This window comes from Streptomyces sp. NPDC033845, from assembly GCF_055576225.1.
Genome location: NZ_JBVIRI010000027.1, coordinates 1 through 55,418 on the forward strand (window position 1 = coordinate 1; position 55,418 = coordinate 55,418).

Here is a 55,418-nt window from a genome sequence, read left to right on the forward strand (position 1 = left end):
CCCGCGGAGCGGGTACCTCAGCGCTGCGCGCTGAGGACAGACGCGCTCCCGCTGCGCGGGAGCGGGCCCCTTCGGGGCCTGCCCTGCGCTCCGCTCCGGGCGCCGGACGCTGTCCGGCCGCTCGGCTTCGCCGAGCTGGTGCCGGCCCTTCGGGCCGGGGGCCAGGCCTTCGGCCTGGCCCTGCTGGAGGTCCGCTCCGCTCCCCTCCAGCTGACCCCGTTTCACGGGGTCCCGGGCCTACGGCCCGTGGGTGTCCGCTCCGCAGTCCAGCCGGCAGTAGCAAAAGCGCGTCCGGGGCGGGGGTGTACGCCTCACGGGTGACGTCTCGGACTACCGCGCATCCGAAGACGCCACCCCAGGGGAAGCCGACTTCGAGCCGGGACACCGGCCACCAACGATCGCAAGGGAACACCATGCGACTGCGCCACACCGTCATCGCCTCCACCAGCGCCCTCCTGCTGGCCCTGACTGCGGCAAACCCCGCCCAGGCCGCCACCGGCGACTTCGAGTACCGCGGCAGCCTCGGATTCATCCGCACCCTCACCGACCCCGCAAGCCGGGAGTGCATCAACCTCCCCAACACCACCCAGCTCACCCCAGGATCGTCGCCCTTCAACAAGACCCTCTCCACCGCGACCGTCTTCCTCGACTACGACTGCGACGGCGACACCTACTACGTCCTCATCCCCGGCCAGAAACTCGGATTCAACGTCAAGATCCGCTCCGTCATCTTCAACTGACCCACACACCAGCCCCTGCCCGGACAGCTCCCACCACCCGGGCAGGGGCTCATCCATGCAACGTCCAGGCAGACTCTGCACTTCCGACAGACCGCACGGACTCCCCCCGCTCCGCAGGCCGGGCCATCAGGAGGGCCGCCAAGGGTCTCGGCCCCTCAACCAGCCTGACCGGCGGGACCACCCGAACGAGCGGAGCGTCGCGCGAACCTGCCCGCGCGGGCCATCCCGACGCGGTACAGTCGCCATACATCAGCTGATATAGCTGTGTAGCATCACGCCAACTAGGGCACCACCTGACTGGGTCATTTCACCTCTACGGATTCCCTTTCCTGTCTACGAGTGAATTCGGATGCTGTGTACCATCCCGCGAAACCCGGCATTACCCCTGCTGAACCATCATGAATTCATCTACCTGATGGAGAAACCCAGTGCATGACACCGAGTCCATCACTCTCCGTCCGCACCAGGAGGAGGCGGTGGAGGCGATCGTCCGGGGGCTTGAACTCCGGCCGGGGAAACGGATTCCCAAGGCAGGATTGCGGGCCACGGTGGTGGCCGCATGTGGGACCGGGAAAACCTTTATGGCCGCGGCGGCCGCGCTCCGGCTGGCCCGGCACGGCCGGGTCCTGGTCCTGCTCCCCACCCTGGACCTGCTGACCCAGACCGCCGGAGCCTGGCGGAGTGCCGGCCATACCGGGCCGGCCGTGGCCGTTTGCTCGCTGGACGACAACGCCCAGCTGTACGGGCTGAACGTGCCGACCACGACGTCCGCCCCGCAGCTGGGACTGTGGCACGGCCAGGGTCCGGTGACCGTCTACGCCACCTACGCCTCCCTGCCCGTCATCGCCGAAGCCCATCGGGGGGAGTACGGGATCCCCATGGCTCCGTTCGACTTGGTGGTGGTCGACGAAGCCCACCGCACGTCCGGATCCGCCGGGAAGGCCTGGGGGGACGTGCACCGGCAGGCGATCATCCCAGCCGCCCGCCGGCTCTACATGACTGCCACTCCGCGTATCTGGGCGGAGCGGCCGCCTCGGACCCGGGCCGAGCAGCAGGCCGAGGCCGAGAAGCGGCGTGTGGAGGAGGCGGCACGGAAGCTGAAGGCTCAAGAGGGGGGTCAGCCGTACGTGCCGCTGCGCCGGGTGGATCCGCTTCCCAAGGACATGGCCTGCTCCATGGACGACCCGAAGGTGTTCGGGCCGGTCGTCTACGAGCTGTCCCTGGCCGACGCCATCGCCCGGGGCCTGCTGGCCCGGTACCAGGTCGTCGTGGCCGAGCTAGTCGACCCGGTGGTGACTCCGAAGCGGCTCTACGGGCCCGACCGGTACGAGGAGAAGATCCGCGGGGAGCGGTTGGCCGCTGTCCAGACCGCGCTCCTGGAGACCATGGCCAGCCACGACCTGAAGACCACGATCACTTTCCACCATCGCACCGTGGAGGCGGAGGCCTTCGCCGAGGGCCTGCCCCGGGTCGCGAGCCGGCTGCACGCGGTCGACCCGGGACGGCACCCCGTCACGGTGTGGGCGGGATGGCTGCGCGGGGAGCACCAGGCCGAGCACCGGGCCGGCGTCATCGCCGACTTCGGCCGCCGGGCCGGGCGTGCTGTTCTCTCGAATTGCCGGGTGTTGGGGGAAGGCGTTGATATCCGGGCCGTGGACAGTGTGGCCCTGATCGACCCCAAGGGGTCCGCCGTGGACATCGTCCAGGCCATTGGTCGGGCGCTGCGCCAGAAGCCTGGTCAGGGGAAGATGGCTACCTTGATCGTGCCGATTTTCCTGAAGCAGGAGGAGGCACCGGAGGATATTATCACGTCGAAGTCGTATGGGCCGCTTGTGCGGGTTTTGAATGGGCTTCGGGCGCATGATGAGCGCGCTGTCGAATTGTTGGCTATTCCGCAAGAGCCGCAGAAGCGGTTTATTCAGACGTCGCCCATGCTAGGGGAAGCTCCCGCCGAGGGGGAGGCGGAGGCCCGGCTGTTGCTGCGGTTCGCAGCCCCCCGGGACCCCGCGCTGATCGCGAAGTGGATCGCCTACGCCGTGTTCAACACCGAGCGGGAGGACTGGAAACGCGGAGTCGAGGCCGCGTTCCGGTACCGGGAGCGGGAGCAGCACCTGGAGGTCCCCTACGGGCACACCGAGGGCGCCTACCCGCTGGGGCGGTGGCTGTCCGACCAGCGGCAGGCCTTCCGCGCCGGAACCATGACCGGGGAACGGGCCGCCGAGCTGGAGGGGCTGGGGATCGTGTGGGACACCGCCGATGCCGCCTTCGCCGAGAACCTCGCCGCCGCCCGCGCCTACTACGAGCTGCACGGCACCCTGGCCGCAACCCGGCACGCCACCGCCCTGGACCGGCCCGTGGGCCAGTGGCTGACCAACCTCCGGCGCCCCGGCGGGCTGGGCAAGGATCCCGGGCGGGCGGGCCGGAGGGAGGCCGCGCTGGCCGCCATCGACCCGGACTGGAACCCCGGGGCGCTGGGGTGGACCGTCGACTGGCAGCGCCACTACTCCTACCTCGCGCAGATGTTCGCTGAAGGAGTGCGGCTGGCCGCGGTCCGGCCGGGGGTGACCCGCCACGGGGAGGACATCGGCCGGTGGCTGGCCACCCAGCGCCAGACCTTCGGCCGGCTGACCGAGGAGCAGCAGCGGCGCCTTGCCGAACTCGGGGTCAAGGCCGCCCCACAGCCTCGCCAGAGCGCCGCAGCGGCCGGGCGGGCAGCTGCGGGTGAGCGGGGCGGGAGTGCCTTCGACAAGGGCGTACAGGCCCTTGCCCAGTACCAGGAACGGGAGGGCGGGGGGCTCCCCGGCCGGAACCACGTCGAGGAACTCCCCGACGGACCCCACCGCACCGGGGTGTGGATCGTCAACCAGAAGCAGCGCCGCGACCGGCTGACCGCCGAGCAGCTGGCCGCCCTCGCCGAACTCGGCGTCGAGTAGGCGCGGTAGGGCGGGGGGTCTGTTCGAGATTCTGGGGCCACGGCCGCTGGGGCCGAAGCGACTTTCGAGATCGACACAGGAACGACCGTAACGCCCCCGGTTAACCCTGGGGATGGACCCCAATGCCCTGCTATCCACGAGCGGAGTGTAATTACCCACAGGCGATCCCAAGCAGCGAAACGGGAGATCATGAGTGCGCTCGCCAGTGCACCTCGGTCTCACTACACGACATAGGACCGTCCCAAGCAACCCGCGCCTCGACTAGTAAGAGGAACGCTGATGAAGCTTTCAAAGCTGTCTAGAACCGCTATCGTCCTAGCGCTTCCGGCCACTCTACTCGCCTTCAATTCGACGCCGGCTTTCGCTATCGAACCACCATCAACAAAATGCGGATACTGGTCGGTACTTTATGGCGGTTACATCGAGCTCCGAACTTGCGCCAAGCGGACCTTCATGGGTGTCACCTGGGTTGAATCCATCACTGAAATTAAAAGCACCCTCCCCTATCCCATCTATTTCAACGTCCAGGTCATGCCCGTGGGTCATGTGCAAGGAACCACTTGGGTGGGATATGTAAACTCCAACAGTACGGTAACCAAGACCGGAGACCCTAAGACCACGCTGTGTACGCCAATAAACCAGCTGGTTTCTAAGCTGACCGTTGACGATCAATACGCCGAATGGGACTGGGATACGTACGACACAGCTGTTCTCTACGATCTGTGCACGTGATCAAAAATACGGGGCACCCAACCTGCAAATCTGCACCAAGGTGTCCCGGAAGATCGTCGTGACCTGTCACCACCCAAAGCGCGGCAGGCCTGTCACCGCAACAGCTCTCTGAGCCCATCATCAGTACAAACGACACTCCACAGTCATGGGTCGATTCCCGGGGCACCCACCCGGGTCCCGGTTCCCGCCGGGGACCGGTGCTGGCGTGGGATGTTGCGGTTCCGGCCGTCCACCGGATTCGGGAGCGACGAACAGGTCCTCTGGGGGGCTGGGCAGATGGGTGAACCGAGCCGGTTCGTGGCGATCGACGCGGCGGAGAGGCTTCCCGCCCGGGCGGTGCCGGCGTGTTCGACGAGGACGGCGTGGTGACGGCGGTCCTGCTGGTGGAGGTGCCGCCGCTGGAATGCGTCGGGGCGGACGACTCCTACGCGGGTGCCCTCACCCTGCTGGAGACGGCCGGCTTCGTGCACCTGGATGAGCCGGCCGGGAGGTGGGCTGGTGCCGGGGCCGGGTGGCGGGTGTCCTGTGCGCGGTCGGGGTCTGGTGGTGCACCAGTCGGGCGCGGGCCCGCGCGACGAAGGGACCCTCACTCTGGCCGGGCGGGAGGGCCGAGACTGGGTGCGGATGTGCGAGGAGGCGGGCCGGGTCCAGGTCGTGACCGGTCCCGGGATCCGGCTCGGCGAGGGTTCCAGCGAGGTGGATCTGGACGCCGTGCGGGTCCTCGACGTCGAGTTCGAGGTGGCCGCAGAAGGCGTCCAGGCTGGATGCAAAGCGCCAGCTCCGTGACAGCGCCCTACAAGCGCCGCGGCCGCCGGGCGCACCGGTGGGGGCGGGCGGGGCGGAAGCGCCTTCGACAAGGGCGTACAAGCCCTCACCCAGTACCAGCAGCGAGAGGGCGGAGACCTTCCCGGCCGGAACCACGTCGAGGAACTCCCCGACGGACCCCACCGCACCGGGGTGTGGATCGTCAACCAGAAGCAGCGCCGGGCCCGGCTGACCGCCGGCCAGCTGGCCGCGCTCGCCGAACTCGGGGTCGAGTGGGCCCGGTAGCGGTGCTGTATGAGATCCTGAAGTTTCGAGCACCTGAACAGCAGCTTTGTTGGCTGGGCCTTGTCGATGAGCGCCCGGGAGCGCTGTACTGGTAGCCGGACGGCTTTGGAGGAACACGGTGGTCACCGTGATCATCGCCCGCCGGACCAAGGACTCATTGCAGATGTGCGTGCGTCGTTGCCACCGCAGTCATCACGTAACTGCGGGGCAGGCACGACATTCGATCTTGACCACATGGACCTCAGCGGATGGCGCCCTCCGCTGCACGACCGTGCTAGTTGGTCCCGGTCGCTCCGGTCTTACGGATGATCTCCACCATGATGGCGCGAGCATGGTTGGCCACCGCTCGCAGGTGCTCACCGATGCTCTCTGCCGGCTGCTCGGCCTTGCGGCCGCACGGGGAGAGCGGATTCGATGCGAGTGCCAAAAACGAGACGAGGCCAATCACGAACGGAACAGCTTGGCTGATCAGGTCGAACACGGGTTTCCCCCAGGTCAGTTGGACGTCTGCTGAAGTGCCAGGCGCCTCGGCACGAACCCAGGATCAAGCTGGGTGAAACAAGAGCGCGAACGCCCTGTCGAGTCCCGCGGAGCGAACGGACCCAAATGCAAAGGCTAGGCAAAATATGACGGCAGGTCATCGAGGTTGCCGCCAGGCCCACTTCAGGAGCGGAAGACCCACCGCAGTCCACGGCCCCGTTCGGCAGTGCTCTCTACTACGGCGCACTCACCGGTGACCGGTGAGGTGGCCGCCGTGAAACTCACCGGCAGGTGGTGAGTTCGCCCTCGGGACCTCACCGGGAATCTCACCGGTGCAGGTCAGGGCACGTACACGGTCTGGATCTCGCCGATGGCCAGGCTGGTGGCGGACTGCCGGGTGGTGGTGACCGTGCCGGTCTGACCGGCGCCGGCCCACTCCACATCCCACGTCGTCGTGGCGGTGACCGGGAAGCGGCGGCTCGGTGAGTGGCCGCTGGTGCGGGTGTACTTGTGGCCGCAGTCCGGTGACATCTCCAGCCCGAACGCCTCCCGGTACGGGGTGCCGGGGCGGGTGCAGACGATGGTGGCGCCGTCGCCCATGGACCACACCACATGGCGGACCGTCGCGGTGGCGGTCACCGTGACCGACCCGGCCGAGGCGGACGCGGTCGCCGGCCCCGTCCGGGTGGGACCGGGCTTGTTCCACATGTAGACCGGCACGCCGACCGTCCCCAAGCCCTCCGGTCGGGGTGCAATACCGATGTCCGGGGCCTCCAGGCGCAGCCGCTCGACTGCTTGGCGGGCGAGGGCCTGGACGTCCACCCCGCCGCCCTGGGGGCCGGTGGGGGACCAGCGGACGCCGCCCTGGACGTCGCCGCCGCTGGGACACGTCACCAGATAGAGGCGGCCGCCCGGGTCACCGGGCTCCCAGCCGTCCGGCGCACCGGTGTCGAAGCCCGGCGGGAGGGTGCCGTCGTAGGGGCGCCAGTAGCACTCGTCAGCCGGGTTGAACTTCCCCATCTCCGGCGTCGAGCACGGCACCGTCTCCCCGCCGATCCGGCACTCCGCCAGTCGCCCGCCACCGGGCTTCCCAGGGTTCTTGACGGGCTTGCCGGGGGCGGGGACGCCCGGGTCTTTGGCGTCGATGTCGCAGTTGAGGACCTTGGGCGGGCAGACCACGCCACCACCCGGACCGTCGGCGGCCGCCGGGACCTGGAGCATCGCCAGGAGCAGCGCGCCGATCCCGGCCGCGGCCGCCACCCGGGTGGTGGTCAGCATGTGCGGTCCCGGTCAATGTCCGATGTCAGGAACTGTCAGGCGCCGTCCTTCCCCTGGGCCGCGGTCATCGTGACCACGTGCCGGCGGGAGCCGGAGTAGGGGACGGTCGTGCCATCCGCGCGCAGGGTCTCGTAGGCGTGGAGTCCGCGCAGTCCACCACCGTGGCCTCCAGCGGATCCGAGCCGTCCTCCACCGACACCACCGGGGTGCGGGCGACCGTGCCGCGCGTACGGAGCTTCTTCTGCTGGTACCAGAACAGCGTGGACTGGATGTCCGTCAACGCCGTGTGCGTGGCCCAGCGGCCCACCTCAGGGTCCAGACGGCCCGTGGCGTAGGAGCGCTCCTCCGCCGCCGTCAACGCCCGGTACGCGGCCAGCACGGCCCCCTTCTCCGCCGCCTGCGGGTCCACCCGGGAGGGGACCGGCGAGGACACCACCAGTTCCGACGTAGACGGCTCCGCCTCCGGCTTCCCGTTCGACGACCCGCCGCACCCGGCCAGCAGACCCGCCACCACCCCGACCCCTACAACTCGCCGCCACCACACCCCAGTCCGCACCCGACCGACCGTCCTCCCGCACCGTGATCAACACTCACGCCACGCTAACGACCGGCCATCCCAGGGCCACCACGGTTTCCAGCCGAACCCCGGCTCACCGCAACCCCCTGCAACCTCACCCCTACCCCCCTCCTACCTATAAGTCTGGAAACTCACCGGCAGGAAAAGGGGGGTTGAGCAGGGACAATGCCGACTGCTCTCCGAAGTCGTTTCCCCCTCAGCTTCCCCTCCAGTTTCCCCCCCAGGGGCTGGCCCCGTCAGAGCTCGATCTCTAGGTAGTCGATGTCGGTGAACTCCACCACCAGGTCGTCGGCGCGGCGGCCGCCGTCGCGGAAGTAGACGTCCTGGAGGCCCTCGGCGGCGATCCGCCGGAGGTCCGCCTCGGAGGCGCCGGCGTCCTGGGCGGACAGCAGCCGGCCCGCGTGCTCGGGCGGGAGGTGCTGGGTGATCCGCCGCATCCGGCCGTCGTCCGTCGACCCCGGAGCCGCGGTGAACCCGAACCGGGCCCGGGTCTCGATCACCAGCCCGGACTGCCCGGCGGCCCGCTGCCGGGCCGTTTGCGGACGTGGGGCTGCCACCGGCGGCGGACCTCCCGCTCCATCCGCTGCGCCACCTGCCGGGTCGAGCCGGCGTGCTGCCAGATAGCGCACCCGGGCGCCGGCGGACTTCGGGATCGGGCGGGTGAATGCCTGCTGCCCGGCCCGGTCGAGGCTGTCGCCGATGACGCCCATCCGTCTCCCCCTGTTCCGGCGCCGTGAATGGCGCCCCATCGTCGCCCACAGGGCTGGTCGGGTGTTGTCGGGGTTCACAGGTCCGGCTTGGCCGGCCACGCGGCGGAGGAGGGCCAGGGCACGCGGAGGTGCGGGCGTGCGCGGCTGGGTACTCAGGGTTCGGCTTCCCGGGCCGGGGCAACTCGCGTTTCTGTCGTGATGTTTCAGCTCCCCAGCCGAGCCGCCCCCGGTTCCGGGTTCCAGACCCCGGTACTCCCGGGGCCCGGAACACGCCGTGCAGGCACGCTCGGCTCGACCGCCCAGGGAACCCACTCCGTTCGGCTCGGACGGTCACGGACACGGAACCAAGGCCGGGGCAGCGCCCGGTACCCGACCGTGCGGGTCCATATGATTCTGGGCTCCGTTGCCGTCGATTCTCCGGGGGCCGTGAAGTAGTCCCCTATCCGGCGTCGGTCTCCACCGTTTCTGGGTCTTCCCACACGGTGGCTTGCGCCAGGATCCGGTTGTTCCTGTTGGATACTGCGGGAAGGGACCTTGTGACGGTGAGATAGACGATTCGGTTCTGGTTCGTGTTAAAGCAGAAGCTTTCACCGGACCGGGCGGCGATGTCGTCGTTGCCGAGTTCACGTTTCATCAGGGCCACGCAGTTCTCATAGGATTTCTTGAATCCTGCGGGGGTTTTGACCATTTTCCAATCGTCTAGTGTGCGGCTGAGTACGACGCCCGTCCCTTCGCTCCTGAGCGTCTCCAGGTCTTCCTTCGTTCCCGAGGTGCCGGTTTCGTCCGGTGGTTTCAGATCGAAATCGATAGCTCGATTCCCGTATCCGACATAGACCTCGGGGACTGTCTGGTAGACGAATACCTTCTTCTCTGGGAGTTCCGCGGTCGGGGTGGGTGTGGGTGTCGGGGACGGGGTGGTTTTCGGTGTGTCCTGGGTGGGGGGCGGTACGGGCGGCGGCGTGCTGGCGGGAGGTGAGACCGCCTGCGTCCTGGCACCGTCCTTGGCGGTGTCGGGTTGGTCGGAGTCGTCGGGGGCGAACTTGAAGATGGCCAGGCCCCCGAGGAGGACGACGACGGCTCCGCCGACGATCAGGTAGCGCCAGGACGGCGGTGCCGGGGGCGGCTGCGGGGCTGGTGACGGGGTTTGGACCCCTCCAAAGGGCGGCCTCGTGGCGACCGTCCCGGGCCGCGGGGACGGGGGCGGCTCCTCCGGGTCGGGGATCCGCGCCAAGCGCGCCGCTGCCTCGTTGCGGGCGGCGGTCAGTTCGGGAAGCGCCGCGTTCAGTTGCCCCAGCTTTCCGAGGTTGTCGCTGAGGCGGCCTTCGGGGATGGGGGTTCCCTTGCTCTGCAGATCGAGCAGGGTCTCGTTTTCCGTCTCGATGCGCTGGATGCGCTCGCTGGCATCGCGCAGGGCGTGTTCGGCCAGGAATGCCTCCAGTACGCCCTTGGCGTGGCTGCTGCTCAGCCTGCCGTTCTTCGTCGTGGACGCCCGGACCAGCAGGTTCAACAGGTCCTCGTACATCGTGAGGGTGTCCTCGATGGCGGTCGGACTCACCTCAAGGCTGCTTTTTGAGCGCCGTACTTCTTCGAGGAGGAGGAAGACGTAGGGGTGCTTGGGCGTACGACTCGGCCGATGGGGGTTCTCGTTCTCGTAGCCGGCGATGGTCGACTGGTCCAGCCCCGCTTTCTCTCCTAACTGGACCCTGGTTAATCCCAGAGCCTCACGCAGGGATCTCAGCCGCCTTCCGAAGGCGTACCGCCCCTCCTTCACTTCCTGTGGATCGGGCCCGGTGGAAGGAAGCTCGCCAGGACTCAACTTTGGACACCGCCAAAAATGTGCGGGGAGAACCCAAAATAGCCGTCCCCCCGGATTCGGACTTCTTCTAATTGAATTCCCAGGAGCAGACTTCCTAGTGCAGACCGGGCCGCATTGCGGATCCGGCCGGATATCCATCCGGATATCCGTACGCATACACCTGGGGCCCCGGGCGCGTAGGAACTCATCGCGAGTTGGGAAAACATGATGATTATGCACCTGGGTGGCGTGGTCGGGTGGGCAGTAGCGGAAGAGAAGGCGGCCGACGCCGTGGTCGTCCCCTCCACATCGCTGATCCTGATCGGCGTGGTCCTGGCCCTGCTGGCGGGCCTCGGCGCCGGGGTGCTGCACCGGGGCGACCACGCCCCGGTGGTGCCGCCTCTGGCATCCGTGCCCCACAGCATCTCCGCGGCCGTCATCCGCGGTTTCAACACCGCGATCGCCTCCGCCGCCCCCATCGTGGCCGCGCTCATCGCCGGCAACCACGAGCACACCGTCCTGGTAATGCTCCTGGCGGCCGTCGCCGGCGTTTCCTACGGGCTCGTCCACCGAGCCGACGACTTCACGGTTCGCGCCGCGATCTGGCACGGCTGGACCGGATTCCTGGCCGTGGCCACCGTCGGCCAGGCCCTCACGATGGCCCTCGCCCTCGCCTGACCCACCTCACCCTCCTCCGCAGCGCCTGGCCCCGGGACCCGGTCAGGCGCTGCGGGGCTTACGCCGGGGCACGGCCTTCTTCGCGGCGGTCTTCTTCCCCGGGTTCTTCTTCGCGGCCGTCGTGCGGGGGCTGGCCGCGTGCAGCCGGGCGGCTTCGTGAGCCGGTACGGGGGCTTCCTCGCTTGTGTAGGCGGACAGCAGGAGATCGCCCCGAGGGCAGCGCAGCGTGGCAGATCCGACCGGCACGGCCCCTTGGCGGAGGGCAAGCTTGTCCGCCGGCGAGCCGGGCCGGAGCAGGGCGGCGTCAAGGCATTCCGAGCATGCGGCGCGCGGTCGTTCGATGCGGGGCGGTCGGGTGGCGGCGATGCCTCAGAGGACGGCGGGTGCCGGTGTCGTAGCGGGGCCGACCGTGGGAGGGGGTTCCTCTTCGCGTACGCCCTCAGCGTCGGCATGATCTTCGGGCTGGTGGTGCTCGTCGGCGGCATGGAGAGAGGGGCGCCGCTGATGGTCTGGCTGAACCCGCTCACCAAGGTCCTCGTCTACAGCCGGCTGTGGCAACGGAGCAGCGCCCGGGGAGAGAGGTCTCTCCCCGGGCGCTGCTCCGCGTTGCGGGTGGTGCGGGCGTCAGTCGTTGACGCAGGTGTTGCCGAAGGCCGGGTTCAGCAGGGCGATCACGTTGACGGTGTTGCCGCAGACGTTGACCGGGACGTGGACGGGGACCTGGAGGAGGTTGCCCGACAGGACGCCCGGGGAACCGATCGCCGCGCCCTCGGCGCCCGCGTCGGCGGAGGCGATGCCGGCGCCGCCGAGGATCACGGCACCGGTGGCGGTGAGGACGGCCAGGGTCTTCTTCACGGGGTCTCCTTCAGGAATCTCGACCGGGGCGGGTACGCGCCGGTACTTGCTCCCTTCAACCTGCCGATGCACGGTGTGGACACGGTGGTGTACCCGTTCGGGTGCCCTCGTGGGCGGGGGCGGGGTGGGGTCAGCCGATCTGGCGGTACTTCTCCCAGCCCTTGTCCAGGTAGGCGCGTCCCTGGAAGGTCTTGGTGCCGCCGTTGCCGGTGGCGCGGTAGAGCCACATGCCGCCCTGCGCGTCGCGGGCGATCAGGTCGGCGCGGCCGTCGCCGTTGAGGTCGCCGGCCACCGAGAGGTTGTTGTACATCGACCAGCCGGTGCCGATCAGGGCGCGGCCGGTGAAGGGGGCGGAGGCGTTGCCCGTACCGGTGTAGAGGTAGAGCTTGCCGTCGGTGCCGGTGGCGACCAGGTCGGCGCGGCCGTCACCGGTGAAGTCGCCGCCGACCAGCTTGGTGTAGGCGTTCCAGCCGGTGCCGGTCCTGATCGGGGCGTGGAAGCCGTAGCCGTCGCCCTTGCCCGGGAGGACGTACAGGGTGCCGGTGGTGTCGCGGCGGAGGAGGTCGCCGCGGCCGTCGCCGGTGAGGTCGCCGGGTCCGGTCAGGTAGGAGGTGCCGGCGAGGGGGGTCTTGATCCACTGGTCCCTGATGGTGTTGAACAGGGTTCCGGCGGCGGGCCGCCACTTGAGCATGTGCGCCCAGTTGATCTTGTCGAGGCCGGTGGTGTTGACCAGGGTCTCGTCGGCGGCCCAGGACGTCTTGTCGAAGCGCGCGGACTGGAGCCTTCCGTCGGTGCGGGCGGAGATCTGGAAGTGGGTGCCCGCGTTGTCGATGACGGCCAGGCTGTGCTTGCCGTAGACCGGGGTGACGCCGGAGTTGATGATCAGCTCGTCGTTCAGCCAGCCGCTGCCGCCCTTGCCGGGTGCGGCGAACCTGCCGTTGCCGAGCGAGCTGTAGTACGCCATGTAGCCGTCGGGCTTGATGGCCAGCAGGTCGGCGCGGCCGTCGCCGTCGCCGTCGTCGATGCCGATGACCTTGCTGTAGACGTTCCAGCCGGCGCCGACCTTGATGCGGCCCTTGAAGGGGGCGGAGGCGGTTCCGGTGCCCTTGTAGTAGTACAGGGTGCCGTCGAGGGTCTTGGCGAGGAGGTCGCCGTGGCCGTCGGCGTCGAAGTCGCCGCCGATGAGCTGGTCGTAGATGCCCCAGCCGCTGCCGACCTTGATCCGGCCCGCGAGGGGGTTGCCGGAGGCCGAGCCGGTGGTGCGGTAGAGGTAGAGGTCGCCGGAGGGGGTGCGGGCGAGGAGGTCCGCGCGGCCGTCCTTGGTGAGGTCGGCGGTGGAGACCAGCTTGTTGTAGATCTGCCAGCCGGTGCCGGTCCAGGTCGGGGCCTGGGTGCCGGTGCGGGTGCCGCCGTGCAGGGACAGCCGGCCGTCGAAGGACCACTGGAGGAGCTCGGGGCCGGAGCCGCCTCGGATGTTGCCGAGGGCGACGATGTCCCGGGAGGTCTCCTTGGTGTCGTCGAAGACGGTGAACTGGGTCGAGTCGCCGTCACCGCTGGTGAGGTTGGTGCCGCTCCAGCCGTTCTGGTCGCGGGAGACGATGTCGCTGTAGCCGTCGCCGTCGAGGTCCAGGCGCGGCTTCGCGGCCTTGAACGCGAAGGTGGACTTGGTGGCCGGGCCGGCGGACGGCTTCTGGGCGGTACGGGCCCGGAGGTCCACGGTGCCGGTGAAACCGGACGCGGCCGGGCGGGGCTCGGCCTTGTCGGCCGGGGCCGCGGCGGCCGGGGCGACGGTGAGCAGGGTTCCCGCCGAGAGGGCGAGGGCGGTGCAGGCAGCGAGGCGGCCGAGGCGCTGGGAGCGCGGAGAAGACAAGAGGTCCCCCTGGAACAAGTGGAACCGGGGTAGGAGGGGTCGCACGTGCCTGGTCGCGCGGAATGCCGCAGCGGACGTGGTGGTGGACCTGCCGGATCCCCCCGGGAATGTGTTCGAAGGGTACCGGTGGGGCTGTTGGGGAAGAAGTGGTTTTCTGTACAACCTTTGGCTGAGCTGGGAGTCCGTCCGGCCCGTGGGCCGGCCCGGTGGCTCCGCCACCGGCGTCGGCGGCGTGGGCCGTCGGTCGGCGCGTGGTGGCGGAGCCGAAGGTGCCCGCGGGAGGGCCGGGTACCCGCGGGCGGATCGGGGGTGCCGCTGGTCTACGCGGCGGTGGGGGTGCCGCTGCCCTGGGTCTGCCAGCTGCGGGGGGTGGGGGATTCGGGCAGGCGCCAGGAGGCGGTGGGCGGGGTGCTCGGTACGGCGGTGAGGTGGGCCTGGTGGGTGGCTTCCTCCGGCCGGCGCTGGGCGAGGGAGCAGAGGAGGGCGGTGACCGCGGCCAGTTCCTCCTCGTTGGGGCGGCCTCGGCCTATGCGGAACTCCAGAGTGGACATGGGTGGGGCCTCCGGGGGTTGCTGAGGTCGTCGCTACTGGGGCTGGTTGCCGTGTTTGCGGGACGGCAGGTCGGCGTGTTTGGTGCGGAGCATCGCGAGGGAGGTGATGAGGACCTCGCGGGTTTCGGCGGGGTCGATGACGTCGTCGACGAGGCCGCGTTCGGCCGCGTAGTACGGGTGCATCAGCTCCGTCTTGTACTCCTTGATCTTCTGCGCGCGCATGGCCTCGGGGTCTTCGGCGTCGGCGATCTGGCGGCGGAAGATGACGTTGGCGGCGCCTTCGGCGCCCATCACGGCGATCTCGTTGGTGGGCCAGGCGTAGGTGAGGTCGGCGCCGATGGACTGGGAGTCCATGACGATGTAGGCGCCGCCGTAGGCCTTGCGCAGGACCAGGGAGATGCGGGGAACGGTGGCGTTGCAGTAGGCGTACAGGAGTTTGGCGCCGTGTCGGATGATGCCGTTGTGCTCCTGGTCGACTCCCGGGAGGAAGCCGGGGACATCGACGAGGGTGATGATCGGGATGTTGAAGGCGTCGCAGAGCTGGACGAACCGGGCCGCCTTCTCGGAGGCGTGGATGTCCAGGACGCCGGCGTAGCTGGCGGGCTGGTTGGCGACGACTCCGATGACCTGCCCGTCGAGCCGGGTCAGGGCACAGATGATGTTGGTGGCCCAGCGTTCGTGGATTTCGAGGTAGTCGCCGTCGTCGACGAGTTCGGCGATGACCTTCCGCATGTCGTAGGCCTGGTTGCCGTCGGCGGGCACCAGGTCGAGGAAGACCTGGCCGTCGTGACTGCCCGGGGCCGGGGGCTCCGCCGGGGGCGGGGTCTCCCGGTTGTTGGCGGGGAGGAGGGAGAGGAGGTAGCGGACCTCGGCGATGCAGGTCTCCTCGTCGTCGTACGCGAAGTGCGCGACGCCGGAGGTCTCGGCGTGGACGTCGGCGCCGCCCAGCCCGTTCTGGGTGATCTTCTCGCCGGTGACCGCCTGGACGACGTCCGGGCCGGTGATGAACATCTGCGAGGTGTCCCGGACCATGAAGATGAAGTCCGTGAGGGCGGGGCTGTAGGCGGCACCGCCGGCGCAGGGGCCGAGCATGACCGAGATCTGCGGGATCACGCCGGAGGCCTTGGTGTTGCGCTGGAAGATGCCGCCGTAGCCGGCGAGCGCCGAGACGCCTTCCTGGATCCGTGCGCCGGCGCCGTCGTTGAGGGACACGAGGGGGGCGCCGGCGGCGATGGCCATGTCCATGATTTTGTGGATCTTGGTGGCGTGGGCCTCGCCGAGGGCGCCGCCGAAGATCCGGAAGTCATGGGCGTAGACGAAGACGGTACGGCCGTCGACCCTTCCCCAACCCGTCACCACACCATCGGTGTAGGGCTTCTTCTCCTCCAGGCCGAAGCCGGTCGCCCGATGGCGGCGCAGCTGCTCGACCTCGTGGAAGGAGTCCTCGTCGAGGAGGAGCGCGATGCGCTCGCGGGCGGTCAGCTTGCCCTTGGCGTGCTGGGCCTGGGTCGCCTTCTCGCTCGGACCGGAGCGCGCCTGTTCGTGCGCGACTGCCAGTTCCGCGACCTGGACTCTCATGGGTTCCCTCGCAGATCGATAGCGGATCTCACCGGACGGGTGGAGTGGGGTGGAGTGGGGTGGGGTGGTGGAACGGTGGGCGGTCCCGGTTAGTTGTTGAGCTTCTTCAGGCCGGAGATCTGGAGCACGGCGAACAGGCCGACGGTGGCGGCCTGCATCAGGGTCCAGACGGTGCCGACGGTGTTGGTGTCGAGCCAGCCGAAGATGGCGGTGGCGATGCTGGCGACCGTCCAGAGGAGGTTGGCCTCGATGATCACCTTGGTGGCGGTGGAGTTCGGGACCGGACGGGCGGCGGCCAGGCCGACGAGGATGCCGAAGACCGTGAGGAAGGCGCCGATGCCGCGGAGCAGGCCGGTGGAGACGCCGAGCAGGTCGCCGACGGGGCCGGCGGCCACGAGGTAGATCAGACCGTTGACGCCGGTGACGACCGCGTCGAGGGCGAGGAAGAGGCGCAGGGGGCGGGCCGCGGCCGTACCGGCGGTGGCCCGGCTCTGGGTGGCGCGCGCGGGAGCGGTGTGGCTCGTGGTCATGGGAGCTCTCCTGATGGGTGGGTGGAGCGGTCGGTCGATCGGGGCCGATCGGGGTGGGTCTGTGTGTGTGGGGGGGGGGTGGAGCGGCGTGGGCATGGCGGTTCGGGGACGCGGAATGCCGTGGTGACACCCGGGCCGTGGGGTGGCGGCACGGGTATGGGACCGGTCCCCCGGGGCGGGGAAGAGGGGATCCCGGGGGATGCGGGTACGGCGGTGTGGGCTGTGTGACCTGTGTGACCTGTGTGGGCTGTGTGGGGGTGGCTGTGCGAGAGCGGGTACGGGCGATGATGCTGACTGCGGTTCCAGCCTCGCAGCGGGCACTGACCGGGGACTGACGCCCTGCTTACGTGTGGGTGCGGTCGGTAGGTGGGGTCAGGAAGTCGGGGGTCAGGCGGTCGGGGATTCGGTGGCGAAGGCGAGCAGGTCTTCGGAGAGTTGGGCGGCTCTGGTGGCGAACAGGCCGTGGGCGGCGTCCGGGTAGGTGCGGAACGTGGCCTTGGGGAGCAGGTCGGACGTGGGGCGGGCGCACAGTTCGTAGGGGGCGCCTATGTCGGCCGTGCCGTGGACGATGAGGACCGGGAGGTCCAGGGCCGCCACTTCGGCGCGCTGGTCGGTTTCGAAGAGCGTGCGGTAGAGCTCGATGGCGGCGCGCGGTGAGGTGTCCAGGGCGGTCTGCACCAGCCAGTCGGCCAGGTCGCGGGAGATGCCGAGGTCCTCGGGGGCGGCTGTCGGGCCGCCGAAGAACGGGACCGTGAGTTGTCTCAGCCAGCCGACGCGGTCGAGGCGGATCGCCGCGATCATCTCCTCCAGCAGCGCGGGCGGGAGTCCCTGCGGGTTGTCCGGGGCGAGCTGCATGAAGGGGGTGGTGGAGGCGACCAGGGCCAGTCTCGTGACTCTGTCGGTGCCGTGGCGGTGCAGGTAGCGGACGGCTTCGCCGCCGCCGATGGCGTAGCCGACTAGGACGGCGTCGCGTACGTCCAGGTGGTCCAGGACGGCGGCGAGGTCGTCGGCGAGGGTGTCGTAGTCGTAGCCGGTCCAGGGCTTGTCCGAGCGTCCGGTGCCGCGGCGGTCGTAGGTGATGCAGCGCAGACCGCGCTCGGCGAGGTAGGAGGCCTGGAACTCCCACATGCGGGAATCGAGCATCGCGGTCCCGAGCAGGACCACGGGGCGGCCCTGGCCCCAGTCCTGGTAGGAGAGGGTCGTGCCGTCGGGGGTGGTGAGGAGCGTCATCGGGTCTCCGGGGATGGGGTGGGGCGACGGCCGCGGCCGCCGGCCCTTGAGCGTCTGGAGGCGGCGGGGCGTGCCGTGCCGTGCCGTGCGGGGGGGGGGACCCGGCAGCGCGGCGAAGTGCGGTGCGTTGCGGTGCCGGGTGGTGCCAGGTGGTGCGGGGCGGGGATGCGGGGTGCGGGTCCGGGGTGCGCGGGGTGCAGGGTCCGGGGTGCGCGGGGTGCAGGGTCCGGGGTGCGCGGGGGTGGGGCGCGGGTGCCGGGAGCGGGGTGCGGTGGGCGCGGGGTGCGGCGGGCCTGTGCCAGGGCCGCCCGGTGGACGGCGGGCCGACGGCTCCGGGGACGGCGGCCGGGGGCGGCGGCCGGGGGCGGCCGGGGTTGCGCGGCCGTGGCGGCTCGGGGATGCGCGTGTGGAGCGCGGGCGCGGGGGCGGGCGGTGCGTCGGCGGGGTGCAGGGCTGCGGGCCTGCGGGACGCCGCCTGCGGGGTGTGGTCTACGGGATGTGGTTCACGGGATGTGGTTCACGGGATGTGGTTCACGGGATGTGGTTCACGGGATGTGGTTCACGGGGTGCCCTGGGTGGGGGCCGTGCCGGTCCGAGGGGTGGGCCGGCACGGCCCGATCGTCACCAGGTGACCGGCAGGTGGGTCACACCGTGGAAGACGGTGTCCTTGCGGAAGAGGGTCTGGGCCTCGGCCGTCAGCCGCAGGTTCGGGAAGCGGCGGAGCAGGGCCTTCATGGCGATGGCCATCTCCATCTGGGCCAGCGGCTTGCCCTGGCAGAAGTGCGGGCCGTAGCCCCACTGGAGGTGACCGCTGGTGTCGCGGTCGATGTCGAGCTTGTGGGGGCAGCCGTAGACGCGTCCGTCGTGGTTGCCGGCGGGGATGGAGATCACCACCGGGTCGCCGGCCTGGAAGACGACCCCGCCGACCTCGACGTCCTCGATGGCCTGGCGGAGGATCGCGTCCTGGGAGATGGACCAGTAGCGGAGCGACTCCTCGACGAACTGCGGCACGAGTGCCCCGTCGTCGGCGGCGACGCGCTCGCGCAGTTCGTCGTCGCCGAGCAGGCTGAGGATGTTCAGGGCGATCTGGTTGGTGGTGGTCTCGTGCCCGGCCACCAGGACCAGCAGGGATATGCCGACGAGTTCCTTCATGGTGATCTCGCCGGATGCGACGTGGGTCACCAGACGGCTGATCAGGTCGTCCTCGGGGTCCTTCAGCTTCCGCTCCCCCAGTTCGTGGAGGTAGGCGGTGACATTAAGGTACGCGGCGTAGGCGGTGGCCGGGTCCTCCTGGGATATGACGGTCTGGGTGGTCTCCACGAAGTAGGTGTAGTCGGCCTCCGGGACGCCCAGCAGGCGGCCGATGACCAGGGTGGGGAGCTTCCGGGAGAAGGCGTCGTGGAGGTCGGCCGGCTGCGGCAGTGCGGCGAACTCGTCGAGCAGCCGCTCGGTGAGCGCGCTGACGTCGTCCTCCAGTCCGCGGACCCGGCGGGCCGTGAACTCCTTCTGGATGAGCCCTCGTAGTCTGCCGTGCTCGGGGTCGTCCATGCGGAGGTACGAGCTGGGGCGCTCGCCCGGGGGCAGCTGGATGCGGACCGGGGCGCCGGGGCGGGTCTCGTCCGCGCTGAGCAGGGGGTGGGAGAGGGCCGTACGCACGTCCTCGTAGCGGGTCACCAGCCAGGCCAGCCGGGAGCTGGTCGCACCTTCCGGGATCCGCACCGCCGTGGGGGGCTTGAGGCGCAGTTCGTCGAGGATCGGCGGCGGCATGCCCTCTTCGGTGCGGGGGAACGGCCAGTCGAGGGCCTCTTCCCGGAGGGTTTCCAGGGACATCGGGTCCTGCCTTTCAGCGGGTTGGGGGCATTCGAGGGGTCGTGGAATGTGTGGCGGCCGGGGCGCGGCGGGTGTGTGCGCGGCCCCGGCCGGGGGTTTGGTGCCTGCCGTGGGGTGGGGGCGGGCTGCTCGCCGGGGGGGGGAGGGGGCGGGGTGGCGAGCGTGGGTCGAGTGGGTCGAGTGGGCTGGGTGGGTCGGGAGGGGTTTGGGGGTCGGGTGGGGCTTTAGGGGCGCAGGCCCACGTGGGTGCCCATGGAGGTCGCGGCGTGGACGTAGAACGCCTCGGGGTCGGCGGCCACGCCGGCGATGTGGCCGTAGACCTCGAAACCGACCATGCCGTGGAGCTGGGTCCAGGCGGTGAGCATGCGGGCGACGACGGGGTCCGGGAGTCCGGCGAGCAGGCCCGCGGTGAGCGGTTCCACGTTCCGGCGCATGCCCTCGGAGAGTTCGGGGTCCTCGGCGTGGTCGGCGAGGGTGCCGGCGTCCTTCGCCTGGTGGAGCGTGGCGAGGAGGGCCAGGACCGTACGGGCGCCGGCGGCCATCGTCTCGGGGGGAGCGCTGTAACCGGGGACGGGGGCGGCCCAGATCAGGGCGTACTCGTCGGGGTGGTCCAGGGCCCAGCGGCGTACGTTCAGGCAGATCTCGACCCAGCGGGCCAGGGGGGTCTGCTGGGTGGCGGTGCTCTGCTCGGCGGCGGCGCCCATGGAGTGGTACGCGCCGAGGACGAGGTCGGTGAGGAGGTCCCATTCGCCCGGGTACGCCTCGTGGGCGGCGGCGGCTTCCACGCCCGCGTCCTGGGCGAGTTCAGTGAGGTCGAGTTCGACGAGGCGGCGGCGGGGCAGACGGGCTGTTGCGGCTTGACGGATGGCTTCGCGTACCGCTTCGGCCGTGTCCTTGCGGGTGCCGTCAGCCCCTGCCTCCGTGTTTGCGTTTGCCTTTGCCGAGATCACTTCTTCGTTTTCGGCACTCTTGCCCGAGGGGTCGGTGGCGTCCATCCGGCGGCTCCTCTCTCGTCGTCCGTCCGTACCTGTGCGCAGCCGTCTCATCTGATCATCCGCAGGTCAACGCACCTGGTTCGGCGCGGTCGGCGCGCGGCGAAGACTTGCGGCCAATGCCAGACGAACACGCTGTACTGACACGGTGCTGACGAATGGACTGTTTCCTTCCGCCATTCGGGGGGCGGCTGAAAATCGTCTGGGGTGGGGTGGAGGGGTTCGCTCCGGTCGTGACGGAAAACATTGTTCCGTTTTGTTTAGGGAGCGGGGTGGTGGGGCGGGGTGGGTCAGGGGGGTTGGGGGCGCGAGGTGGAGAGGGGGTGGGCGAGGGGGAGGGGGTGGAGAGATGAGTGGGTTGGTCGGGGTGGCCGGGGTTGGGGGTCGTGGCGGGCAGTTGGTCGGGGGTGCGGGTGGGGCGGAGGAAGGGGCGATTGGCTGGGGGCGGTGGTTCGGGGGGTGGGCGGGCAGGCCGGAGTCGGGTGGCGGTGGGAGGGGGTGGGGCGGATCGGCCGGTTGGTGGTTTCGGGGACGTGACGGGTGCCGGCGCGGGGGTGGAGGGATGTGCCGGAAAAGGTGACGGGCTGGTGCGGATGGCACATCTGCGCTGGTTGGGGTGGCATGCGGCGACTTGGGGTGCCGGTGGGCCGGCGCGGTGGAGCGCTGGGGCGGCGTATGTGGGATGAGCGGGTGGGGAGGAGGCCGGGCGCTGGGGGGTTGTTGCAGAGGTTGCGGAAAGTCGTTGCGGACTGAGGGCGGGTGGACTCGGGTGCGGAGGTGGGGGTGTGGGCTCGTGTGGCCGGAACCGGATGGGGGTGGGTGGGGCGTGGGAGAAGGGGCGCGCCACGTGTGAGGGCGAGGGGGCGTGCTGAGGGGGTGGGCGTGATCGCGGGCCGCGCCGGACTCGGGTACCCGGGGTGTCGGGGTGCCGAGGGCGCGGGTGCGGTGCCGAGGGGCGCGGCCTCGGTGCTGCGCGGCGGGGGCCGGGGGCGGGCATCAGTGGACAAGGGATGGCGGGAATGTGGTGAAGATGTGATGGGAGTGTGGTGGCGCGTCAGGCCGGAGGCAGTAAGTTCGGCTTGAAATCGAGGGCGTCACCATGGAATCGGCGGTGGGGAGGCGCGTTCGCCGGTACATCGGGCCTACAGAAGGCCTGGGACCGAAGCTCGAACGGGGCTACTCAGCCATGGGGACTCGGTGTCGGTACCCACCGGACACCCGTCCCCCCGGCGGGCACCACGCGAGAGGGTCGATGGTGATGTCGCCGGACGGCGGCGCCTACGGGCCGTGCGGCGGGCGCCGCCGGAACCACCTCGGCAGGGCGGCCGTAACCGACGCTGTACGGCCGGCGCCCGGCCGGGGGGTGCGGGGCCGTCGCCCGGGCGCCTGGTGCTGGGGCGGGGCGCGGCGGGACACGCCAGGCGAGCCCGCGCAGGCCGGGCAGGGCGGGGCCGTCGGCGGTGCGCACCTGGTCGCCCTCTTGAGGCGGGGGCTTCGACTCGCACCCGGTGCGGTGCACGGGATGGAACCCGGGCCCTCCCGAGCCGGCGGACGCCGGACCGCGCGCGGCGGCTGGTGGCCCGGGCGCCGGACGCTGAGGCAGGGCGGATCGGAGCGGATCGGAGCGGATCGGGGCAGGCCGGGCGGGTAGGCCGGGTGCCTCGGCTCGCGCCGTGCCGTGCGGTGCGGTGCGGTGCGCGGCATGGGACTCGGTCCCCCTTCCGAGTCGATGGGCGGCGGACCGCAGGGTGGCTGGTGGCCCGGGCGCCTGGTGCTGGGGCGGGGTGCGGCGGGACACGCCGGGCGAGCCCGCGCAGGCCGAGCAGGACGGTGGCTTCGGCTCGCGCCCGGTGCGGTGCCCGGGGCATGGGGCCCGGTGCCCGGGGCCCGGTGCGGGGCCCGGGGCATGAAAGCGGCCCCCGCCTCGGCACCAGGGGGTGGGATGCCGGGGTGGGGGCTTCGGGGGTGGGGCGGGTTGCGCAGGGGCGGTCTCGGGCGGGTCGGCCCGGGGTGGTGCTCCGGAGCGGGGTGCCGCGCGGAGTGTCCCGGAACAGCCGCCCGGGGTGTCCCGGCTGGCTGCTCGGGTGGGCGGCTCGGTGCGGTGGCCCCGGCCCCGGGGGCTGGGAAGGCTGCCCCGGAGTGAACAGTCCGGGAACGGCTGCCCCGGAGTGGGGGCTCCGGGGGCCCTTTGGAGTGGTCGGGGGCTTGGGGCGGGGTGGTCAGGGGACGGGTTGGAGGGTGGAGGTGAGGCCTCGGGTGAGGGCGGGGGCGTGGGAGAGGACCAGGTGTTCGATCTCCCGGAGGGTGGGGGAAGGGTCGATGCCCAGTTCTTCCGACAGGCGGCGGCGCATCAGGCGGTAGATGTGGAGGGCGTCGGCCTGGCGGCCGGAGCGGTAGAGGGCGATCATGAGCTGCTCGCAGAACCTCTCCCGCAGCGGGTGGGTGTTGTGGGTCTCCTGGAGTTCTGCGAGGAGGGCCGAGTGCCGGCCGAGGGTGAGCTCGGCTTCGAAGCGGAGCTCCATGGCCCGCATCCGGTACTCCTCGTAGCGGGCGCAGGCGAGTTGGCAGATGGTGCCGCCGGTGAAGTTGCCGAAGACGGGACCGCGCCAGAGGGCGAGGGCGTCGCCGAGGAGGACCGCGGTGGCGCTGGGGTCCCTGGCGGCGAGGAGTTCGGCCTGGCGGACGGCCTTCACGAACTCGGAGGCGTCCAGCTCTCCTTCCTGGAGGGCGATGCGGTAGCCGGAGGGGTGCATGGTCACCCGGCTGCCCTTGCGGTCCGGCTCCAGTTGCTTCAGTTTGCGGCGGAGCCGGCTGATGTGCGCCTGGAGGGCGTTGGCCTCGTTGTCCGGCAGCGACTCCCCCCACATCTCGTTGACGAGGCTCTCGCCCGAGATGGTCTGGCCCTCGTTGACGAGGAGGGTCTGGAGGAGGGTCCGCTGGAGGTCGCCGGAGACCTCCAGGCTGCCGGACCGGGTGTGGATCTCAAGCGCGCCGAGGATCGAGAAGCTCAGCATCCTCTGCTCCTGACGTCGGAGTCGGCCTCTCTCCGTGCCGGCGCCCGGTCGGCGTCGGTCACTTCGAGGTGGCCGGGGTGATCGAACCGCATGAAGCCCCCCTTACAGGACGGTTCCTCACGGCTGCCGCCGCTGGGACATGGCCCGGAGCGGCAGCCGGCCTGATTACATACATACACGAAGGTATGTGAGTTGGATATGCGTGGACCTTATGAGGCTTTTTCTATGAGGTGAAGCACCGGACGCCCAGAGGGCGCCCGGTCATCCCGGCAGGAGGCCGAGCTCTCGCAGTTCGTGCAGTACGCGATCGGCTCGACCGGGCGACATGTCCAGTTTCGCCAGGATCCTGGGGACGGTGATCGCCGCCAGGACGTGCTGGAAGAGGAACTCGACCCGGCGCTGGAGGTCGCTGCGGCCCTCCAGCAGTTCGGACACCAGCTGAACTCCGGTGAACGTGCCCACGAACAGCCGGGCCACGTCGGCCACGTCCGTGTCGGGGTGCAGTTCGCCCCGTTCGGCCGCGGCGGCCAGCAGTCCGCGATTGTTCTCGTCCCACGCCTGGAACAGCCGGATGCGGGACCGCTCGTCCAGCCCGGTCTCCAGGGAGAGTCGGATGCTCCCCTGGACCATCGGGTCGTTGCAGATCCGATGGGCGAAGAGGACACCCGTGTCCACGAGCTCCTGGAGCTTCACAGCCCGCGGGATGATCGGGTACATATCGGACAGCTGAGCCTCCAAGACGACCTTGGCCAGCTCTTCCTTGGACTTGAAATGGTGATAAAACGCCCCGCGGGTCAACCCGAGCTTGGAGTAGACATCGGCGATGATCGCGCCGTTGAACCCCTTCTCGGCGAAGACCCCGCCGGCCGTCTCCACGATCAGCCGGCGCGTTCGCGCCGACTGTTGTTCCCGCTGACTCACGTGATCCTCCCGATGTTCCTGATGCTAGCGGCACCTTGATTCGTTGCCAAGCATACCTCCATGCATGTATGTTCCTGCACTAAGGTCAAGTCGCCGCCGTGGGGACGGTGCGCGACGGTGCGACTACAAGGGGACAGCAGTGATCCACGACCGCCGAAGGTCCGCCCAGCCGTTGTGAAAGAACTTTCACTACGGCTGGGTTTGTGTTTTCGACCAACGAGAAATCCCAAAAGAACCACTGGCCGCAAATGACCGCGCCATGTAATCATGCAGCGCACGACAAGCACTCGAACAGTGCTCAAGTCGCGCTCAAGTGGCATACTGCACACCGCACTGCACCACTCGTTCCACCCTTCAGCAAGACATTTTTCGTATTCGCCGGTGGGCGGCGTTTACGAACTATTCAACCTGATCGAGATCCGGGGTAAACAAGTGAGAGCCTGCCCGTTCACGCATGCCATAGATCCGCTCGGCCGCGATATCCACGGCGAGGCGGCGGAGATCCGGACGGCCGGCCCGCTGGTGGAGGTGGAGCTGCCCGGCGGGGTCTCCGCGTGGACCAGCGGAAGCCAGGAGGTGACCAAGCGGCTCATGACCGACCCGCGGGTCTCCCGGGACGCCTACCGGCACTGGCCCGCCTGGATCGACGGCGATCTGGCCGAGACGTGGCCGCTGGCCATCTGGGTGTCGGTGCAGAACATGTTCACCGCCTACGGCGAGGAGCACGGCCGGCTGCGCAAGCCGGTGACGAAGGAGCTCACCGCGCGTCGGGTGAACACCCTCCGGGAGAGCATCGAGAAGATCGCCGAGGACCTGCTCGACGGCATCGCCCTCAAGGCAGCCGAACAGCCGGTGATCGACCTTCGCCGGGAATTCGCCGAACCTTTTCCCAACCAGGTGGTGTGCCAGCTCTTCGGCATTCCCGAGGAATCACGCGCGGATCTGCACCGGATGATCACCGGGATATTCAGTACCGCGGCTTCTCTGGAAGAAGCCAGGGAAAACCAGGTCCTGCTGTACCTGACGATGGCGGAATTCCTGTCCGCAAAGCGACAGAACCCAACGGACGACCTGACCTGCGATCTCATCGCCGCCTACGGCCAGGGTGAATCCCCGCTGAGCGAGAAGGAGCTCATCGACACGTTCATCCTGCTGTTCACGGCCGGCTACGAGACCACCGTGAATCTCCTCGACAACGTCATCTCCGCGCTCCTGACCGACCCCGGGCAGCTGGAGCTGATCCGCTCCGGCCGGGCCTCCTGGGAGGACGCGGTCGAGGAGTCGCTGCGCGTGGACGCCCCCGGGGCGTACTCCCTGCTGCGGTACGCCGTCGAGGACCTGACCGTGGAGGGCGCCGGGGGAACGGTCGTCCGCAAGGGTGACCCGGTGCTCGTCGCCTTCGCCGCGACCGGCCGGGACCCCGAGGTGCACGGCCCGGACGCCGACCGCTTCGACATCACCCGGCCGACCCGGCGCAACCACCTGGCCTTCGGACACGGGGTGCACCACTGCCCCGGCGCCCCGCTGGCCCGGCTGGAGGCGGCCGTGGCCCTGCCCGCGCTGTTCCGGCGGTTCCCCGACCTCGCGCTCGCGGTCGACCCCCGGGAGCTGGCCCCGCAGCCGTCCTTCATCTCCAACGGGCACACCGCGCTGCCCGTCGTACTGGGCCGACAGGCCCCGGCGGTCTGAGCACACCGCCGCGGCCGGTGAGCCGTGAGCCGGTGACCCCGCCCTGACGGCGGCGGACCGGCCCGCCCCGGAACCACCCCTGAACCACCCCTGAACCGGCCCTGACCAGGCCGTCCGGACACCGCGCCCACCGCCGGGCCCGGTCTCCCGCGCCCCCCCCTGAGGCGCACCCCCCGCGCACCGCACCCGCGCCAGCGCGCGCACCGCCGCATGCCCATGCAGCGCGCGTACAGCCGCACCCACCGAGCCGCCGTCCCCTGACCAGGGAATCCCCCCGGCCGCTCGACCTGCCCTGTCCGCACAGCCCGCCCTTCTCACGACGAGGTGCCCTGCCATGTCCACGATCCAGACCGAACGATCGATGACCTCCGCCGTCGCGGCGAAGCCGCGGCTCACCCGCCGTCCGGTGGCGGGTGCCCCCCGGCCGGTGCGGGCCGGCCGGCCGCTCCCCGCCATCGCCGAGCTGACGTACCTGCTGTTCGACCAGCAGGACCGCGGCCGGGTGCACCTGCCCTGGCGGGAGATGGTCCGGGGCGAGGCGTTCCGCCGCCGGCCCGGACTGTCGGTGGACGAGAACATCGCCGGGACCTACGACCGGCTGCGTGTGGTCAACCAGGCCATCGGCTCCGCCGAGGAACTCGCCGGCGACCCCCGGCAGCTCGCCAGCCTGCACGAGTGGACGGCCGTGGTGGACGGGGCCCTGCCCACCCTGCTGGGCATCCACTACAACCTGTTCCTGGGCAGCCTGCTGGACCACGACGCCGACGACCGCCGGGACCTGGCGGCCTTCACCTCGATGGACCGGGTCGGCACCTTCCTGTGCACCGAGCTGGCCCACGGCAACGACGCGGCCGCCCTGGAGACCACCGCCACCTACGACCGGGAGACCGGCGGGTTCGTGCTGCACACCCCGCACGACGGGGCGCAGAAGTTCATGCCCAACACCAGCCCGATCGGCGGTCCCAAGAGCGCGGTGGTGGCCGCCCGGCTGGTGGTCGACGGCGCCGACCAGGGGGTGTTCCTGTTCCTGACCCCGCTGGGCGACGAGAACGGGACGCTGCCGGGGATACGGATCAGCCGGTTGCCGCACCGGTACGCCAGCCCGGTCGACCACTGCCTGACCTCCTTCGACCAGGTGCGGCTGCCGCGGGAGGCGATGCTGGAGGGCGAGCACGGGCGGCTCGACGCGGAGGGCGTGCTGAGCAGCAACCTGGGCAACCGGCGCAAGCGCTACCTGCGGTCGATCGGCCGGGTCACCGCGGGCAAGCTGAGCATGAGCGCGTACGCCGTCGGGGTGACGCGGGCGGCGCTGGCCATCGCCGTACGGCATTCCCAGCACCGGCAGATCAGTGCGCCCAAGGCCGGGGAGACGGTGCCGATCGCCGCGCACAGCAGCCACCACTCGCGGCTGCTGGGGGGCATCGCGACGGCGTACGGGATGACCTTCCTGCACCGGGCGACGGTGGCGCGGGCCACCGACGGGACCTCGGGGGATCCGGCGGCGACGGACCGGCTGGTGGCCGTGTCCAAGGGGTGGATCACCTGGCAGGCGCGGTCGGTGGCCATCGAGTGCCGGGAGCGGTGCGGTGCGCAGGGGTTGTTCCCCGACAACCGGCTGGCCGAGTTCCCGTTGAACCTGGAGGGGGCGGTCACCGCGGAGGGCGACAACCTCGCGGTGTGGGTGAAGGCAGCGGCCGAGGCGGTGTTCGGGCACAACGCGGAGTCGGAGTCGGAGTGGGCTGCGGCGTACGGGCGGCCGGTCGGTGACGGTTTCGGTGTGGTGGAGGGTCTCGGGGTGCTGGGGGATCTGCGGTTCCTGCGGGGGCTGTTCGCCCAGTCGGAGCGGATCTGGCAGCAGCGGGCGCGGGCCGCGCTGCGGAGCGGTCCGGCGGGTGATCCGCTGGGGCGGTGGAACGCGGCCTCGGCGCGGGCGCTGCGGATGATCGAGGCGCATGCGCAGCTGCGGGCGGCGGACGCGTTCCTGGCGGCGGTGGACGCCGCGGACAATCCGGTGGCGCGGTTCCTGCTGGAGCGGCTGTGCCGGCTGTTCCTGCTGGAGCGGCTGCGGGAGATGACGGGGGACCTGCTGGCCGGGGGGCTGCTGACTCCGGCGGACGTGCAGGCGCTGCCGGACGCGGTCGACGGGGCGGTGGCCGAGCTGGCGCCCTATATGACGGTGCTGGTGGACGCCTTCGATCTGCCGGAGGAGTTCTTCGCGCAGGTGCCGATCGCGCAGGGGCGTCTGGTGGGGGCCGGGTTCCTGGTGGGCTGACGGGCCGGTCACGGGATCCGGTCGTACGGGATCCGGTCGTACGGGGCGGGCCGGTCAGACGGTGAGGGCCGCTTCTATCCACCTCCGGACTCCGTGGGGACGCATCCGGTGGAGTCGGCCGACGGTGTCGGCGACCCGGTGGGAGCCGCCGAGGGAGAGGAACTTCTCCCGGACCGTCTCGGTGTGGTGCAGATGGGTGTCGGGGCCCGCTGCGCCGACGGGTATGAGGCGGCCGCGGGAGACGGTGCGGCCGTTGGCGAACCGTACGGTGACCCGGGCGCCGGTGGCCTTGGTGGAGCGGGTGAAGTCGTGCTGCTCCGGGCCGGCGGGGCCGAGCATGTCGATGAGGTCCTGGCCGCCGAAGCCGCGTATCCAGGGGTCGGCGCGGGGGCCGGCGGCGCGGACCGCCTCGCCGAAGGGGGCTTCGGAGCGGAAGAGTTCGCGGGTCATGTCGGTGTCGTGCTCCAGCCGGACCCGGCCGGCCAGTTCCCAGCGGTCGGGGTCGTTCAGGGCGGGCGAGGCGAAGTCGTCGACGGAGAACTCGCCGGTGAGCAGGGTGGTGGCCACCGGGTAGGGGGTGTCGAGGACGAGGGCGCCGAGGGGTGAGCCGGGGCCGTTGACGTAGGCGGCGGCGCGTTGGCCGGCGAAGAGGGTGTAGAGGGAGGCCTCGACGACGATCTCCTCGACCTCCTCGGGCCGGATGGGGCCGAGGATGCGGTGGAGTTCGGCGGCGCAGTCTATGGCGGCGTCGATGCCGGGGCCGCCGGGGTGCATCTTGAAGGAGAGGGTCTCGGTGTGCCAGCGGCGTCCCAGGCCCTTGGCCACGGCTTCGGGGAGCGGGACGGTGGCGAAGCGGGCGAGGAAGCCGTCCTCGTGTTCGATGATGTCGGGTGCGCCGCGCAGTCCGACGGCCGCGGCGTCGCAGGCGTCCATGGCGGTGCGTACCGGGGTGAGGGTGTTGAAGAGTCGGGCGTCGCTGGCGAGGAAGGCCCGCATGAGGGGCCAGTTGGGCATGGCGAAGGCCAGTCCGAGGGAGTCCAGCCACTGCTCGGCGGGGGCCAGGTCGCAGTGCAGGCGGCCGGCGACGGCTCCGGCGAGGTGGGTGTGGACGGCGCTCTGGCCGCGCAGCGGGCCCAGGGTGGCGGAGGCGGTGATGCGGGCGGCGACCTCGTTGGCGGCGACCACGGCGGTGAGCAGGTGGAGGCCGTCGAGGTGGCGGGCGTGGGCGTAGGCCACGGGTACGGCCACGGTGGAGTTGGAGAGGTGGCCGGCGTAGGCGGTGTCGTCCAGGTTGAGCCAGGATCCGAGGGCGGAGAGCACCGCGGCGGAGTTGCGGGGGTCGCGTTGCAGCGGGTTGCCGAAGGCGGAGACGAGTTTGCGGCCCAGCGGGTGTGCGAGGCCGGCGCGGATCGAGGCCAGTTGGGAGAGGACCTGGCTGGCGGCGAGTTTGAGGACCCGGCAGGGGATGTCGCGGGGGCGCAGGTTGGCGGCCCAGTGGGCGAGTTCCCGCAGCGGGGTGTCGGTGATCTTGTGGGAGAGCGGGGGGCCGGGCAGGTGCCATCCCTCGCACAGGGAGTGCGCGACGCTCTCCCCGATTGCATACGCCATGGCTGCTGGACCTGGCCTTTCCGCGCTGGTGTCGGGCGGGACGCCGGGGCCGGGACGCTGTGCGCGTCCCGGCCCCGGTGTCTCGGACGGTGTTCGCCGGTGTGGCGGGTCAGGCGGCGGGGACCTTGTCCAGGAAGCCGTAGACCCCGGTGATCTTGCCGGCGCCGTCGGTGACCAGGACGTCGAAGCCGATGGCGATGGGCTCGGCGCCGGCCTCGGTGACCAGGCCCCACTGGAAGCGGGCGATGTTGTGGTGGGTGTCGACCGCGCCGTGCGGCTCGAAGCGCAGGCCCTGGAACTGCTCGCGGGCGCCGGCCAGGACGGCGGCGATGCCCTCGTGGCCCTCGACCGCGGCGAGCGGGTCGATGTAGGGGGCCTCGGCGGTGAACAGGTCGGCGATGCCGGCGGCGCGGCGGTCGGCGTCCGGCTCGTTCCAGAGGGCGAGGTACTGGGTGACGGTGTTCGTCAGGTCGCTCATGGGCGTGCTCCTTTTATGAGGTATAGGTAAAAATGCCGCCGGAAGCGGCGCAGGGTCCGGCCGGCCGGACGGGGCCGGCTGCGGCCCTCGGGCCGGGTGCCGGCCGCGGGCCGTGGTCCGCCCGTGGCCGTCATGGCCGGGGGCGGTCGACCGGTGCCCAGGCGGTCAGCGCGCCCGGGAGTACGTGGAAGGTGGCGGTGCCACCGAGGTCGTGCTGGTATTCGCCGTCGTGTTCCAGGGGCAGCCGTCGGCCGTCCGTGCGTTCGACGGTGATCTTCCGGCCGCGGGCGTAGACGGTGCCGGGCCGGTCGAGGTGGGCGGCGGTGAGGGAGAGTCCGGGGACTTCGGAGGCGGTGGTGCCCTCGCCTATGACGCAGACGTCGAGGAGTCCGTCGTCGAGGCGGGAGTGCGGCAGGATGAGGTACTGGCCGCCGCGGTAGCGGCCGCCGCCCACGTTGGCCAGGACGGTGGGGCCCTCGTGGACGACGTGGCCGTCGACGGTGACCCGGCCCGGGTAGGGCTGGTAGTCGCGGGCGGTGTCGGCGAAGGCGCGGGCGTAGCGGGCCTTGCCCACCAGGGGGATGTCCCGGGCGGTGATGAGGGCGTCGGCGATCACTCCGCTGCAGGAGCCGAGGCAGACGACCCGGTCGGTCTCGGCGAGCAGGGCGAGGTCGAGGGCGCGGGGGGCGACGGTGCCGTCCTGGCCGGCGTCGGCGAGGACGGCCTTGAGCGCGTCGGTCCAGTGCCGGTCGCCCCAGAGCATCCGGTAGTTGGAGTTGCCGGTGCCGCCGGGGACGATGAACAGGGCGGCCTCGGGCCGGCCGGCGAGCCCCTGGACCACCTCGCGTACGGTGCCGTCCCCGCCGACGGCGACGACCAGGTCGGGCCGCGGGCCGGGGGCGGCCAGGGCCTTGCGGACGGCGTCGGTCGCGTCCTCGGGGGCGGTGGTGTAGTACACGGTCACCGCGTCGAGGAAGCCGGAGCAGAGTTCCTCGGCCTGGGCGATCAGCTCGGGGCTGTGGGTGCCGGAGGCCGGGTTCGCGATGATGAGCGCCCGGGTGGGGGCGGCGACGGCGGGGCTGTCGGCCATGTCGGGCGTACTCCTTAGCTCGGAAGACCTGGAGCGGGTCCTGCCGGTCGGCACGCGGCAGGGCTGGTGTTCGGGCCGGGAGGACCCACTCTTCCAGCGGGCGGTGACACGGCTCTGACGCCCGGCTGACGGTCCTTCCTACGGGCTACCAGGTGACGAGGAGGCTGCCGAGTCCGTAGTTGATGGTCTGCTCGCGGAAGACCACGGCGTCGGGTCCGTCGGCCAGGCGGAGGTCGGGGAAGCGCTCGAAGAGGGCGCGCAGGGCGAGCCCCAGTTCCATCCGGGCGAGGGAGATGCCGGGGCAGAGGTGGGCGCCGTAGCCGAAGGCGATGTGCTGGCCGGCGTCGCGGTGGATGTCGACCTTGCCGGCGTCGGGGAAGACGGTCTCGTCGTGGTTGGCGCCGGGGTAGGCGAGGATGACGCCGTCGCCCTTGGCCATGTGGACGCCGCCGAGTTCGGCGTCCTCGATGACGACGCGGACCTGGTTGTCCTGGGTGATGGACCAGTAGCGCAGGAGTTCCTCGACGGCGTTGGGGTACAGCTCGGGCCGGGCGCGGAGTTCGGCGAGCTGGCCGGGTTCGCGCAGCAGGCTGAGGACGCTGAGGCCGAGCTGGTTGGCGGTGGTCTCGTGGCCGGCCACCAGCAGGAGGCGGGCCATGGCGACGAGGTCCTCGTGGGTGAGCTGGCCGGTGGCGACGTAGTCGACGGAGAGCCGGCTGAGGAGGTCGTCCTGGGGGTCCTGGCCCTTGGCGACGATCAGCCGGTCGAGGTACTGGGTCATCTCGACGAAGGCGGCGAAGACCTGTTCGGGGGTGGCGTCCTGGGCGAGGACGGCCTTGCTGAGGGCGGAGAACTCGCGTTCGTCGCTGTCGGGGACGCCGAGCATGCGGCCGATGACCAGGGCGGGGAGGGGGCCGGCGAAGTGCTCGACGAGGTCGACGGGGCCGTCGCCGCGGGCGGCTTCGAGTTCGACGAGGAGCTTTTCGACTAGTTCCTCGACGGACGGGCGCAGGGCGCGGGTGCGGCGGGCGGTGAACTCGGTCATCGCCATGCGGCGCAGCCGGTGGTGTTCGTCCCCGTCCATGCGGGTGAAGGACATGGCGCGGGGGGTGGGCGGGATGGGGATGCGGACGGGGAAGCCGGGCTGCATGTCGTCCGAGCTGAAACGCGGGTCGAGGAGGATTCTTCGGACGTCGTCGAAGCGGGTGACGAGCCAGGCCTCGCCTGTCCGGATTCTCACTCTGACGGGCGGCTGCTCGCGGAGTGCCGCGTAGGCGTCGGGCGGGGAAAAGGGGCAGCTCCGGGGCATGGGCCAGGTGGCGAGTTGCTCTGCGGCGACGGTCATGGGGTTCCCCTCGGATTGGCTGGTATGTGCCGTCCGTATCGTCGGGCGTGGGCCTGATCCGGCCCTGACGCCGAATGACACATTCCGGGAATATCGCCAATGAGAGACGTAGGGAATGCGTAGGACCGATGTAGGCGGGGGCGTAGACCAGGCGTAGACAGGGGGTGGAATGCGAAGTTCCGTGCGGGGAGGGGCACGGAAAAGGCGGATGCCCCCGGAGCGTGGGCTCCGGGGGCATCCGCCGTGACGGACGTGCGGGGGAAGGGGTCAGGCGTCGACCGCCTGCTTCTTCGCCGCCTTGGGAAGCAGTTGGACCAGCAGGGCGACCACCACGCAGATCCCGGCCTGGACGTACAGGCCGGCCTGGAAGCCGTCCGAGTAGCCCAGGGCCGTGGCCGTGTGCCCGGCCTGGCTGAAGAACACGACACCGATGACGGCGATGCCGAGGGCGTTGCCCATCTCCTGGGCGCTGGAGAACACCCCGGACGCGGCGGCGGCGTGGTCGGTCGCCACGTTCTCCAGGATGATCGAGGTGAGCGGGGCGACCACCAGGCCCATGCCGAAGCCGCAGACCACCATGGCCGGCACGCACCAGCCGACGGAGCCGTCGGCGCCCAGCGCGGAGGCCGTCAGGGCCAGGGCGACCGCGCCCGTGCCGACGACCAGGGCGCCCACGGCGACGATCTGCCGGCCCATCGCGGCGGCGAGCTTCGGCGCCATCCCGGAGGAGACGAAGAAGCCCAGGCCCAGCGGGATGAAGAGCAGCCCCGAGGCGAACGCCGAGGTGCCCTTGCCCTGCTGGAGGTAGAGGGCCAGGCTCAGGAAGAACGAGGCCATCACGCAGAAGTACACCAGGATGGTGACGCTGCCGAGGCGGAACCCCTTGTCCTTGAACAGGACCGGGGACAGCAGCGGCGAGCGGCCCAGCCGGCCGAGCCGGCGCTGGTGCAGCCAGAACGCCGCGAGCAGCGGTACCGCGCCGGCGAGGGAGATCCAGGTCCAGGTGGGCCAGTCCTTCTCCCGGCCCAGGACCAGCGGCACGATGATCGCGGCGATGCCGGCGGTGGCCAGCAGCACACCGCCGATGTCGAGGCCGGTGCTCTTGTCCTCCGACTTCGACTCCCGCACCAGCTTGGGCGTGAGCGCGAGGATCAGGATGCCGATCGGCACGTTGACCAGGAACACCGTGCGCCAGTCCCAGCCGAACAGGTCGACCCGGATGAGGACTCCGCCGATCAGCTGGCCGAAGACGGCGGCCGCGCCGAGGACGATGCCGTACGCGTTGAAGGCGGCGACCCGCTGCTTGCCGGCGTACGTGGTGTTCAGGATGCCCAGGGCCTGCGGGATGACCAGGGCGGCGGCCGCGCCCTGGAGTCCGCGGGCGACGATCAGCTGGTTCATGTCGGACGCGATGCCGCAGGCCAGCGAGGCCAGGGTGAAGATCGCGACACCGATCGCGTAGATCCTGCGGCGCCCGTAGAGGTCGCCGAGGCGGCCGCCGGTGATCAGCAGCACCGACAGGCCGACGGCGAAGGTGACGGCGACCATCTGGATGTCGGCGGCGGTGGCGTGCATGTTGGACTGCAGCGACGGGATCGCCACGTTGACGATGAAGAAGTCCAGGTTGGTGATGAACACACCGGCCAGGACGACGATCAGCGCGCCCCAGCCCGGTTTGGCGGCGCCCCCGGTGTCCGCGGACGCGACGGGGGCCGCCGCGGTGCCGGAGCCGGTGTCCAGGGCGACGGGCGGGGTCTGGGCCTCGGTGCTCATCCGACCTCCGCAGTGACCAGGCGCAGCAGGCGCTGCGCGAAGTGCGTGGTGACGGCCTGGGCGTGCTGGTCGATGTAGAAGTGGCCGCCCGGGTACTCGCTGTGGCCCAGGTAGTGGGGGCTGCGGCCGGTCCAGTGCTTCATGGCCTCGGGGTCCTCCTGGAGCGGGTCGGAGGCGCCGCCGTAGGAGGCCAGCGGGCAGCGCACGCCCGCGCCGTCGTCCACGTACTTCGCCGAGACGCGCAGGTCGGCGCGGAGGGCCGGGACGACCAGGGCGAGCATCTCGGGGTTGTCGTAGACCTCGGCGGGGAAGGACCCCAGCTTCTTGATCCACTCGACGAGCTCGGGGTCGGGCATCCGGCTCTGCTCCTCGGTGGGGATGAAGAAGCCCTGCGGGGACCAGCCGGACATGCCGACCATGATCGGGGCGGGGCCGCCCTCCTCCTCCATCCGGATGGCCAGCCGGAAGGCCAGCTGCGCGCCCAGGCAGTGCCCGAAGAACGCGAACGGGCGGCCGTCGTCCGTCTCGGCGAGGACGGCCTCGTGCAGGGCGTCGAGGAGCGGTTCCCACTCCTCGTAGGAGATCTCCTCGCGGCGGTTGTGGCGGCCCGGGAGGGTCACCGCCTGGGGGGCGATGTCCGACGGCAGGAGGGACTCCCACTCGCGGTAGATGATGGCGCCGCTGCCCGCGTGCGGAAGGAGGAACAGACGGACCGCCGCGTCCGGGGACGCGTCGGCCGGCTGGAACCACTGGCCCTCTCGGGACATCGTCGATCCGATGCCACTGGTCATGTCGTGGGGCTCCCAACGGTAGTGAGGGTGATGTCCGGGAGGACGAGGTCGCTTGCGGGTTCGAGCGAGCGGACCGCCGGGAGCAGGACTTCGGCGATCTGCTTGAGCTGCGGCTGCGGGTCGAGCGAGCCGATGCGCAGGACGAGGTGGCGGGCTCCGGCGCGGACGTAGGCGGACAGCCAGTCGGCGCAGCTCTCGGCGCTGCCCCAGGCGTAGGCCTGGACGGTGGACATCTGCTCCAGGGACCGGCCGTAGTAGTGGTGGATGTAGTGCTCCAGCTCGGCCTTGGCCGCGCTCTCGCTGTCGTTGACGGTGACCGTGGCGTACAGGGCGGGGGTGACCGCGGCGGCGCCGCGGCCCGCCTCCTCGGCGAGTTCGGCGATGCGGCGGCGGGCGCGGCCGTAGGCGTCCACGTCGGGCAGGAAGGGCAGCCAGCCGTCGTATCCGGCGGCGACCCGGGCGAGCACCCGGGGGGTGTCGCTGCCGGCCAGCCACAGCGGCGGGCCGCCGGGGGTGGCGGGGGCGGGGAGCCGGTCGAGGCGTTCGGCCTGCCAGTTCTTGCCGTGGAAGTCGCGGGGGTTGCCCTCCGCGGTCGAGTTCCAGGCGGTCCGCCAGAGGCCGGTGATCTCGTCGAGGCGGCCGGCCCGGCCGGCGAAGGAGGCGCCGACGGAGGCGAACTCCTCCTCGGTCTCGGGCATCGGGAAGCCCGAGCCGAGGCCGAGGACCAGGCGGCCCTGGGCCACGTGGTCCAGGCTGGAGATCATGTTGGCGCCGATCAGCGGGTGCCGCAGGGCCGGGGTGAGGGCCGCGGTGCCGACGGTGATCCGGCTGGTGACGGCGGCCGCGGCGGAGAGCACCACGAGCGGGTCGAGCCGGGGCCGGGCGGTCAGGGAGTCCCCCGCCCACAGCGAGTCGAAGCCGAGGTCCTCGGCCTGCCGGGCGAAGTCCAGCAGCGGGGCCGCCGCGTAGTGGTCGTTGATGGCCTGCTCGCGGGTGGGCAGCAGGACACCTATGCGCAGGGGTCCGGCGGGCTGGGACATGGTGGGCTCCGTTCGTACGGGGTTCCGGCCGGTGGCGGCGCTCATGTGCCGGTCCGGGCGGTCGGGACGGCCGGGGTGGCCGGGGCGGCGGCGGCCGGTGCGGCGAGCTGTTCGCGCACCGCGCGGCGCAGCACCTTGCCCGAGGGGTTGCGGGGCAGCGACTCCACGAAGTGGTACGTGCCGGGGATCTTGTAGGTGGCGAGCCGGCCGCGCAGCGACAGCACCAGTTCCCGGGGGGTGGCGGTGGTGCCGGGGCGCAGCACGACGCAGGCGTGGACGGCCTCGCCGAAGTCGGCGTCCGGGACTCCGACGACGGCCGCGTCGGCGACCGAGGGGTGGGCGGCGAGGGCCTTCTCTATCTCGGCGGGGTAGATGTTCTGCCCGGCGACGATGATCGTGTCGTTCATCCGGTCGCAGAGGTAGAGGTAGCCGTTCTCGTCGAGGTATCCGGCGTCGCCCATGTGCAGCCACTCCCCCACCAGGGTGCGTGCGGTGGCTTCCGGCAGGTTCCAGTAGCCGAGCATGCGGGCGGGGGTGCGGATGCAGATCTGGCCGATCTCGCCGGCCGGCAGGGTCTGGCCCTCGGGGCCGACGATCTTCAGCTCGTTGCCGGGGCAGGGCTTGCCGACGGAGCCGAGGAGCCCGCTGCCGGGCTGGTGGGCCTCGGGGGGCAGACAGACCGCGACGCTGCCGGTCTCGGTGCTGGCGTATATCTGCGCGAACTCGCAGCCGAACACCCGCAGGCACTCGACGAGCAGGGTCTCCGACATGGGCGCCGCCCCGTAGGCGATCTTGCGGAGGGAGGCGAAGGCCTCCGGTCCGGCTTCGCGCTCCTCCATCATCATCTGGAGCATCGCGGGGGCGGAGAAGGTGGTGGTGACCTTGTGGGCCTTGATGAGGCGGACGGCTTCCTGCGGGATGAACTGGGGCATCACCACGCTGGCGCCGCCGGCGTTGAACAGGTGCATGAACCAGCCGATGCCGGCGATGCCGAAGCCGGGGAGCGAGATGAGGCCGATGTCGTCGGGCCGCCAGTCGATCCAGTCCAGGCCCTGTTCCCGGGAGGCGTCGGGGAGGGTGAAGAAGCTGCGGTTGGCGAGGACGGCGCCCTTGGGGAGTCCGGTGGTGCCGCTGGTGTAGATCTGCACCACGGCGTCGTCGGGTCCGGTGCCGGGGTCGAGTTCGGTGCCGGGCTGGTCGGCGTACCAGGTGGGCAGGCCGGCGCCGCGGGCCGGTTCCCCGTCGCTGTCGGTGCCGTCGATGCGGATGACGGTCCGCAGGGCGGGCAGGCCGGGGCGGACCTTGTCGACCAGGGACCAGAACTCGTCGTCGACGAAGACCAGGGCGGCGCCGGAGTCCCGGAGGATGTGGTCGACCTCGGGCTGGGTGAGCCGCCAGTTGACGGGGACGAAGACGCCTCCGGCCTTGGCGCTGGCGAGGATGGAGAGGTAGTAGTTCTCCGATTCGCGGCCCAGGTAGGCGACGCGGTCCCCGGGCTTGATGCCGCAGGCGCGCAGGGCGTGCGCGGCGCGGTTGCTGTCCAGGTGGAGCTTGGCGTAGGTGGTGACGCGGTCCTCGCAGATGATCGCGGGCCGGTCGGCGCGGCGGCAGGCGTGCAGCTGCGAGGACTGGGTCAGCGTCCAGGTGTCGCGGGGCCGTACGTCCCAGTCGGTGGCGGCTGCCGAGGCGAGGGTGGTTGCGGTCATGAGGGGCTCCCGGTGGTGGTCGCGACCACGGGCGCCTCGGTGGCCGGGGCGAGCTGGCCGTCCAGGAAGGCACTGAGCCGGCGGACGGTCGGGTGGTCGAAGGTGAGCGAGGCGGGCAGGGCCAGCAGGAACGTCTTCTCCAGGCGGGACTTGACGGTCTGGGCCATCAGCGAGTCCAGTCCCATGGCGACGAACTCGGTGTGCGGGGAGAGTTCGTCGTCGGCCTCCAGCTGGAGGACGGCGGCGACCTGTTCGCGGACCACCGCGGTGATCCGTTCCAGGCGTTCCTGGGCGGGCAGGGCGATCAGGGACTGGAGGTCGGCTCCGCCGTCCTGGCCGGCTTCCTCGCCCGGGCGGGCCAGCCGGTCGTAGAAGGCGTCGCCCACGGCGTTGCCGGCCACGTAGCGGGGCCAGGCGAACTCGCCGACCACCCGCTGGGTGCGGGGGCCGTGCCAGAGGCGGGCGAGGGTGTCGAGGGCCCGGGTGGGCGAGAAGAAGCGGACGCCGCTGCGTTCGATCTCCTTGCTGAGCTGCTCCTCCAGCCGGGCCGACATGCCGACCCTGGCCCAGGCTCCCCAGTTGACGGAGAGGCCCGGCAGGCCCTGGCGGCCGCGCCATTCGGAGAGGGCGTCGAGGCCGGCGTTGGCGGCGGCGTAGTGGCCCTGGGTGGCGCCGCCGAGGACGGAGGCGATGGAGGAGTAGGTGACGAAGAAGTCGAGCTCGGGGAGGGACTCCTGGGCGAGCTCGTGGAGAAGCCAGCCGCCGTAGGCCTTCGCGGAGAGCTGGGCGTCGATGGACTCCCAGGTCAGTTCCGCGATGAGCTTCTTGTCGAAGGATCCGGCCGCGTGCACGATGCCGCCGACCGGGTGGGGTCCGGCCGCGAGGGTCTCCGCCAGCCGGCGGACGTCCTCGGGGTCGGCGATGTCGGCGCGGACGATGCTGACCTCGGCGCGTTCGGCCAGGCCGGCCAGGACTCCGGCGGCTTCCTCGCCGGCCTTGCCGGAGCGGCTGACCAGGGTCAGGTGCCGGGCGCCGAGGGTGACGAGCTTGGCGGCGGTGACCAGGCCGAGGCCGCCGAGGCCGCCGGTGATGAGGTAGGTGCGGTCGGGGCGGACCTCGCCGCCGGTGGCACCGGTGTTGCGGACTCCGGCCGGGGCCTGGGGCCGGGGGGCGTCGGTGAGTTCGACCCAGACCTTCGCGGAGGGGGTGGTGGCGGCGGTGCGCAGGGCCTCGCCGGTCTCCTCCACTCCGAAGCGGACGTCGGCGGGGTGGCGGACTCCGTCGGTGCCGGTGGTGACGGCGGTGGCCGGGACGGTGAGGGTGGCGCGGAAGGTGCCGTCGTGGCGGACGGTGACCTCGTCGCCGACCGTGTGGCCGGAGCGGGCTCCGGCGGCGATGACGATGCCGGTGGCGAGGGAGCCGAGGACGGGGGCGGTCTCCTCCCGGTCCAGGTAGCCGGAGTCGAAGGCGGCCTGGGCGTCCTGGGTGGTCAGGGCGACGGAGTGGACGCGGACCTGGACCTCCTTGGCGCCGGGGGCGGAGTCCTGGACGGGTGCCAGGGCGAGTTCGGAGAGGTCTCCGGTGCCGGGGGCGCGGAGTTCGAAGCCTCCGGTCCAGTTCTGCGAGGCGTCGCCGGCCAGCAGGCGGCGGACGTGGCGGCGGCCGTCGCGGTAGGCGATCTGGTACTCGCCGGGGGTCTGGGCCAGCCATTCGCCGGGCAGGGCCGCGGTGTCGGCGGTGTCGCCGAGGTCCACGAGGGTGGCCTTGTAGTGCGGGTACTCGGTGAGCAGGACCCGGCCGAAGCCCCACAGGGTGGCGGCGGCGAGGTGGGAGCCGTCTCCGGGCCGGTCGCCGGGGAGCGGCTGGGCGGCCTCGGTGACCAGCCAGATCCGCGGCGGGCGGCGCAGGGCAGCGGCGTCGAGGATGCCGACGAGGTCGAGGAGTTCGCGGTAGTTGCGTTCGGACTCGGTGCGCAGCCGGTCGGCGGACATGGCGCCCCGTTCGGGCTGCCAGAACCAGCTGATGTCGGTGACGGTGGGGTCTTCGAGGGCCGTCTTGAGGTCGGTGAGGGCCGCGACGCGGGTGACCTTGGGCGGGACGGGTCCGGCGGTGGCGGCCGCTTCGGTGAGGGTGGCGGTGTGGTGGCCGTCGGTGTCCAGCACGAGGACGTGGCGGGCGCCGGCGGGGGCCGGGGTGCCGCCGAGGCTGCGGCGGACCCAGGCGGGCCGGTGCAGGAACTGGCCGTTGCCCTGGGCGCCGAGCGGGCGGGCGAGGCGGACGCCGAGGAGTTCGGCGACGGGGCGGCCGTCCTCCAGGAGGAGGATGTCGGCCAGCCGGCGGTGCTGGTCCCCGGTGACCTTGGCGATGACGCGGAGGTCCGCGCCGCGGGGCTTGCGGTGGTGCCGGACGGTGGCGATCTCCTGCGGGACGAACACCGGGCCCTCGGGGTCGAGCGCCACGGCGGCCTGTACGGCGGCTTCGAGGAGTTCGGCGGGGAGGTGTTCGACGGCGGTGGCGTCGCGTCCGGTGATCTCGCCGGTGACCAGTCCGTCGTGGTGGCGGGCGGCGCCGCGCAGCAGGCGCAGCCGGGGGCCGTGCGGGCGGCCGACGGAGGCGAGGTCGGTGTAGATGTCCTCTTCGTCGATCTCCTGGGTGGCGGGGCCGGTGAGGGTGGCCGCGGCCGTGGCGAGGGCGCTGGGTGCGGTCTCGGTCTCGGGGTGGGCGCCGATGGTGGCGGTGGCGTGGAGGTGTTCCTCGCCGCCGGCCAGGGTGACGATCTGGACCTCGGCGGTGTCGCCGCGCGGCAGCAGCCGGGTGGTGAGGGCGATGTCGGTGTCGGGCTCCAGGACCAGCGGTTCGTGGAACTGGAGGCCGGCGACGGCGGCGCGGGTGTGGCCGTGGACGGTGTCCTGGAGCGCGAACAGCAGGTCGATGTAGGCGCCGGCCGGGAGTACCGGCTGTTCGGCGTCGGCGAGGTCGGCGAGGGCGCCGAGTTCGGCCGGGGTGAAGGTGGCGTTGAACTCGCGTACGCCGGTGGCGAAGCGGACCTCGTCGGCGGCGGTGCCGAGCAGCGGGTGCCGGGACGGGCCGCCGGCGGCGGTGCCGCGCCGGGGGGTGACGGAGGGGAGCCAGTACCGCTTGCGCTGGAAGGCGTAGGTCGGCAGGTCGATGCGGGCGGGGGTGTCGCCGTCGGCGTGGAAGCCGGTCCAGGAGACGGCGAGGCCGGCGGCGTAGTACTCGGCCAGGGCGCGCAGGGTGGCGTTGCCGGCCGGGTCCTTGCGGCGGAGGCTGGTGAGCCACAGGTGGTCGTCGGCGTCCACGCAGCGGCGGGCGAGGGCGGTCAGCGCGCTGGAGGGGCCGATCTCGATGAGGGCGTGCCGGCCGCGCTGGGCGAGGGTGCGGACGCCGGCGAGGAAGCGGACGGGTTCGCCGATGTGGCGGACCCAGTAGCCGGGGTCGGCGATCTCCCGGTAGCGGGCGAGCTTGCCGGTGACGTTGGAGATCAGGCTGATCTTCGGCTCGCGGAAGGTGATGGTGGCGATGGCCTCGGCGAAGGCCTCGTAGACCTCGGCCATCAGCGGGGAGTGGAAGGCGTGCGAGACGGCGAGGGAGTCCACCCGGACGCCCTGGGCGCGGAGCTGTTCGCCGACCTCGGCGAGCGGGGCGGTGGCGCCGGAGATGACGCACTGGTCGGGGGCGTTGACGGCGGCCAGGGCGAGGTCGGGGTGGCCGGCGAGGAGGGGTTCGACCTGTTCGGCGGGGGCGGCCACGGCGGACATGCCGCCGGCGGTGGTGACGGCCTGCATCAGGCGGGCGCGGGCGGCGACCAGCTTGACGGCGTCGGGCAGGTCGAAGAGTCCGGCGACGGCGGCGGCGACGACCTCGCCGATGCTGTGGCCGATCAGGGCGTTGGGCTTGATGCCCCAGGACATCCACAGCTTGGCCAGCGCGTATTCGAGGGTGAACAGCGCGGGCTGGGTGAACTCGGTCCGGTTGACGGCGTCGGTGAGTTCGGTCTGCTCGGGGCTGCCGAGGAGGAGTTCGCGGACGGAGCGTCCGAGGTGGGGGGTGAAGAGTTCGTCGCAGGCGTCGACGTGTTCGCGGAAGACGGGGAAGTCCGCGTAGAGGGTGGCGCCCATGCCCGCGTACTGGGAGCCCTGGCCGCTGAACATGAAGGCGGTCTTGCGGATGCCGGCGGGGCCCTCGTGTCCGTCGGCGGCGGCCCGGTCCAGCAGCCGGTCGAGGGAGGCGCGGTCGGTGACCGGGCCGGCGACGCGGTAGGGGTGGTGGGTGCGGGAGGTGTTGCCGGTGTGGCAGAGGGCCGCGAGGTCGGTGTCGGGCCGGGCGTCGAGGAAGGCCCGGTGGGTCTCGGCCTGGGCGCGCAGGGCCGCGGCGGACTTGCCGGAGAGGGTGAAGAGGGGGGTGCCGGTGGCGGTGGTGTCGCCGTCGGCGGCCGGGGCCTCGGTGGCGGGGGGCTGTTCGAGGACGACGGCGCCGATGGTGCCGGCGAAGCCGAAGCTGTTGACCACGGCGCGGCGGGTCTCGGCCTGCCAGGGCTCGCAGGCGGTGGGGATCCGGACCGGGTAGAGGTCCCAGGGGATCCGCCCGGAGGGCTTGGTCAGGTTGAGGTGGGGATAGATGGTGCCGGACCGGATCTGGGCGATGGCCTTGATGACGCCGACGATGCCGGAGGCGGGCTCCATGTGGCCGAGGTTGGTCTTGGCGGAGGCGACCAGGAGCGGGTTGTCCTTGGTGTGGGAGGCGGCGAAGACGTCGCCGATGGCGCCGAACTCGATGGGGTCGCCGAGCGGGGTGCCGGTGCCGTGGGCCTCCACGTACTGGATGTCCGCGGGCTCCAGGTGGGCGGCGGCCAGGGCGGTGCGGATGGTCTTCTCCTGCGCGGGCCCGTTGGGGACGGTGAGGCCGGCGCTGTCGCCGTCCTGGCCGACGGCGGTGCCGCGGACCAGGGCGAGGACGCGGTCGCCGTCGGCGACGGCGTCGGAGAGGCGCTTGAGGACGACGACTCCGCAGCCCTCGGCGCGCGCGTAGCCGTCGGCGGACTCGTCGAAGGTCTTGCACTGGCCGTCGGGGGCGAGCATCTGGGCGTTGGAGAACATCACCGGGATGCGCGGGTGGTGGAGGGCGTTGACGCCGCCGCAGAGGGCGAGGTCGGTCTCGCCGCCGCGGAGTGCCTGGACGGCGAGGTGGAGGGCGACCAGCGAGGAGGAGCATGCGGTGTCGATGCTCATGCTCGGGCCGCGCCAGCCGAGGAAGTAGGAGAGGCGGCCGGCCAGCGGGAACATGGTGATGCCGCTGGCGAGGCTGCCGTCGAGCTCCTCGTACGGCAGGGAGTCCAGTTCCAGGGCGTAGTCGATGGAGCTGGCGCCGACGTAGACGGATCCGTTGCCGCGGCGGAGCGGGGTCGGGTCGATGTTGGCGTGCTCCAGGGCCTGCCAGGCCGTTTCCAGCAGCATCCGCTGCTGGGGGTCCATGTACTGGGCTTCCTTGGGCGAGATGTTGAAGAACGAGGCGTCGAAGCCGTCGATCCGGTCGAGGAAACCGCCGCCGGTGGTGTGGATCTTCCCTCGGTCCCCGGGGTTGTCGGGGGTGAACTCGTCGACGTTCCAGCGGTCCCGGGGAAGGGGACCGATGCCGGACCGGCCGTCGCGCAGGAACGCGTCGAACTCGTCGAACGAGTTGCTGCCGCCGGGGAACCTCAAACCGATGCCGACGATGGCTATCGGTTCGGGTGCCCCGCCCGTGGGGTGGTCCGCAGGTGAATCCGTGTGCGGCATCCGCCGTCTCCTTCTCCGGGTGATCTAGGTGTCAGTGCTCGGCGGATGCCACTGCGGTGCGGTGGGAGAGGCCGGCGACCAGGTGATCGACGAGCTCGGCGATCGTGGGCGTGTTGAACAGCACGTTCGCGTTGATCGGCACGTCGAGGAGGTTTTCGAGCTGCTTGCGTATCTGGGTCAGCCCGAGCGAGGTGAGGCCGAGGTCGAAGTAGCTCAGGTCGAGCGGTATCTCCTCGGACTCGTCCATGATCAGGGCCGTACGGAAGATGCCGAGGACGACCTGTTCGACCTCCTCGAAAAGTTCGGTTTCGGGCAGGTTCCGCAAGCGCTCGGCAGTGAACTCGGGTGAGGGCATGAAACACATCGAAGCCCCCCGGCCTGACGCACCACTGACGTCCGGGGCGGCGGGGGGTGGGCGGCGGGCGCCGGCCCGGGTCCGGTCAGCCGGGCGTCAGCACCGGGTCAGACGGCCCTGTGAGGCTCGGGCCACTTCCGAAGGCACGGACCCGACCCCTCGCACACCACCCGGAAAGGCTGACGATGCTTCGCGGCGCTACTCAGGAGGAAGGTGCCCCCGCATCTTCCGGATTCAAGAGTTACGACCTTTACATCGCGGGCAAGGACGTGGCCGGTGACGGTTGGGTCTACACCGTCAGTGGACGCGCTCTGCTGGAAGATGTCTTCACGGCCGTCACTCTCAAGCGGCAGCTCGAACAGGACCCCGACTCGGACGCGGCCAACCACCCCTATGTCGTGGGTCGTTGCGCCATCGCGGCCGACTCCGACATCGACCTGGCCTCGCAGGCCGCCGCGGCCGCGGCGTCCGCCTGGGCGGCCGTCCCGCTGGAACGGCGGATGACCCTCGGCACCCGGTTCCGCGAGGAGCTGATCAAGAACGAGGACAAGTTCCTCGAAATGCTGGTCGCCGAATCGCACCCGGTCAAGCTGGCCCGCTGGGAACTCAGCTGCCTGCTGCAGATCTACTCGCCGGGCAGCCTGCGCTGGTACCAGAAGCAGATGTGGGTGGAGAAGGAGTACGGCGGCCGCCGCCTGATCCTGCACCGCCAGCCCGACGGCGTGGTGGCCTTCAACCCGCCGCAGAACGCCCCGCTCCCCAGCGCCGCCCTCGCGGTCCTGGCGCTGATGGCCGGCAACGCCGTCGTCGTCCGCGCCCCGCGCTCCATCGCGCTGAGCACCATGTGGCTGCTGCGCGACATCGTCGGCCCGATCCTCGACGAGATGGGCGCGCCTCCCGGTGTGCTCAACGCGGTGTGCAGCAACCCGAAGCAGACGATGGACCGCTGGGTCACCGACCCGGCGATCAACGACATCTTCTACATCGGCGGCAGCCAGGAGGGCCTGCGCTTCGAGCAGCAGTGCGTGGCCAACGGCAAGAAGCCGATCCTGGAGCTCGCCGGTAACGACGGCATCGTCGTGTGGAAGGACGCGGACATCAAGTACGCGGCCCAGGCGATCACCGAGTCCTTCTACGGCTCCGGGCAGATCTGCATGGTGCCCAACTACGTGCTGGTGCACCCGGACGTCGCCGAGGAGCTCATCGCCGAGGTGAAGGAGCAGGTCAAGACGGTCCGCCCCGGGTTCCCCGAGGAGGAGGACGTCCTGCTCTCGCCGGTCCGCCGCAGCGAGCGGTTCTTCCGGCTGCTGGACCAGGCGCTGGAGAACGGCGCCGAGCTGGTCACCGGCGGCCACCGCACCGAGGTGGACGGCACCGTGTCCGACACCGGGGTGTTCCTCCAGCCGACCGTGGTCCGGATCGAGGGCCTCGCCGGGGCCCGCGCCTTCGACGTGGTCCGTGAGGAAACGTTCTTCCCGCTGATTCCGGTGCTGGTCGCCGAGCGCGTCGAGGACGACGACGAGCTGCTGGAGACCTTCCTGCGGTTCCTCAACACCAACGACTACGGCCTGCGCAACTCGCTGTGGTCCCGGTCCGACGAGGTCATCGAGACCTTCGTCCGGCGGCTGGTCAACGGCGGCCTGCTGAAGGTCAACGACTCGCACATCGGCTTCCTGCCCTACCTGCCCAGCCACGGCGGCACCGGCCGCACCGGCGGCGCCTTCGGCGAGGCCAACTACCCCATGCTCAAGACGTCGCACGTGCAGGGCATCAGCATCGCCCACGACGTCAGCCCTTACGAAGCCGTCTTCGGCAGCTGATCACCCCAGTCCCCCAACCGGAGGTCCTTCGTGCGTTCCCTCGATGCCGCTCGATCCGTGTGCGAGCGTTTCCATCCCGGCCTGCTCAAGGAGCTGGACACCATCCCGTACGCGGCACGGGAGGCGCAGGGCAGCCCCGTGATCGACCTGTTCCGCATCCACGGCGGCGTGGGCCTGCTGGTCCCCGAGGAGTTCGGCGGCCACGGCGCCACCGCGCTGGAGGCCGTGCAGGTGCAGCTCGCGCTCGGCGCGGTCTCCCCCTCGCTGGTCGCCGCCGTGTCCATGCACCACTTCACCGCGGGCATGCTCTACGCCCTGGACTCCAAGGACGGCCGGCTCACCCCCGAGCAGGTGGACCTGCTCCACCGGATCGTCCCGGAGCAGCAGGTCATGGCCTCCGGCTGGGCCGAGGGCAAGACCGCCCAGAACATCCTGATGCCCGCGGTGACGGCCCGTCCGGTCACCGGCGGCTTCCTGCTGACGGGCTCCAAGAAGCCGTGCAGCCTCGCCTCCTCGATGAGCCTGCTCACCGCGTCCGTGGCCATCCACGGCGAGGACGGCTCCGAGCCCGAGCTGGCGCTGGCGCTGGTCCCGGCCGACTCCCCGGGCATCTCCGTCCACGAGTTCTGGGGCAGCGACCTGCTGGCCGGCGCCGAGAGCGACGAGGTCAGGCTCCAGGACGTCTTCGTCCCCAAGGAGATGGTGGTCCGGGCCGGCGCGGACGACCCGCACCGCCTCGACGACCTCCAGACCACCGGTTTCATCTGGTTCGAGCTGCTGATCAGCACCGGCTACGCGGGCGGCGCCGCCGCCCTGGTCGAGCTGGTCCTGGAGCGCGAGCGGGGCAGCGTCCAGGAGCGGGCCGACCTGCTCATCGACATGGAGGCGGCCCTGGCCCTGCTGGAGGGCGCCGCCCGCGCCATCGCCTCCGAGCCCGGTGACGAGGCCTCGGTGAACCGGGTGCTCATCGCCCGCTACGCGGTGCAGAAGGCGCTGCCCGACATCTCGGCGCGCGCGCTGGAGCTGCTGGGCGGCATGGACTTCATCCAGGGCTCCGACCACGCCCGGGCGGGAGCGGCCGTGCGGGCCCTCGCCTTCCACCCGCCGGGTCGCGGCGCCGCCGGCGAGCCGCTGCTGCGCTACGCCGCCGGGGACGCCCTCGTCCTCGCCTGACCCACCCGGACACCCCTCCGCAGTCCGCCCGGCGCCGCCGCGCCGCGCCGTCCCTCCGGCCGCCCACTCGGCGGGCCCGCCCGTGCAGCGGGCCCGGGCGCCGGCGCCGGGCCGTGACCACGACTCCCTGGGAGCGAAAAGAACGTGACCGTCATTCAGGAATCCCAAGCAACCGCCGCCGCACTGGAGGAGGCCGAGATCCTCGGCCTGTACCGGTCCCACCTGAGCAAGGGCCGGGCCACCCTCGCCGAGCTCTTCGGCAGCCACATGGAGGTCGCCTCCGAGGGCGCCTGGCTGACCACCAGCGACGGCGAGCGCTTCCTCAACGCGGGCGGCTACGGCGTCTTCATCATGGGCGCCCGCCACCCGATCGTGATGGAGGAGGTGGAGCGCCAGCTGCGCACCCACCCGACCTCCACCCGCATCCTGCTGGAGCCGACGGTGGCCCGCGCCGCCGAGGCCCTGGTGTCCGTCATGCCGGCCGGCCTGGACCGCGTCCACTTCGCGCTGTCCGGCGCCGAGGCGGTCGAGACGGGCCTGAAGCTGGCCCGCGCGGGCGGGTTCAGCCGCACGGTGTCGATGGAGCGCGGCTATCACGGCAAGACCCTGGGCGCCCTGTCCGCCACCGCCAAGGAGGTCTACCAGCGGCCGTTCCGCCCGCTGGTGCCCGGCTTCCACCACCTGCCCTTCGACGACCTGGACGCGCTGGAGGCGGAGCTGTCCGCCCACCCGGGCGACGTCTGCGTGATCCTGGAGCCGGTCCAGGGCGAGGGCGGCGTGATCATCCCGCAGAAGGGCTACCTCAAGCGGGTCGAGGAGCTGGTGCGCGAGTACGACGGCTTCCTGATCCTCGACGAGGTGCAGTCCGGCTTCGGCCGGCTCGGCGAGTGGTGGGGCGCGGACGTCGAGGGGGTCACCCCGGACGTCCTGCTCACCGGCAAGGCGCTGGGCGGCGGTGTGCTGCCGGTCTCGGCGGCCGTCGCGACCCGCAAGGCCTTCCGCCCGTTCGACAAGGACCCCTACGTCCACACCTCCACCTTCTCCGGCCAGCCGGTGCTGATGGCCGCCGTGCAGGGCGCCATCCGCGCCATGACCGAGGAGCGCCTGGTCACCCGATCCATGGACCTCGGTGCGCGGCTGCTCCCGGCGATCGCGGAGATCGCCCACCGCAACATCCCCGACCTGGTCGTGGACGTCCGCGGCCAGGGCCTGCTGATCGGCGTGGAGCTGACCGAGGGCGGCCTGGCCGGGGAGCTGCTGATCGAGCTCTTCAACCACGGGGTGGTCGCGAACCACTCCATGAACGGCAGCTCGGTGGTGCGGTTCACCCCGCCCGCCATCCTGACCGACACCGACGTGGAGTTCCTCCTGAACTCCTTCGACCTCGCCACCCGCGACCTCGTGCGCGGTGCGGCCACCATGCCGAAAGGCGGCAACTGATCATGCGGCACGTTGAACTGGACGCCCTGGTACCCGCGCAGCAGGCCTCCGCGGTCCTCGACGCGATACGCCACTGGGAGCGTTTCCCCGAGCTCGCCCCGCACGTGAACGCGACCACCGTGCACGAGGGCCGCAAGAGCTCCAGCTGGGAGCTGCACTTCCGCAGCGGTCTGCTGCGCTGGACCGAGGACGACGAGATCCTCCCGGAGCAGGGCGAGATCCGCTTCGTGCAGAGCGACGGCGACTTCGACTCGTTCTCCGGGTCCTGGAAGTTCCGTCAGGAGGGCGAGGACGTCGCGGTCCGCTTCGACGGGGAGTTCGACTTCGGGATCCCGAGCCTGGAGGGCATCCTCGACCCGATCGCCGAGCGTGTGATCCGCGAGACCGTCGCCTGGTCGCTGACCGGGCTGTTCCCGGACACCAAGCTGGTGGGCAACGTCGAGCTCACCACCCCCGCCGCCGTCGTCAGCGCTGCCTGAAACCCCCCACACTCCCAGGAGCCCGACCATGGACCAGGCCAACCCATTCGAGACCCCACGCACGTTCGCCCTGCACCGGACCGAGTACCTGGTGGCGTTCGCCGTCACCACCGGGCTCCTGATCGCCCACTACGACGAGATCCGCTGGCTGCCGGCGATCGGGCTGTTCTTCTACATCGACCTGATCGGCTACATCCCGGGCGCCGTGGCCTTCAAACGGGCGGGCGGCAAGCCCATCTCCAAGGGCTACTACGTCGCCTACAACGTGATGCACAGCCTGATCACGCAGGCCGCGGTGGCGGCGCTGTGGTGCTGGCTGATCGGGCCGGAGTGGGCGCTGCTGGTGCTGCCCTTCCACCTGTTCGGTGACCGCGCCCTGTTCGGCAACTTCATGAAGTCCTTCGCGCTGCCGTTCGAGCCGGTGCGGCAGAAGGGCTATCTGAAGCTGCTGGACGACCTGGGCGTCACGCACCCGAAGCCGGTCGGTCACGCGATGGACCCGGTGCCGGTCGGTCACATCCCGCCGCAGGCCGTCCTGGCCGCGCGGGCCGTGGAGCCGGCGGCGGAGGCCCGGGTGCCCCAGGAGGCGGCCCGATGAGCCTGTCCACCGTCCGGCGGCCGGTGCGGCAGGAGCCGCGGGAGCGCCGCCAGGCCCTCTACCACCTGGCCTCGCCGGTGTCGGTGCTGACCGTGAACAACGGCGGCCGGCTGCACGGCACCACGGCCAGCACGGTCACCCTGGTGTCCCGCGAGCCGCTGCTGGTGGGGGTCGTCCTGCGGGCCGGCTCCTCCTTCGGCGGGCTGGCGGTGGCCGAGGGACGGTTCGTGATCAACGTGCTGGGAGCGGGCCAGGCGGACCTGGCGCAGTGGTTCGCCGACAGCTCCCGGCCCGACGGCGGCGCGCAGTTCGACGGTACGGAGTGGACTCCCGATCCGTACGCGAAGGCGCCGCTGCTGGACGGTGCGATCGCGCACTACACCTGCCGGGTGCACTCCCGTCATCCGGCGGGTGACGGCGAGCTGCTGCTCGGGCACGTGGTGCGCGCCTCCGCCGAGGCCGGCCCGCCGCTGTTCAGCTACACCGGGGGCCTGTTCGGCGGTGCCCTCTTCCCGGCCACACCCACGAAGGAGACGACCGCGTCATGACCAGCTCTGTAGCACCCGAGGCCGACTGGGACCTGGCTCCCGGCCTGCTCGACGGCGCGAAGGAACTCACCCTCGGGCCGGAGGAGTGCGACCTGGCCTACTGGTTCACCTCGGTGGCGCAGGGGACCCTGCGTGACCGGGGCGAGACGGGCCACCACAAGGACGCCCTGGTGCCGGACTTCCTGAAGGAGCCGGGCCCGCTGCGGGAGGCGCTGGTCCTGGAGTTCGGCTTCCGCGGCCTCTCCGAGGAGATCGCCACCCGGCTGCTCGCCCCGTACGTGGCGATCGCCCCCGGTGTCCCCGAACTGGAGTTCTACGCGACCCAGCTGATCGACGAGGCCCGGCACGCCCGGGTCTTCCGCAACCACCTGGTCGAGCTGGGCATGCCCGCCAAGACCCTGCTCCGCGACATCGACGAGATGGCCGCGGACTACCGGACCCGGGTGCTGAACCCGGTCGTGGACTTCACCCTGGACATCGTCCAGACGCAGAAGGACTTCCCGGGCGGCGTCGCGGTGTTCGCCATCGTCATCGAAGGCGTCCTCGCGCCGGCGGCCGAGCTGAGCGAGCGCAAGTGGACCCCGCTGTCCCCGGCCACCGGGGAGATCTCGCGGGGCACCGCCATCGACGAGATCCGTCACCTCACGGTGGCCAGCACCATCCTGAAGAACCACATCGAGGCCAACCCCGGCTACCGGCCGCGGCTGATGGAGATCCTGCGGTCCGGTGTGGAGCTGTGGGACTCGATCCCCGACCGGGAGTTCGTCATCCACCGCGAGGAGCTGTTCCAGAAGGGGATGGCCGAGCACGCGGACAAGATCGGCGACTACGAGATCTGGCCGGGCGTGCGCCTGCTCGACACCACTCCCGACCAGCGCTACGACATGGCCGAGCAGTGGACCGACGAGATGGCCGAGGCCCGGATGGCGTACATGGGCCTGCCCGTCGAGGTGTTGAGCGGTCGGGACAGCGCCGCATGAGCGGGTCCGCCGTGCCGCCCGGCCGGGCGGCGGTGATCGCGGGCGTCGGGTGCTTCCTGCCGCCGGACGTGGTCACCAACGACGACCTGGCGCTGCGGCTGGACACCTCCGACGCCTGGATCCGTACCCGTACGGGCATCGGGCAGCGGCACGTGGTCTCCCCCGGGACCGCCACCTCCGACCTCGCGGTCGAGGCGGGCGCCCGGGCCCTGGAGTCGGCGGGCTGGGACAAGGTGGACGCGGTGGTCCTGGCCACCACCACCCCCGACCAGCCCACTCCGGCCACCGCACCGCAGGTGGCGTCCCGGCTGGGACTGGGCCATGTCGCCGCGTTCGACGTCTCGGCGGTGTGCACCGGCTTCCTGTACGGGCTGGCCACCGCCTCCGGGCTGATCGCCTCCGGGGCGGCCGAGCGGGTCCTGCTGGTCACGGCGGACGCGTTCACCACCATCATCGACCCGGAGGACCGCGGCACCGCCGTGATCTTCGGGGACGGGGCCGGCGCGGTGGCGCTGCGGGCCGGCGACGCGGAGGAGCCGGGGGCCGTGGGGCCGCTGGTCCTGGGCAGCGACGGCTCGCTGAGCCATCTGATCGAGGTGCCGGGCGGCGGTTCCCGGCAGCGGTCCTCGGGCAAGCCCGTGGACCCGTCCGACCAGTACTTCAAGATGCTCGGCCGGGAGACGTACCGGCACGCCGTGGAGCACATGACGGAGGCCTCGCGGACGGCGGTCGAACGGGCCGGCCTGGAGATCTCCGACATCGACCGGCTGGTCGCCCACCAGGCCAACGCGCGGATCCTCGAAGCGGTCGCCGACCGCCTGGAGATCCCCGCCGAGGCACGGCTGAGCAACATCGAGCAGGTCGGCAACACCGGTGGGGCCTCGATCCCGCTGCTGCTGGCCCAGGCCACCGCGGACGGCCGGCTCGCGGCCGGCCACCGGGTGCTGCTCACCGCCTTCGGCGGCGGGCTGTCCTGGGGCGCGGCCACCCTGGTCTGGCCGGAACTCCGGTCCGTCTGACCGCATCCCGTCCCTTCCCTCCGCCACCTTCGCCTCCGCACCGTCCCACCCCCCATGACGCACCACCCGGTGCGCGTCACCCAGCGCGCACCGCTCAGTACGCACCACCCGTCAGCACCACTCGACCCAAGGAAGTCGCCATGTTGGAGATGCTCAAGGAAATCCTGTCCAACAAGCTGAAGGTGTCCCCGGACGCCATCACCCCGGAGGCCACCCGCGAGGACATCGAGCTGGACTCGCTCGCCGTGGTCGAGCTGTCGCTGCTGCTCGAATCCGAGCTGGGCCTGGAGATCAGCGACGACGAGCTCCTCGACGCCGAGACGGTGGCCGACATGGTCCGCCTCATGGAGGACCGGAGCGCGAGGGTCTGATGGCCGAATCGGACATCGCGGTCACCGGGCTGGGCCTGGTCACTCCGGGCGGTGTCGGCGTCGGGCCCAGCTGGAACGCCGTGTGCGGCGGCCGTTCGGCCGCCGCACTCGACCCCTCGCTGGCCGACAATCAGGTACGGATCTCCTGCCGGGTGCCGGACTTCGACGCCGAGGAACTGCTCACTCCCCGCAAAGCACTCAGACTGGACCGTTTCGTCCAGTTCGCCCTGGTCGCCGCGCGCGAGGCAATCGCCGACGCGGGTCTCGATCCCACCACGTGGGACGGGGCCCGGGTCGGGGTGGTGCTCGGGTGTGCCGACGGGGGCCCGGAAACGGTCGAACTACAGCACCACGTCCTGCGCGACAAGGGTGCCGGACGGGTCTCCCCGCTGCTGCTGCCCATGCAGCTGCCGAACATGCTGGCCGGTCAGACGGCCATCGAGTTCGGTGCGAGCGGACCCAACCTCGTGGTGGCCACCGCCTGCGCCTCGGGTTCCACCGCCATCGGTGTGGCCCGGGACCTGCTCACCCTGGGCCGCTGCGACATCGTGCTCGCCGGCGGCGCCGAGGCCATGATCACCCCGCTGGTCATGGCGGGCTTCGCGCAGATGGGCGCGCTGTCCAAGCGCGAGGACGACCCGACGGGCGCCTCCCGCCCCTTCGACGCGGACCGTGACGGGTTCGTCGCCGGAGAGGGGGCCGGCATCGTCGTGATGGAACGGCTCGCCGACGCCCGAGCCCGTGGTGCACACGTCCACGGGCGCATCGTGGGTTACGGCTCCACGGCGGACGCCCATCACATCACCTCCCCGCACCCGAACGCCTTCGGCATCGAGGCGGCCGTCCGGGCGGCCCTGGCCGACGCGGGCGCCGATCCCGGTGACGTCGAGCACGTCAACGCGCACGGCACCTCGACCCCGCTCAACGACCTGGCCGAGGCCCGGATGCTGGAGCGGACCCTGACCGGTTCGCCCCTCGTCACCTCGACCAAGGGGGTCACGGGGCACATGCTGGGCGCGGCCGGAGCGGTCGAGGCGGTGTTCTCCCTGCTCAGCATCGAGCACGGGCTGGTGCCGCCGACCGCCAACCTCACCACACCGGATCCGCGGATCTCCGTGAAGCTGGCGTTCACCCCCACGTACATGCCCATCGAACTCGCCCTCAGCAATTCCCTGGGTTTCGGCGGACAGAACTCCGTCCTCGCCATCGCCCGGGCCTGAGCCCCCTTTCGGGGCCCCTCCGACCCTGCTCCGGGAGAACACATGCACGATCCGAGCGAGCTCCTCGCCTCGGGCACCGAGGCGGTACGGCGGCTGGCCCGCCGTCGCCACCACCTCGACGTGGCCGCCCTCTCCAGGCTGTACGAGAGCCGCAACCTGGCCCGCTCCGAAGTGGAGCGGCTCCGGGCCGAGGCGAACCGGGCCACCAAGAGCGCCGGGCGCTCCGGGCCGCCGTCCGAAGAGGCCAAGGAGGCCACCCGCCTCCTGCGGGCCGAGGTCAAGACGGCCGAGTCGGTGCTCCGGGACGCCGAGCGGGACCTCACCGAGGTCCTGCTGCGCATCCCCAACATCCCCTTGGACGAGCTCCCTTCGGGGGACAGCGAGAAGGAGGCCCTGGAGGTCCGGCTGGGCGGTCCGCCCGTCCGCCGGCCGGCCGCCGGGAGTTCCGCCCGCCACCACGCCGACATCGGCGCGGAGCTGGGGATCCTCGACGGTCCCGCGGCGGCGGGGCTGGCCGGTGCCCGGTTCAACGTCAGCCGGGGGCCCGGTGCCCGGCTGGAGCGGGCCCTGGCCGCCTTCTTCCTCGACCTGCACACCGAGGAGCACGGCTACACCGAGTACTCGGTGCCGTTCATGGTCAACCGCGAGACGATGACCGGCACCGGGCAGCTCCCCAAGTTCGAGGAGGACCTGTTCCGTACCGAGGTCGGCGACCGGGAGCTGTTCCTGATCCCGACGGCCGAGGTCCCGCTGACCAACCTGGTGGCGGGCAGGCTCCTGGACGGCGCGTCCCTGCCGCTGGCGTTCACCTCCCGTACGCCCTGCTTCCGGGCCGAGGCGGGGGCGTACGGCCGGGACACCCGGGGGATCCTGCGGCTGCACCAGTTCGAGAAGGTGGAGCTGGTCCGGGTCTGCGCCCCCGAGGACGCCCCGCGCGAGCTGGAGCTGATGGTGGGGCACGCGGAAGAGTGCCTGCGCCGGCTGGAGCTGTCGTACCGGGTGGTGCTGCTGCCCGCGGGCGACATCGGGTTCTCGGCCCGGAAGACGTACGACATCGAGGTGTGGCTGCCCGGTGCCGACGCCTACCGGGAGATCTCCTCGGTCTCCGACTGCGGCACCTTCCAGGGGCGGCGGGCGGGGATCCGGGTCCGCGGGGCCGACGGCCGCAAGTCGCCGGCCGCCACGCTGAACGGCTCGGCACTGCCGATCGGCCGGACCGTGGCCGCCCTGCTGGAGCAGGGGGTCCAGGAGGACGGGTCGGTGCTGCTGCCGCAGGCCCTGGTCCCGTACGCCGGCTTCCGCCGGATCCTGCCGGGCGGAGCCACCTCGGACAGCTGAGCCGGGGCGTGCCGGGTCAGGCGCGCGGAAGGGCCGGTGGCCGGAGAGCACCCACTCTCCGACCACCGGCCCATACCCCCCCCCAGGGGTAAACCAGGGACGCAAGGCACCACGGCCCCACCCGGGCGGCACCGGATTGGGCCGGG

The 55,418-nt window shown here is 71.2% G+C and carries 44 protein-coding genes and 1 pseudogene; 18 read left to right on the plus strand and 27 right to left on the minus strand.

Features of this window, described 5'->3' with window-relative positions:
- The coding region (locus ACZ50K_RS33565; RefSeq protein ID WP_468910320.1) for a hypothetical protein at nucleotides 1-225 on the minus strand (225 nt) is incomplete at its 3' end.
- 188 nt (nucleotides 226-413) lie between these two features.
- Here ACZ50K_RS33565 and ACZ50K_RS33570 point away from each other — a divergent pair.
- The 4 genes from ACZ50K_RS33570 to ACZ50K_RS33585 all read left to right on the plus strand — a co-directional run bounded on the left by ACZ50K_RS33570 (nucleotide 414) and on the right by ACZ50K_RS33585 (nucleotide 5,191).
- Nucleotides 414-740, plus strand: coding sequence for a hypothetical protein (locus tag ACZ50K_RS33570; protein WP_468910323.1), 327 nt, complete (start codon nucleotides 414-416; stop codon nucleotides 738-740).
- A 428-nt stretch (nucleotides 741-1,168) separates the two neighbouring features.
- Nucleotides 1,169-3,673: a helicase associated domain-containing protein gene (locus ACZ50K_RS33575; RefSeq protein WP_468910325.1), complete on the plus strand. Its 2,505-nt coding sequence runs from the start codon at nucleotides 1,169-1,171 to the stop codon at nucleotides 3,671-3,673.
- 279 nt (nucleotides 3,674-3,952) lie between these two features.
- Nucleotides 3,953-4,405 carry a hypothetical protein gene (locus ACZ50K_RS33580; protein ID WP_468910328.1) on the plus strand — a complete coding sequence of 151 codons (453 nt, stop codon included), beginning with the start codon at nucleotides 3,953-3,955 and terminating at the stop codon, nucleotides 4,403-4,405.
- 525 nt (nucleotides 4,406-4,930) lie between these two features.
- Nucleotides 4,931-5,191, plus strand: coding sequence for a hypothetical protein (locus ACZ50K_RS33585; protein WP_468910331.1), 261 nt, complete (start codon nucleotides 4,931-4,933; stop codon nucleotides 5,189-5,191).
- Between the two features lie 538 nt (nucleotides 5,192-5,729).
- Here ACZ50K_RS33585 and ACZ50K_RS33590 read toward each other — a convergent pair.
- From ACZ50K_RS33590 to ACZ50K_RS33610, 5 genes and pseudogenes are all read right to left on the minus strand, one after another.
- The gene (locus ACZ50K_RS33590) at nucleotides 5,730-5,936 is read right to left on the minus strand and encodes a hypothetical protein (RefSeq protein ID WP_468910332.1); all 207 of its coding nucleotides are present in this window, start codon (nucleotides 5,934-5,936) and stop codon (nucleotides 5,730-5,732) included.
- A gap of 338 nt (nucleotides 5,937-6,274) precedes the next feature.
- Nucleotides 6,275-7,213 carry a hypothetical protein gene (locus tag ACZ50K_RS33595; RefSeq protein ID WP_468910335.1) on the minus strand — a complete coding sequence of 313 codons (939 nt, stop codon included), beginning with the start codon at nucleotides 7,211-7,213 and terminating at the stop codon, nucleotides 6,275-6,277.
- Between the two features lie 64 nt (nucleotides 7,214-7,277).
- Nucleotides 7,278-7,646, minus strand: coding sequence for a hypothetical protein (locus tag ACZ50K_RS33600; protein WP_468910337.1), 369 nt, complete (start codon nucleotides 7,644-7,646; stop codon nucleotides 7,278-7,280).
- 380 nt (nucleotides 7,647-8,026) lie between these two features.
- Nucleotides 8,027-8,500, minus strand: a pseudogene (gene tpg / locus ACZ50K_RS33605) (telomere-protecting terminal protein Tpg).
- A 439-nt stretch (nucleotides 8,501-8,939) separates the two neighbouring features.
- Nucleotides 8,940-10,271 (minus strand): helix-turn-helix domain-containing protein, encoded by a 1,332-nt coding sequence (locus ACZ50K_RS33610; protein ID WP_468910340.1) that lies wholly within the window; start codon nucleotides 10,269-10,271, stop codon nucleotides 8,940-8,942.
- A gap of 258 nt (nucleotides 10,272-10,529) precedes the next feature.
- Here ACZ50K_RS33610 and ACZ50K_RS33615 point away from each other — a divergent pair, with 258 nt between their 5' ends.
- Nucleotides 10,530-10,973 (plus strand): hypothetical protein, encoded by a 444-nt coding sequence (locus ACZ50K_RS33615; RefSeq protein WP_468910343.1) that lies wholly within the window; start codon nucleotides 10,530-10,532, stop codon nucleotides 10,971-10,973.
- A gap of 42 nt (nucleotides 10,974-11,015) precedes the next feature.
- Here ACZ50K_RS33615 and ACZ50K_RS33620 read toward each other — a convergent pair whose 3' ends face one another.
- The 11 genes from ACZ50K_RS33620 to ACZ50K_RS33670 form a co-directional block, all read right to left on the minus strand.
- Nucleotides 11,016-11,219, minus strand: coding sequence for a hypothetical protein (locus tag ACZ50K_RS33620; RefSeq protein ID WP_468910346.1), 204 nt, complete (start codon nucleotides 11,217-11,219; stop codon nucleotides 11,016-11,018).
- A gap of 378 nt (nucleotides 11,220-11,597) precedes the next feature.
- Nucleotides 11,598-11,828 carry a chaplin gene (locus tag ACZ50K_RS33625; RefSeq protein ID WP_468910349.1) on the minus strand — a complete coding sequence of 77 codons (231 nt, stop codon included), beginning with the start codon at nucleotides 11,826-11,828 and terminating at the stop codon, nucleotides 11,598-11,600.
- A gap of 130 nt (nucleotides 11,829-11,958) precedes the next feature.
- Entirely contained in the window at nucleotides 11,959-13,698 is a 1,740-nt protein-coding gene (locus tag ACZ50K_RS33630) for an FG-GAP-like repeat-containing protein (RefSeq protein WP_468910351.1), read from the minus strand.
- A gap of 320 nt (nucleotides 13,699-14,018) precedes the next feature.
- The gene (locus ACZ50K_RS33635; protein WP_468910354.1) at nucleotides 14,019-14,249 is read right to left on the minus strand and encodes an acyl-CoA carboxylase subunit epsilon; all 231 of its coding nucleotides are present in this window, start codon (nucleotides 14,247-14,249) and stop codon (nucleotides 14,019-14,021) included.
- Between the two features lie 33 nt (nucleotides 14,250-14,282).
- Nucleotides 14,283-15,827, minus strand: a complete 1,545-nt coding sequence (locus tag ACZ50K_RS33640) for an acyl-CoA carboxylase subunit beta (RefSeq protein WP_468910356.1) — start codon at nucleotides 15,825-15,827, stop codon at nucleotides 14,283-14,285.
- An 89-nt stretch (nucleotides 15,828-15,916) separates the two neighbouring features.
- A complete protein-coding gene (locus ACZ50K_RS33645) occupies nucleotides 15,917-16,357 on the minus strand; it encodes a hypothetical protein (RefSeq protein WP_468910358.1) in 441 nt (146 codons plus the stop codon).
- A gap of 387 nt (nucleotides 16,358-16,744) precedes the next feature.
- Complete coding sequence (locus tag ACZ50K_RS33650; protein ID WP_468910360.1) at nucleotides 16,745-17,587, minus strand: alpha/beta fold hydrolase; 843 nt, start codon at nucleotides 17,585-17,587, stop codon at nucleotides 16,745-16,747.
- A 621-nt stretch (nucleotides 17,588-18,208) separates the two neighbouring features.
- Nucleotides 18,209-19,417 carry a cytochrome P450 gene (locus ACZ50K_RS33655; protein WP_468910363.1) on the minus strand — a complete coding sequence of 403 codons (1,209 nt, stop codon included), beginning with the start codon at nucleotides 19,415-19,417 and terminating at the stop codon, nucleotides 18,209-18,211.
- Nucleotides 19,418-19,641: 224 nt separating this feature from the next.
- Nucleotides 19,642-20,412 carry a TetR/AcrR family transcriptional regulator gene (locus ACZ50K_RS33660; RefSeq protein WP_468910365.1) on the minus strand — a complete coding sequence of 257 codons (771 nt, stop codon included), beginning with the start codon at nucleotides 20,410-20,412 and terminating at the stop codon, nucleotides 19,642-19,644.
- A gap of 2,216 nt (nucleotides 20,413-22,628) precedes the next feature.
- Nucleotides 22,629-23,423 carry an AfsR/SARP family transcriptional regulator gene (locus ACZ50K_RS33665; RefSeq protein ID WP_468910368.1) on the minus strand — a complete coding sequence of 265 codons (795 nt, stop codon included), beginning with the start codon at nucleotides 23,421-23,423 and terminating at the stop codon, nucleotides 22,629-22,631.
- A gap of 261 nt (nucleotides 23,424-23,684) precedes the next feature.
- Nucleotides 23,685-24,344, minus strand: a complete 660-nt coding sequence (locus ACZ50K_RS33670) for a ScbR family autoregulator-binding transcription factor (protein ID WP_468910370.1) — start codon at nucleotides 24,342-24,344, stop codon at nucleotides 23,685-23,687.
- Between the two features lie 432 nt (nucleotides 24,345-24,776).
- On the opposite strand from ACZ50K_RS33670, the gene ACZ50K_RS33675 reads away from it, so the two are divergent.
- Together ACZ50K_RS33675 and ACZ50K_RS33680 are read left to right on the plus strand one after the other, a co-directional pair.
- Complete coding sequence (locus tag ACZ50K_RS33675; RefSeq protein WP_468910371.1) at nucleotides 24,777-26,033, plus strand: cytochrome P450 family protein; 1,257 nt, start codon at nucleotides 24,777-24,779, stop codon at nucleotides 26,031-26,033.
- Nucleotides 26,034-26,367: 334 nt separating this feature from the next.
- Nucleotides 26,368-28,305 carry an acyl-CoA dehydrogenase family protein gene (locus ACZ50K_RS33680; protein WP_468910373.1) on the plus strand — a complete coding sequence of 646 codons (1,938 nt, stop codon included), beginning with the start codon at nucleotides 26,368-26,370 and terminating at the stop codon, nucleotides 28,303-28,305.
- Between the two features lie 54 nt (nucleotides 28,306-28,359).
- On the opposite strand, the gene ACZ50K_RS33685 is transcribed toward ACZ50K_RS33680, so the two are convergent.
- The 10 genes from ACZ50K_RS33685 to ACZ50K_RS33730 form a co-directional block, all read right to left on the minus strand.
- Nucleotides 28,360-29,913: an MmgE/PrpD family protein gene (locus ACZ50K_RS33685; RefSeq protein ID WP_468910376.1), complete on the minus strand. Its 1,554-nt coding sequence runs from the start codon at nucleotides 29,911-29,913 to the stop codon at nucleotides 28,360-28,362.
- Nucleotides 29,914-30,022: 109 nt separating this feature from the next.
- Entirely contained in the window at nucleotides 30,023-30,391 is a 369-nt protein-coding gene (locus ACZ50K_RS33690; RefSeq protein WP_468910379.1) for a nuclear transport factor 2 family protein, read from the minus strand.
- A gap of 130 nt (nucleotides 30,392-30,521) precedes the next feature.
- A complete protein-coding gene (locus tag ACZ50K_RS33695; protein ID WP_468910382.1) occupies nucleotides 30,522-31,481 on the minus strand; it encodes a diacylglycerol/lipid kinase family protein in 960 nt (319 codons plus the stop codon).
- A gap of 145 nt (nucleotides 31,482-31,626) precedes the next feature.
- Complete coding sequence (locus ACZ50K_RS33700; protein WP_468910383.1) at nucleotides 31,627-32,826, minus strand: cytochrome P450; 1,200 nt, start codon at nucleotides 32,824-32,826, stop codon at nucleotides 31,627-31,629.
- Between the two features lie 267 nt (nucleotides 32,827-33,093).
- Nucleotides 33,094-34,599: an MFS transporter gene (locus ACZ50K_RS33705; RefSeq protein WP_468910385.1), complete on the minus strand. Its 1,506-nt coding sequence runs from the start codon at nucleotides 34,597-34,599 to the stop codon at nucleotides 33,094-33,096.
- Entirely contained in the window at nucleotides 34,596-35,390 is a 795-nt protein-coding gene (locus tag ACZ50K_RS33710) for a thioesterase II family protein (RefSeq protein ID WP_468910388.1), read from the minus strand. The genes ACZ50K_RS33705 and ACZ50K_RS33710 overlap by 4 nt, the downstream gene beginning before the upstream one ends.
- Nucleotides 35,387-36,430, minus strand: a complete 1,044-nt coding sequence (locus tag ACZ50K_RS33715; protein ID WP_468910390.1) for an LLM class flavin-dependent oxidoreductase — start codon at nucleotides 36,428-36,430, stop codon at nucleotides 35,387-35,389. Before ACZ50K_RS33715 ends, ACZ50K_RS33710 begins: the two co-directional genes overlap by 4 nt.
- Before the next feature lie 41 nt (nucleotides 36,431-36,471).
- Nucleotides 36,472-38,136, minus strand: a complete 1,665-nt coding sequence (locus tag ACZ50K_RS33720) for a fatty acid--CoA ligase (RefSeq protein ID WP_468910392.1) — start codon at nucleotides 38,134-38,136, stop codon at nucleotides 36,472-36,474.
- Nucleotides 38,133-43,931 (minus strand): SDR family NAD(P)-dependent oxidoreductase, encoded by a 5,799-nt coding sequence (locus tag ACZ50K_RS33725; protein WP_468910394.1) that lies wholly within the window; start codon nucleotides 43,929-43,931, stop codon nucleotides 38,133-38,135. Before ACZ50K_RS33725 ends, ACZ50K_RS33720 begins: the two co-directional genes overlap by 4 nt.
- Nucleotides 43,932-43,962: 31 nt before the next feature.
- Nucleotides 43,963-44,286: an acyl carrier protein gene (locus ACZ50K_RS33730; protein WP_468910396.1), complete on the minus strand. Its 324-nt coding sequence runs from the start codon at nucleotides 44,284-44,286 to the stop codon at nucleotides 43,963-43,965.
- 185 nt (nucleotides 44,287-44,471) lie between these two features.
- Here ACZ50K_RS33730 and ACZ50K_RS33735 point away from each other — a divergent pair, with 185 nt between their 5' ends.
- The 11 genes from ACZ50K_RS33735 to serS all read left to right on the plus strand — a co-directional run bounded on the left by ACZ50K_RS33735 (nucleotide 44,472) and on the right by serS (nucleotide 55,272).
- Nucleotides 44,472-46,106 (plus strand): aldehyde dehydrogenase family protein, encoded by a 1,635-nt coding sequence (locus ACZ50K_RS33735; protein ID WP_468910399.1) that lies wholly within the window; start codon nucleotides 44,472-44,474, stop codon nucleotides 46,104-46,106.
- 30 nt (nucleotides 46,107-46,136) lie between these two features.
- Entirely contained in the window at nucleotides 46,137-47,279 is a 1,143-nt protein-coding gene (locus tag ACZ50K_RS33740) for an acyl-CoA dehydrogenase family protein (protein ID WP_468910401.1), read from the plus strand.
- A 144-nt stretch (nucleotides 47,280-47,423) separates the two neighbouring features.
- Nucleotides 47,424-48,719: an aspartate aminotransferase family protein gene (locus ACZ50K_RS33745; RefSeq protein WP_468910404.1), complete on the plus strand. Its 1,296-nt coding sequence runs from the start codon at nucleotides 47,424-47,426 to the stop codon at nucleotides 48,717-48,719.
- A 2-nt stretch (nucleotides 48,720-48,721) separates the two neighbouring features.
- A complete protein-coding gene (locus ACZ50K_RS33750) occupies nucleotides 48,722-49,198 on the plus strand; it encodes a type II toxin-antitoxin system RatA family toxin (protein ID WP_468910406.1) in 477 nt (158 codons plus the stop codon).
- Nucleotides 49,199-49,226: 28 nt separating this feature from the next.
- Complete coding sequence (locus ACZ50K_RS33755) at nucleotides 49,227-49,796, plus strand: hypothetical protein (RefSeq protein ID WP_468910408.1); 570 nt, start codon at nucleotides 49,227-49,229, stop codon at nucleotides 49,794-49,796.
- Nucleotides 49,793-50,344 carry a flavin reductase family protein gene (locus ACZ50K_RS33760; protein ID WP_468910410.1) on the plus strand — a complete coding sequence of 184 codons (552 nt, stop codon included), beginning with the start codon at nucleotides 49,793-49,795 and terminating at the stop codon, nucleotides 50,342-50,344. The genes ACZ50K_RS33755 and ACZ50K_RS33760 overlap by 4 nt, the downstream gene beginning before the upstream one ends.
- Nucleotides 50,341-51,324: a ferritin family protein gene (locus ACZ50K_RS33765; protein WP_468910412.1), complete on the plus strand. Its 984-nt coding sequence runs from the start codon at nucleotides 50,341-50,343 to the stop codon at nucleotides 51,322-51,324. Before ACZ50K_RS33760 ends, ACZ50K_RS33765 begins: the two co-directional genes overlap by 4 nt.
- A complete protein-coding gene (locus ACZ50K_RS33770) occupies nucleotides 51,321-52,343 on the plus strand; it encodes a beta-ketoacyl-ACP synthase III (protein ID WP_468910414.1) in 1,023 nt (340 codons plus the stop codon). The genes ACZ50K_RS33765 and ACZ50K_RS33770 overlap by 4 nt, the downstream gene beginning before the upstream one ends.
- 140 nt (nucleotides 52,344-52,483) lie before the next feature.
- Nucleotides 52,484-52,714, plus strand: a complete 231-nt coding sequence (locus ACZ50K_RS33775) for an acyl carrier protein (protein WP_468910416.1) — start codon at nucleotides 52,484-52,486, stop codon at nucleotides 52,712-52,714.
- Nucleotides 52,714-53,934, plus strand: coding sequence for a beta-ketoacyl-[acyl-carrier-protein] synthase family protein (locus ACZ50K_RS33780; protein WP_468910418.1), 1,221 nt, complete (start codon nucleotides 52,714-52,716; stop codon nucleotides 53,932-53,934). Before ACZ50K_RS33775 ends, ACZ50K_RS33780 begins: the two co-directional genes overlap by 1 nt.
- A gap of 42 nt (nucleotides 53,935-53,976) precedes the next feature.
- Nucleotides 53,977-55,272, plus strand: a complete 1,296-nt coding sequence (gene serS / locus ACZ50K_RS33785) for a serine--tRNA ligase (RefSeq protein ID WP_468910419.1) — start codon at nucleotides 53,977-53,979, stop codon at nucleotides 55,270-55,272.
- Nucleotides 55,273-55,418 lie beyond the last annotated feature (146 nt).

What these genes read in the sequence shown, in the direction of transcription:
- ACZ50K_RS33715 (WP_468910390.1), bottom strand. Translation starts at nt 36,430, where the DNA reads ATGTCCCAGCCCGCCGGACCCCTGCGCATAGGTGTCCTGCTGCCCACC.
- ACZ50K_RS33775 (WP_468910416.1), top strand. Translation starts at nt 52,484, where the DNA reads ATGTTGGAGATGCTCAAGGAAATCCTGTCCAACAAGCTGAAGGTGTCC.
- ACZ50K_RS33645 (WP_468910358.1), bottom strand. Translation starts at nt 16,357, where the DNA reads ATGACCACGAGCCACACCGCTCCCGCGCGCGCCACCCAGAGCCGGGCC.
- ACZ50K_RS33695 (WP_468910382.1), bottom strand. Translation starts at nt 31,481, where the DNA reads ATGGCCGACAGCCCCGCCGTCGCCGCCCCCACCCGGGCGCTCATCATC.
- ACZ50K_RS33760 (WP_468910410.1), top strand. Translation starts at nt 49,793, where the DNA reads ATGAGCCTGTCCACCGTCCGGCGGCCGGTGCGGCAGGAGCCGCGGGAG.
- ACZ50K_RS33595 (WP_468910335.1), bottom strand. Translation starts at nt 7,213, where the DNA reads ATGCTGACCACCACCCGGGTGGCGGCCGCGGCCGGGATCGGCGCGCTG.
- ACZ50K_RS33780 (WP_468910418.1), top strand. Translation starts at nt 52,714, where the DNA reads ATGGCCGAATCGGACATCGCGGTCACCGGGCTGGGCCTGGTCACTCCG.
- ACZ50K_RS33710 (WP_468910388.1), bottom strand. Translation starts at nt 35,390, where the DNA reads ATGACCAGTGGCATCGGATCGACGATGTCCCGAGAGGGCCAGTGGTTC.
- ACZ50K_RS33570 (WP_468910323.1), top strand. Translation starts at nt 414, where the DNA reads ATGCGACTGCGCCACACCGTCATCGCCTCCACCAGCGCCCTCCTGCTG.
- ACZ50K_RS33730 (WP_468910396.1), bottom strand. Translation starts at nt 44,286, where the DNA reads ATGCCCTCACCCGAGTTCACTGCCGAGCGCTTGCGGAACCTGCCCGAA.
- ACZ50K_RS33635 (WP_468910354.1), bottom strand. Translation starts at nt 14,249, where the DNA reads ATGTCCACTCTGGAGTTCCGCATAGGCCGAGGCCGCCCCAACGAGGAG.
- ACZ50K_RS33615 (WP_468910343.1), top strand. Translation starts at nt 10,530, where the DNA reads ATGCACCTGGGTGGCGTGGTCGGGTGGGCAGTAGCGGAAGAGAAGGCG.
- ACZ50K_RS33640 (WP_468910356.1), bottom strand. Translation starts at nt 15,827, where the DNA reads ATGAGAGTCCAGGTCGCGGAACTGGCAGTCGCGCACGAACAGGCGCGC.
- ACZ50K_RS33720 (WP_468910392.1), bottom strand. Translation starts at nt 38,136, where the DNA reads ATGACCGCAACCACCCTCGCCTCGGCAGCCGCCACCGACTGGGACGTA.
- ACZ50K_RS33680 (WP_468910373.1), top strand. Translation starts at nt 26,368, where the DNA reads ATGTCCACGATCCAGACCGAACGATCGATGACCTCCGCCGTCGCGGCG.
- ACZ50K_RS33690 (WP_468910379.1), bottom strand. Translation starts at nt 30,391, where the DNA reads ATGAGCGACCTGACGAACACCGTCACCCAGTACCTCGCCCTCTGGAAC.
- ACZ50K_RS33755 (WP_468910408.1), top strand. Translation starts at nt 49,227, where the DNA reads ATGGACCAGGCCAACCCATTCGAGACCCCACGCACGTTCGCCCTGCAC.
- ACZ50K_RS33700 (WP_468910383.1), bottom strand. Translation starts at nt 32,826, where the DNA reads ATGACCGTCGCCGCAGAGCAACTCGCCACCTGGCCCATGCCCCGGAGC.
- ACZ50K_RS33765 (WP_468910412.1), top strand. Translation starts at nt 50,341, where the DNA reads ATGACCAGCTCTGTAGCACCCGAGGCCGACTGGGACCTGGCTCCCGGC.
- ACZ50K_RS33660 (WP_468910365.1), bottom strand. Translation starts at nt 20,412, where the DNA reads ATGGACGCCACCGACCCCTCGGGCAAGAGTGCCGAAAACGAAGAAGTG.
- serS (WP_468910419.1), top strand. Translation starts at nt 53,977, where the DNA reads ATGCACGATCCGAGCGAGCTCCTCGCCTCGGGCACCGAGGCGGTACGG.
- ACZ50K_RS33580 (WP_468910328.1), top strand. Translation starts at nt 3,953, where the DNA reads ATGAAGCTTTCAAAGCTGTCTAGAACCGCTATCGTCCTAGCGCTTCCG.
- ACZ50K_RS33725 (WP_468910394.1), bottom strand. Translation starts at nt 43,931, where the DNA reads ATGCCGCACACGGATTCACCTGCGGACCACCCCACGGGCGGGGCACCC.
- ACZ50K_RS33705 (WP_468910385.1), bottom strand. Translation starts at nt 34,599, where the DNA reads ATGAGCACCGAGGCCCAGACCCCGCCCGTCGCCCTGGACACCGGCTCC.
- ACZ50K_RS33750 (WP_468910406.1), top strand. Translation starts at nt 48,722, where the DNA reads ATGCGGCACGTTGAACTGGACGCCCTGGTACCCGCGCAGCAGGCCTCC.
- ACZ50K_RS33770 (WP_468910414.1), top strand. Translation starts at nt 51,321, where the DNA reads ATGAGCGGGTCCGCCGTGCCGCCCGGCCGGGCGGCGGTGATCGCGGGC.
- ACZ50K_RS33650 (WP_468910360.1), bottom strand. Translation starts at nt 17,587, where the DNA reads ATGACGCTCCTCACCACCCCCGACGGCACGACCCTCTCCTACCAGGAC.
- ACZ50K_RS33665 (WP_468910368.1), bottom strand. Translation starts at nt 23,423, where the DNA reads ATGCTGAGCTTCTCGATCCTCGGCGCGCTTGAGATCCACACCCGGTCC.
- ACZ50K_RS33655 (WP_468910363.1), bottom strand. Translation starts at nt 19,417, where the DNA reads ATGTCCCTGGAAACCCTCCGGGAAGAGGCCCTCGACTGGCCGTTCCCC.
- ACZ50K_RS33685 (WP_468910376.1), bottom strand. Translation starts at nt 29,913, where the DNA reads ATGGCGTATGCAATCGGGGAGAGCGTCGCGCACTCCCTGTGCGAGGGA.
- ACZ50K_RS33735 (WP_468910399.1), top strand. Translation starts at nt 44,472, where the DNA reads ATGCTTCGCGGCGCTACTCAGGAGGAAGGTGCCCCCGCATCTTCCGGA.